Below are 57,671 nucleotides of genomic sequence, written 5' to 3'. Positions count from 1 at the left end.
TGTTTTGTTGGAAGGTCCTCATCGCTTCAAAGACCTTTCTCAATCCATTCCAGAAGTAAGTGATCGTGTCCTTGTAGAAAGATTAAAAGAACTGGAACAAACTGGTATCGTTACTAAAGAGTTGGATGAAAATTGTGAGCTTAGATCAGGATATTGTTTAACAACTAAAGGTCTTGCACTGGAAAGTGTAATGAAAGAAGTACAATCCTGGGCGGACGAATGGATCAGTGAAGAAGAATGTCATCAAGCCTAATTCAATTTAATTAAGAGTATAACTTAATCTATTAAAACTATGGTGAAAAAGAGTAGTTCAGTGAAATATCAAGAGACCGAATATCATAGGCTGAAAATGTTCGGATAGGAAACGGGATGAAGTTCACTTTCACCGCTTGGATAGTTCATAGTAAGTATAAACTATCTATTAAAGTAGATTTCCAGATAACAGGAATCTCGGTATGCGCCGTTATGCAAAAGTGTAGAGTCTGGATGAGTCCGTCTCTAAACAAGGGTGGTACCGCGTGTTGACCTCGTCCCTATATTGGGATGAGGTCTTTTTCTATACAAAAAAGTAAAAATAAAAATACATAAAAAGAATAAAGGAGTACATCAATGGACTTAAAAGAGAAATTAGCTGCATTAGCAGATAAAGCAACACAGGAGATCAAATCCGTTTCGACATTAGAAGAGCTTGAGACTTTGCGCGTGTCATATTTAGGAAAAAAAGGAGAATTGACACAAGTATTAAAGGGCATGAAAAATCTGTCAGCTGACGAACGTCCAATTATTGGACAGTTAGCTAACCAGGTACGTGACAATTTGACAAATCAGATGGCAGTGACTAGAGAAACGATTGAAAAAGAAGCATTGAATAAACGCTTGTCAGAAGAAACACTAGATGTAACGCTGCCGGGAATTAGACCGAGAAAAGGACAAAGCCATGTAATCACACAGATCATAGAAGAGATTGAAGATTTATTTTTAGGAATGGGTTATCAAATTGTTGAAGGAAATGAAGTTGAAGAGGATTATTATAATTTTGAACGAGTGAATCTACCCCAAAACCATCCCGCTCGTGATATGCAAGATACCTTTTATATTACCTCTGAAATTTTAATGCGTACCCATACTTCGCCCCTGCAGGCTAGAACGTTAGAAACACATGATTTTTCAAAGGGACCACTTAAAATGATCAGTCCAGGGAAAGTCTATCGTCGTGATACAGATGATGCAACGCATTCTCACCAGTTCCATCAGATTGAAGGTATGGTAATTGATAAACATATTACAATGGCTGATCTAAAAGGAACACTTGAAACACTTGCTAAAAAAATGTTTGGGGAGAATCGGGAAATCCGATTACGACCAAGCTATTTCCCATTTACTGAGCCTTCTGTTGAAGTAGATGTAAGTTGTTTCAAGTGTGGAGGAAAAGGCTGTAATGTCTGTAAACATACTGGCTGGATAGAAATTCTTGGAGCCGGAATGACACATCCTGAAGTTTTAAAAATGTCTGGAGTAGACCCTGAAATCTACGGTGGATTCGCCTTTGGACTAGGACCAGACCGTATTGCAATGTTGAAATATGGAGTAGATGATATCAGAAACTTCTACTTAAATGATCAGCGTTTCTTAAAACAATTCAAGGTGAAAGGGTAGGGTATAATGAAAGCATCATATAATTGGTTAAAAGAATATTTAAACTTAGAAAATACAACTCCAGAGCAGTTAGCTGATCAGATTACACTAACGGGAATTGAAGTAGATAGTCTGATCGTACCAGGAGAAGGTCTGAAAAAATTAGTTGTTGGAGAAGTCCGTTCAGTCGAAAGAATGGAAGGTTCTGACCATTTAAATATTACACAAGTGGATGTAGGGGAAGCAGAACTCTACCAGATCGTTTGTGGTGCACCAAATGTAGCCAAAAACCAGAAAGTAGTCGTCGCCTTACCAGGAGCAAGGCTTCCTGGGAATTTCAAAATTAAAAAAAGTAAGCTAAGAGGACATGTATCAAATGGAATGATTTGCTCATTAGATGAGCTAGGATTCTCAGATTCAGTAATTCCTAAGCGTACAGAAGACGGAATCTATACTTTGCCAGAAGAAGCTATAGTGGGAGAAGAAGCGTTATCATATTTAGGGCTGGATGATATCATTATTGATTTAGATATCACACCAAACAGAGCTGATGCGATGAGTATGCGAGGAGTTGCCTACGAAGTAGGAACAATTCTGTCTCAGAAACCAGATTTTAAAGAAATGTCTTTATCCGAAAATGCGGATGAGTCTATTGAGAACTATGTGGATGTTTCAGTTGAAAGTAAACAAGATACACCCTATTATAAGCTGCGTATAGTAAAAGATGTAACAGTTAAAGAAAGTCCACTGTGGCTGCAGCGAAAATTAATGAATGCGGGAATCAGACCGATCGATTCAGTAGTTGATGTAACAAATTATATTATGCTTGAATATGGACAGCCGCTTCATGCATTCGACTATGATGCTTTAGACTCAAAAGAAATCTATGTCAGAAGAGCAAATCAAGATGAAAAAATTATAACACTTGATGGGCAAGAAAGAATATTAAATCAAGAAAATCTTGTTGTCACTAACGGACAGCAGCCAGTGGCACTGGCTGGGGTTATGGGTGGACAGAATTCTCATGTAACACAAACAACTAAGACAGTAGCGATTGAATCAGCTGTATTTGCTTCTTCATTGATACGTAAGACAGCACAGTCTTTGAATTTGAGAAGTGAATCTAGTTCAAGATTTGAACGTGGATTGAATTTAGGAACTGTGGAAGCTGCTTTAGATCATGCAGCTGCGTTAATTGCCGAAATCAGTGAAGGTCAGATCGTATCAGGTATAGCTGAAATCGAATCTACTGATCCTTTAGAAAAAAGAGTGTCTATTACACTGGAAAGAATCAACCATGTATTAGGAACCAGACTTTCATTAGAAGAAGTTGCTTCTGTATTTGCACGTTTGCAATTTGAATATACACTGACTGAAGATAAATTTACTGTTTCGGTTCCGCTTCGAAGATGGGACATTTCAATTGAAGCTGACTTGCTTGAGGAAGTTGCACGAGTATATGGGTATAACAATATACCGTCGACCTTGCCGGTAATGGAGTCAACTCCAGGCGAATTAGATGATAAGCAACGGTTGACACGCTTTATTCATAGATTTTTAGAAGGCAGTGGATTAGCGCAAACAATCAGCTATGCTCTAACGACACCTGAAAAAGCAAAAAGATTCAGTCTGAAACGATCAGCAACGACTAATCTGGACTGGCCAATGAGTGAAGAACACCAGACACTGAGATTAAGCCTGATCAGTGGATTAGTGGATAATGCGGCATATAATGCAGCAAGACAAGCAAAAAATATTGCTCTTTACGAAGTAGGACATGTTTTTTATGACAATCAAACTGGAACCTTACCGTTAGAAGAGGAACATGTTGCCGGTTTATTATCAGGGGATTTAGCAGAAAAAACATGGTCGGATTCTGCTAAACCAGTTGATTTCTATTCATTAAAAGGGATTGTTGAAGAATTACTTGAAACTATCGGAATTAAAGAGACCATTCAATATGTGGCAACCAGCTCATTTGACGATTTGCATCCTGGTCGTACCGCTGCAATTTATCTGGGAGAGAAAAAGATTGGGTTGATTGGTCAGATTCATCCTCAAGTTACACACTTATTTGATTTAGAAGATACGTATGTTTTTGAATTAAATATAGATGCACTTGTTAAAGCAGAAAAAAATTCTGTACTTTATGAAGCTATTCCAAAATATCCAGGAACTTCACGCGATATTGCATTGCTGGTTCAAGAATCTGTTAGTCATAAAGAGGTTATGAATGTAATCAAATCAAATGGCGGGAAATGGTTACAACAAGTTCGTCTGTTTGATCTATATCAAGGGGAACATATCCAACCTGGTAAAAAGTCAATTGCTTATTCATTAGCCTATTTGAACCCGGAAGCAACATTGAAAGAAGAAGAAGTAAATAAAGATTTTGAGAAAGTGAAGGAAGCTTTGCAGAAAGATCTTGATGCAGAAATAAGATAAAACAGATTAATTATCTAGCTAGATTTATACAAAAAAAGGGCTCTCAAATAAGAGCCCTTTTTTTGTGGCAAAATAATAAAAAAATAGCAGGATTCACTGAGACCTACCAGCAACATTAGAAAACGGTCACCAAATGATGCAAGAATTATTTTTTCATGTTATTATAATATAGAATTTGCATATCTAGGAGGCTGATGTATGCCTGATGAAAAAAGAAGGTTTAAAGCAAAAATAGCAGGGGAAACTTATACAATAGTTGGTCCTCGTTCAGAAAAACATATGCAAGTAGTAGCACAGACAGTAGATGAACAAATGACTCAACTTCAGAAAATGACTAAAGGACTAGACTCAGAAAAAAGAGCAATGTTGATGGCTATCAATGCAGTTTCCGATCAGTTAGAAATGAAGAAGAAAATGATTAAGCTTGAAGAACGAATCAAAGAGTTGGAAGAAAAACTTTATAAATTAAATAAATAGCCATTAAGGAGCAAAAAATGTTATTAACATTAATCATTCTCGTATTATTATTATTATCTTTATATAGTGGGTTTAAAAGAGGACTGATATTACAGTTAGTTTTGACAATTGGATATGCAATCTCTTTTTATTTTGCCTTAGAATATTATCAGCAAATAAGTGATCTGGTTGAAATGATGGTTCCTTACCCTAGTCCCGGATCATCAGAGACAAGTCCTTTCGTACTTTATGGAAAAGAATTCATTTTTAATTTAGATCAGGGATTCTATAATGGTGTTGCATTTATTGGTATTCTATTCATTGGGTGGATCATTACTAGATTTGTTGGAGGACTGCTGAACTTTTTAACTGAAATTCCAGTGCTGAAACAAGTGAATACAATCGGTGGAGCAATCGTTGGCTTTATCGTAGAATATGTTGGAGTTTTTCTGATTTTATTCTTGTTATCAACGATTCCAATCCAGATGATTCAAAACCAATTTGAGTCTAGTGTACTTGCAAGAACAATAGTTTCAGAAACACCGGAATTGTCCACTGATCTATATAACTGGTGGATTGAAGAAGGCATTCAAGAAGACAGTGTTGAAGAATAAAACTTGTGGTCGTTTAAAGCAATATTAAACATCAAGGTTGAATAAAGAATGGTGTTGCTCTAGAAAGGAAAAGCGAATCTGCTTTTTTCTAGCAACACCTTTTTTAATGACGGATATAAAAACTAGAGAGGCTTGATAGAATGAAGATGAAAATTGAAAAGTCATTTAAAACATTAGATTTTCCTAAAGTAATCAATCAGCTATCTAAACATGCTGTTTCATATTTGGGAAAAGAAAAGATACGAGCTCTTTCTCCTTCTTCAAATTATAATGAAGTTAAAGAAAAGCAAGAAGAGACAGATGATGGTGTAAGGATTTTACGAATGAAAGGTGGAATTCCTTTATCTCCTTTTATTGATGTCAGACCGCATCTGAAGCGAGCCAATATCGGAGCATCGTTGAATGGAAAAGAAGTTGCACAAATTGGAAAAGTAATTAAGAGTGTACGCGAGATTGATCAGTTTTTTGAACAATTAAAAGAAGATGAAATCGAGTTAAAACAACTATATAAAACCAGTGATCAATTTATAGCATTAAGACCACTTGAGAAAGCCATTTTTTCTGTCGTAGATGAAGGTGGATATGTTCTTGATGATGCCAGTGCAGCTTTAAGGGGTATACGAACTGGAATAAAGCAGACAGAAAGTAGAGTACGTCAAAAATTAGAAAGTATCGTAAGAGGAAGCCAGGCAAGGTTTCTTACTGATGCAATTATCACGATGAGAAATGACCGGTATGTTATACCCGTCAAGCAGGAAAATAGAACTACATTCGGTGGGGTGGTTCATGATCAGAGTTCTACGGGACAAACATTGTTTATTGAACCGCAAAGTGTTGTGGATCTTAATAATCGTTTAAAACAGTATCAAAGTGAAGAACGCAGCGAAATTGAAAAGATATTAGCTGAAATCACAAATGTAATCATGCCTCATACAGCAGAAATCAATCAGAATATGACGGTCTTGACTTTACTAGATTTTATCAACGCAAAAGCGAAATATGCACAAGAAATTAAAGGAATCAAACCTTTAATCAGTGAGAATAATGCGGTTTCCTTTTTACAGGCTAGACATCCATTACTAGAAGAAAACGAAGTAGTTGCAAATGACATCATATTAGGCGAAGAATATCAGACAATGATTATTACAGGGCCAAATACAGGGGGGAAAACTGTAGCGCTCAAAACACTAGGATTGCTTCAACTAATGGCACAGTCAGGGTTGCAGATTCCAGTAGCTGAGCATAGTGTTATGGGAATTTTTTCTAGTGTATTTGCTGATATAGGAGATGAGCAGTCAATTGAACAAAGTCTATCAACTTTTTCTTCTCATATGACGAATATTGTTGAGATTTTAAGTAAAATCGATGATCAGAGTTTAGTTTTGCTAGATGAATTAGGAGCAGGTACAGATCCGCAAGAAGGAGCTGCTTTAGCAATTGCAATGCTAGATGCTATTGCTGCAAAAGGAAGTTATGTACTAATTACATCTCATTATCCTGAACTAAAGGCATATGGTTATAATCGACCTCAAACAATTAATGCCAGTATGGAATTTGATGTAGAGACCTTAAGTCCTACGTATAAACTTTTAATCGGAATCCCCGGACGCAGTAATGCCTTTGAGATTGCTAAAAGACTGGGATTAAATAATATGATTATTGAATCTGCAAGACAACTGATGAGTGGAGAAAGTCAGAGTGTGGATGAAATGATCCAAGACCTTGAAAACAAAAGAAAGCAGGCTAATCTGGAAACGATTAAAGTCCAAGAAGAATTGAAAAATGCCCAAGCTTTGCATAAAGAACTGAGAAATGCTTTTAAAGAATATGAAGCAGAAAAAGAACAATTAAAGAAAAAAGCTCAAAAAGAAGCAAATCGAATTGTAGAAAAAGCTCAAAAAGACACAGAAAAAATTATCGAAGAGCTAAGGGTTCGTCAGCTGCAGGGGCAACAAGGATCTGTGGTTAAAGAGCATGAGTTTATAGAAGCACAGACTAAATTATCCAATTTAAAATCAGAAGAAGAAAATCTGAAGAAAAATAAAATATTACAAAAACAAAAACGTAAGAAAGAACTAAAACCAGGAGACACTGTTCAAGTAGAGTCATTGGGCCAAAAAGGGACAATAGTTGAAAAATCCGGGAATAAACAGTGGGTCGTACAAATGGGTATGCTAAAAATGAAACTTAATGAGAGCGATCTAACACCTACTCAACAAGAAAAAGAACCAAACTACAGTCAGACTTCATTGAAATCAACTTCTATGGGTTCTGTATCGACTGAAATAGATTTAAGAGGTGAGAGAGTGGAAGCGGCTTTGAACCAGTTAGACCAGTATATTGATCAGGCAATACTCTCAAATTATCCCAAAGTAACAGTTATCCACGGAATGGGTACTGGAGCAGTTAGAAAAGCTGTTCAAAATTATTTAAAGAAACATCCTCAAGTCAAATCTTTTAATGATGCACCAGCAAATCAAGGAGGAAATGGCGCTACGAATGTTGTTTTTAAATAGATTATAAAAATAGTCTAATAAATAAAACCCACTAATGGATTTTTTTAAAAATCTTTGGTATACTGAAAACAATGATAGGAACTTACTTTTTAATAGTAAAGTTATTAGGAGGAATTTATAATGGTTAAAGAACTTACAGACAATACATTTGATGAACAAACAGATTCAGGATTAACATTAGTAGACTTCTGGGCAACTTGGTGTGGTCCTTGTCGTATGCAATCTCCAGTTATCGATCAATTAGATGAAGAATCTAACGGAGATGTTAATTACTATAAAATGGATGTAGATGCTAATCCAGAAACACCTGGAAAATTTGGAATTATGAGTATTCCCACTTTATTAGTAAAAAAAGATGGAGAAGTCGTAGAAAAATTGATTGGTTATCACAGCAAAGAGCAAATTGAAGAAACGCTTTCTAAACACAAATAATTCTTAAAAAAAAACAGCTAACTAAACAATAAGGCATTCTTCTGATCCAACCTAAATACTAAAATTATTATGAATTGTTATAATCGTTTTAGATTGAACATGGGTCGTGTTGGGAGAATGTCTTTTTATGCTTAAATTACTATAATTAAATAAGGATAAATGTGTCTATTTTTTAACAATAATCATAATTATTAAAGAGATAAGGGTATTCGGGTATCATTATACGATAGTTTAGGATAAAATATAGCCAACATAAGATATTGTTGAAAATACTAATATTATTGAACTATCTGAACGATTTATCTAATGAGAGATAAATTGAGAGAATGACTGCCTTTTTTATTATGAACTACTTACAGCATTCTAATAGGACTACTTAAAGGAATGAATGGAGTGTGTTATATTGGCTCAGAGAAATAGTTTTAAAAATCAAGTTGAAGATACTACACAGTATGAGTATGTTGTCGAATGCGTGGATAAGCAAGTTCATTTATTAGTAGAAGCAAGAGATGTGTTTCACAATGCAGATAATGAAATTGATTGTCCCTTGGATGTAGTCTTGAGGAAGAATAAGTATTCTTTTCAGGATTTGATGAGCTGGGATGCAAGGGAAGTTAAATTTATACAGATTGTGGATGGAGAAGAAACTATTTTAAATAGTGTTTCGTTGAATGTAAATTTGTAATCATTAATAATACAAGTGAATAGGAATTATAACAAAGTGTTTTTGAAAAGACTTGAGTTTGTGCAACTAGCGCCGCTTCTTTTCTTAGCGCTTTTTTGTTTTGTACTAAAAAACACTTTATTAAAATAAACAGCTGTCTGTTCATTTTAATAGAATGCTTTTAAAGCCTGTTATTATACTGAAGGTACTGGTTCTTTAGGATCCATTTGAATAGTTAAGAGAACTTCTTTTTTCTTACGTTTTATCTCATATATTCCTTCTGAATAGATGTTATACAGTTTTTGCAGTTGCTGAGACAAATATCCTGTTTCTAATGAGAAGGAAGGATTTTGACTGTTTTCTAATCTCTGCTCTACGATTTCTCCAGTTAGTTTATAAACTTTTCTATTTTTTTTATCTTCAATTAGAGAAAGTGATCCAAATGAATAATGTCCAAAAAGTTTGACGATATCAATCTCGGTTTCGACAGGTTGGTTTCGGGCTAGATCTTTTCCTGCCCAATATAAAATAGCATCAATATCTTCGCCTAAAAGGTTAGATATCAAACGATCTCTCAATAGGATAAGTGACTCAAACTGTTGAATTTCCATCTTTTGCTCTGACAAACTTTTCACCTCATGATTTAACCTAGTATGCATTTAATTATAACGCAGTTCACTAAACTTTTCTAACTAAATTTTATTAGTAGATTTGTTTTTTACATTAAATTTAATTTTGCCTTCTAGTTAATATTTGTTCGTATAACGTTCTACTTGCGCTTTTTATTAAAAAAAGGGAAAATGGGAAAGTAAATGCGGAAAATATTTATAAATCAGAAATATGCTTGAGTTCATATTAGCAAAGTGTACTTGGCTCAATGAAATAAAGAAGGTTGTTATAAGATGAGTAAAATGGCGATAGGTTTACTTGATTCTGGTGTTGGTGGTTTGACTGTAATGAAAGAGGCAATAAAACAACTGCCGAATGAATCTTTTTATTATATAGGGGATACAGCTCGCTGCCCATATGGTCCCAGACCAAAAGAGCAAGTTAAAGAATTTACATGGGATTTGACAAATTTTCTATTAGAAAAAAATATTAAAATGCTAATTATTGCTTGTAATACAGCTACAGCAGCAGCTTTGCCAGAGTTGAAAAAAAAGCTGGATATTCCTGTAGTAGGCGTGATTTTACCTGGGAGTCGGGCGGCAATAAAAACAACTAAAGAGAATCGAATAGGAGTCATTGGTACTGAAGGAACGATTTTATCGGGAGAGTATCGACGAGCGATTATAAAAAAACAATCTGCAACTCATGTGTTCAGTCAAGCCTGTCCTAAGTTTGTTCCACTTGTAGAAAGTAATCAGTTGAGTAGTGCAATTGCAAAGAAAGTAGTTACTGAAAGTTTACAAAGTTTGAAAAAACAAAGAGTAGATACACTTGTACTAGGGTGCACTCACTATCCATTACTTAGACCTTTGATACAGAATGTTATGGGAGAACAAGTGACCTTGATTGATTCTGGAGCAGAAACAGTTAATGAGGTTAGTGTATTGCTGGATTATTATGACATGGCTGAAGAAAAAACAGAAGAAGTAAATGAAAGAAAATTTTATACGACTGGATCTGTAAACATGTTTAAAGAGATTGCTTCCAGCTGGTTAGAAATGAACGAAATAGAAGTTGAACACGTATCAATAGATAGATTGAAAGGATTAGATTTAAATGAATCAGAAAAATAGAATTATTATCGCAACGGGAAATAAAGGAAAGGCTGCAGAATTCAAATCGATTTTTGAAAAATACGGATTTGAGATTCATACACTTCATGATTATCCAGAATTGGGTGAAATTGATGAAACAGGTGATACTTTTGCCGAAAATGCTTTACTTAAGGCTGAAGGAATAGCAAAAGAGTTAAATACGATCGTTTTAGCAGATGATTCGGGACTAAAAGTAGATGCACTTCAAGGACAACCAGGAGTATACTCCGCAAGATATGCAGGGGAAGAAAAGAATGATGCAAAAAATAATGCCAAACTTTTAGGAGAATTATCAGAATTACCTTTTGAAGAAAGGACTGCTCACTTCCATTGTACACTTGCCTTAGCAGGTCCAGATAGGGACAGTCTGACCATTGAAGGAGAACTAGATGGCTATATATTAGGAGTCCCAAGAGGACATAATGGATTTGGATATGATTCCCTATTTTATGTTCCTGAAAAAGAAAAAACACTTGCGGAATTAACGCATGAAGAGAAGAATGCCATCAGCCATAGAGCAGTAGCAGTTCGTAAATTAGAAAAAGTTTTAGAAGAATGGATTCAAAATTAAATAGAAAAGGATGATTTTATGAAAGCACTGATAATTAGCGATAATCATGGAGACACATATCACATGGAAGAAATTCTCTCTATATATGAAAAAGAGATAGATCTCTGGATTCATTGTGGCGATTCTGAATTTACGGAAGAGAATCCATTGTGGCAGAACTACCATACTGTAAAAGGTAATATGGATAATACAAATGCTTTTCCAGAAAGCACAGTCGTTAAATACTATGACAATTCGTTTCTAGTTGCTCATGGCCATTTGCATAACGTGAAGTCTTCTTTTTCATCTTTAAAAAAGGAAGCAGAAAAAGAAGGAGTACAAGTAGTCTTTTACGGACACACTCATATTCCTAGAGTGGATAAAGAAGATAATATTTATTTCATTAATCCAGGCAGCATTTCTCAACCTCGTGGACCTATCCATAAAGGCACTTATGCTATCTTAGAATTAGAAGATAATAGTGGAATCGTTCGCTACTATGATGAAGAGCATAATCCAGTACCTCAACTAAATGAGAAAATCGAATTATAAGGTAGGTTATAGGTTAAACTTATATAAATTTTTGTGAAGGGTAGAAAGTATACACATATTTTAGAATAAATCTGACTTATGTGTATGCTCGTTCCTACTCTTTTTTTGTGGATGCAGAAGCATTGAAATAATAGAATTTGCTTAATTTATTAAGAACGTATGTAATTATTTTAGAATTTATATACTGATTTAAGTTAATAAAGTTCAAATGTTTTAAGAGTTATCTAAGAGTTTTCACTTATTACGATAAAAAGTTTGGGTATAGGATAAAAAGATAGTAGAATGATAATGGAGCAATAACGTTTACAAGGAGTGAAACCATGATTGGTGAGAAAATTAAATCCTTACTAATTGACAAAGACAATCAGCTAGTCAAATCCGCAGATCAAGTGGCGGTAGTAGGAACGAAAAATCGATTGAACCATGCGCTTCTCATACTTACAACAGACAAATATTCACTGGTTCCTGTACTGGATGAGAAATCAAGAATGCAAGGTCTGATTTCAATGCCTTCAATAATGCAGGCAATTATGGATATAGAAGATGTACATTTTGAAAAGCTAGGTAAAATAAATGTAGAAGATATTATGGATAAAGATTTTCCTTTTGTCTATGAAGATTTTGAACTAGAAAATGTATTGCACATGTTAGTGAACCATGCTTTTATTACAGTAATAGATGAAGAGCGTACTTTTAAAGGGATTATAACAAGAAGTGAGATTTTAAAAGGTACAAATAGAATTGCACACGAATTTGAGCGGATATATGATGTTAGAGAAAAAACGACTACTGATTCAATAAAGTAAAAAATAGCTTCAGATCAGCAAACGATCTGAAGCTGTTTTTTATTTATCTAAACTGTTGTATCAAAATTGATTCTAGGCAGTTCAATGCCTTCTTTAGCAAGAGCTTCGACGTAATTTTCATAGAAAGCATTTCGTACACCAAATTCTTTACCAGCTTTCGTATACATAATAATTTGAGCTGCTGTCTGCCCAGAACCTATAGGAACAAAAGCAATTTCCGAGGGTTCTACTGTTATTTCTTCGTATTGAGGAAGAAGTGTCTGATTGACCCCTTCGAGTACTCTACGGACTTTATCTAAGTCAGTATTTGGGAATAGTCTAATCTGTATCATTACACGCATATCGGCTCTAGAACGATTGCTGATAACTGTAATAGAACGATTTGGTATAAAGTGGATAGTTCCATCAAAGTCCTTGAGTTTAGTTGTCTTCAAATTAACATCTTCCACCACACCTAGTATACTGTTGATTTCTACGACATCGCCGACATCTAATTGTTTTTCCAGTAATATCATAAAGCCATTAACGATATCTGAAACGAAGCCTTGAGCACCAAGAGATAAAGCCAAACCAATTACTCCAGCACCTGCTACCAATGTCCCCACTGGAATACCCATAAGCTCGAGAATAGTATAAATCAAAAAGAAGTAGAGAACAGAATTATATATATTCTGGCTTAGTTTGTATAAGGTATTATATCTATTTGGAACTGTGTGTTTTTCTTTTATATATCTCCTGAAAACTGTCTCGATAACATATCGGCCAACTTTTCTCAAAATAAAAAATACTATTAATGCAAGCAAAAACTGTAAAACTAAAATAATGGCAGAAACTAAGATTGCTTGCCAATCAATGGACTCCCAAAATTGAGTCAGTAAATTTTTCTGCTTAGTCACTTCTCCAATTACTTCATCTACGCTGCCATCTTCTGTTGCTAAATACATATATTATAACTCCTTTTCATAATGAATATTGAATTGAAGGTCAATTTTGTGTTCAAAATCATTTAATAGATTACATCAAAATAAAAATAAATGCTACTGATAATAAATGCAGCACAATTCATCTATTAATAATAGCATACTATAAATTCTATAAAATTTTATAATTTTACTTATATATAATTTACCGTAAGACATCATTTTACCAGAAAATAACAGATTAACACAAAAAAAGCAGAGTATTCATTTCACATTTTGTAATCTGTAAAGATTTTATCACTCAATATTTGAGTTTAATATTTATTCGTTCTATTATTTGGGCAAAATGATAATCGAGTATAATCTAATAAATCAGATTATTTTATATTAAGAATGTAAGAATTTTCTTAGTTAGTGTAAATTTAAATAACTGAAAGAGAAATTAGGAATATCTATATTACTATAGCCTATTTCCTTAAAATATAAAATATAAATGACAAGTGCGGTTACAATCAATAAATGTACTTTATTATTTGAAATACTAATAAATAAGCAATCTTACTATTTGCTTTTTTGTTTCAGAGAATGGTATTCTAAAAATGTAAATAAATTATGAAAGAGGGATTTAATATGACGGGTGGAGAAATTGCAGCATTAATTGCAGCTATTGCATTTGCTGTTTTAGTATTAGGACTATGTTACGTTTTATTCAAAGTAGCAAGTGTGGTATCACAATTAAATACAACGATCGACGAAGCAAACAAAAGCTTGGGCACAATTACGAAAGATGCAGATCATTTATTGATCGAGGTTGAAGGATTGTTGAATAAAACAAATACAACCTTGAACGACGTAAATGGTAAACTGGGACTAACTGACCCATTATTCAAAGCTGTTGGAGACTTAGGTGTTTCTGTATCAAGCCTGAATGATTCAACTAGAAATCTTACTACTTCTTTAGGTAGTGCTTCTAAACGTGGAGCAAAACTAGGTGTTTCAAGAAAAATCAGTAATAAAATTGCCAAGTAGTTATTTTATTTAAGAGTTATAATATATCATTAATAAATTCTGATAGTGAAAAGGAGAGCGGATAGTTATGAATAAACAAAGTAAATCAGAAGGATTTTTACTGGGAACAATTGTTGGAGCTGCGATTGCAGGGGTTAGTGCATTACTATTTGCACCAAAATCTGGTAAAGAATTACGGGAAGACATTACTCAGCACTCAGATCGTACAAAAGGTCAATTGAAAGATTATGCTGATCTTGCCAAAGAAAAAGGCGCAGAGTTAAAAGAAACTGCTCAAAAAGCTAGTTCAGACTATATGGATAATGCTAAAAAAACATATGGTCAAGTGGCTGAATCATTAAGCAGCAGTAAAGATCAACATAAAGAGTCATTAAACGAAATCAAAAAAGAAGCAGCTTCTATGGCTGAAGAAGCAAAAGATGCTGTCAGTGGTGGAACTGAAAAAGGAAAAAATCTGAACAATGATACTGGTATAGGAACAGAAGAGGCTAAATCTCGTACAATGTCATTTGATTATGATGAAAAGAAAATGACTGAAAGTGAAAGTAAAAGCCAAAAAACAGAAAATACTAGTACTGAACAAACTACCGAAGATGGCAAGAATGATAAAGGGACAACGAATACAAACGTTGGAATTTAATTAATTTCAATCATTTTTAAAAGAGATGCACTTTAATTAGTGTGTCTCTTTTTGTCAGGATAAAGAATAGAAGGGAGAAATAATAGTATGACACTTCAGTCGTTTCTAAGGTTATTAGTTGTTGGATTTGTATGTTATTTTTTGATTGTTCTAGTACTAAGGATTTCCGGGAAACGGACATTGTCAAAAATGAATGCTTTTGATTTTGTTGTTACCGTCGCACTTGGTTCAGTATTATCCAATATTCTAATTAATAATGAAACTTTATTAATGGAGGGTATCGTTTCATTTTGTTTACTAGTAGTTTTACAATTTTTATCAAGCTGGCTATCAGTTCGTTCCAGCATGGTAAATTCATTGTTAAAGTCACAGCCATCATTATTGTATTATGAGGGAAACTATTATTATAAGCATATGAAAAAGGAACGAATATCAAAAAACGAAATCACTCAAGCAATTCGCTCGGAAGGGATAGCATCTACAGATTCTGTATCTGCAGTTGTATTGGAAACAGACGGTAAGATTTGAGTTCTGAAGAAACAACCAGATAACACTAAAGAAGATACTTTGGAAAATATAAGCAAATAAATAAAAAAGACTTTCTATGAATAAGTTCTGTTATCATAGAAAGTCTTCTTTAATATCATTTTTTTTGTGACTGAACATTCGTCAATGTTTTCCTGGTAGTAGTGAATGGAATACAACCATCTGCTGTAACATATACACAGTCCTCTATTCTTATCCCAACTTTATTTTCAATATAGATACCAGGTTCAAGTGAAAAACACATACCTTCTTTAATTTCCATAGTACTTCCTTTGGATAAACTAGGAAACTCATGAACCGTTTTTCCCAATCCATGTCCTAATCGATGCGTAAAGTAATCTCCATAGCCAGCTTCTTCGATAACCGTTCGAGCAATATTATCCAGTTCTCCAGTTGTGATTCCAGGTTTAACTGCTGCTTGTGCTTTTTCTTGTGCTTTTAAAACAACTTCATAAATAGAAGCGATCTCAGAAGAAACCTCTCCAAAAGCAAAGGTACGTGTTACATCACTAGTATATCCTTCTGCAACAACACCTAAATCAAATAATACCAATTCATTTTCTTTAAGTTTACGTGAACCAGGAGTGCCATGAGGACTGCCTGCGTGATCTCCAAATAAGACCATTGTTTGAAAGCTCATTTCTGAAATCCCTAATTTTTTTAATTGATATTCAATTTCTGCAACCACTGCTTGTTCGCTAATTCCTACCTTAAGAGCATTTGCACCAATTTCCAATGCTTTATCAGCCATTTTACCAGCAATAGTCATTTTATTAAATTCTGCTTCCGATTTTATTAACTGAATAGATTGCAGCGTACTAGAAATATCTACAGTTTCAGATGCATTAGTAACGGCAAGTAATTGTTTATAACGATCGACAGTCAAGTTGCTTTCCATAATACCGATTTTTTGGAAAGAATTACCATAACTTTCTAATTTGGTCTGAATAATTTTCCATGGGTTTTCTTCATCTTTATAGCTGATAATATCTGAAACTGTGGATACATTTTTAGCATCACTTTCTTCTAGGAAAGGAGTAAATAGAAATTCCTCATTATCTATAATAAATAATGCCAAAAGTCTCTCATGAGGTTCGCTTTCGAAATCAGTAAAGTACCCAATTAAGTTCGGATTATCTATATAGATAAGATCTAATTTTTGATCTTGTATTTTTTGTTTAAGTCTTTGTAATGCAGGGTTCATCAAATTCCTCTTTTCTTACATATTAGTTGATATTTCTATTGTAACATGATTATAATAAGAGAGCATATTAATTAAAGTAAGCCTTTTCTGAAAAAAATAAAGAAATTTTCATGAAAACATGATTTACCTATTGAAATCTCTTACATGCTTTGCTAAAGTTAATAAAGTAAGAATACGCATAATTAAAATGAATAGGATGAATTTTGACACTTTGAATGCATAGCGCTTCAAAATATGAATAAAAGGAGAAGAAAATGGATAAACAAACGATTACGATTTATGATGTAGCAAGAGAAGCCGGAGTATCTATGGCTACTGTTTCTAGAGTAGTTAATGGAAATCCTAATGTAAAACCGACTACTAGAAAAAAAGTTTTGGATGTAATTGATCGTTTAGACTACAGACCAAATGCAGTAGCAAGAGGGCTAGCAAGTAAGAAAACAACCACTGTTGGCGTAATCATACCTGATGTTACGAACTTATATTTCTCATCTTTAGCAAGAGGAATAGATGATATTGCTACAATGTATAAATACAATATAATTTTAGCTAATTCAGATGAAAATGAACATAAAGAAGTTCAAGTATTGAACACTTTACTTGCTAAACAAGTAGACGGTGTAATATTTATGGGAAATAAAATTACAGAAGAACTACGAGCAGAATTTTCTCGTTCACGCACACCGGTTGTTTTAGCAGGCACAGTTGATCCTGATGGACAAGTTGGAAGTGTCAATATTGATTATAAAACTGCAACTGAAGATAGTGTGACTTCACTGATTGAAAACGGAAATAAGAAAATTGCTTTTATTTCTGAAAGTCACGATGAACCAATCAATGGAATGTATCGTTTAGAAGGATACAAATCTGCGCTGAAAAACGCTGGAATTGACTATGACGAAGAATTAGTTGTTCAATCTGAGTATACTTACAAAGTTGGGGAAGCTGTATTTGAACAGATATCTAAAGTAGGAGCCACAGCAGCAGTAGTTGCAAATGATGAATTAGCTGTTGGAATATTAAATGCTGCTTTGGATAGAGGAATTAATGTGCCGGAAGAATTTGAACTAATTACTTCAAATAATTCTAAACTGACAGATATGACTCGTCCGCAATTAAGCACGATAGTACAACCTTTATACGATATCGGGGCAGTTTCAATGAGACTTTTGACTAAAATGATGAACAAAGAAGAAATTGACGAGAAAACAATCAAGTTGCCTTTTCACATTCTTAATAAAGGAACAACAAAAGAAAATTAAACTATTAAAAAAGGAGTTTGAGGATTATCCTCAAACTCCTTTTTATTAATTATTGTTATTTTCTGAATCTTGTTCAGGATCCTAAACTGAATCATCTGGTGTTTCTTCTGTATTGTTTTCTTCTTCAGGTTGATCCGCTTCAGGATCTTCTTCCGGTTCCTCCGGCTCTTCAGGTTGAGAAGGGGGCGCAGTTTCCTCTTCTTCCTCTTTTTCTTCTGGATTTTCTTCGGGTTCATTTTCTGAATTGTTGTTCGAGTTACCACCGTTATTACTATCATCATTTGGTCTTGATTCATTCTCCTCATTTTCAGGAGTTTCTTCTCTATTAGATGGAGGGGAAGGGTCTTCTTCTTCATTGTTTTCCTCTTCATCATCTTCTTGATTATCGCTACTACTTGTCTCTGCAGCATTCCAGAATTCACTTAATTCTGCATCAGTTGCTCCGAGAGCAAAATCATAAACAGTAGTTTGAGGAAGATGAGCAGTATTGAAATATTCAGTAAAAGTATCCCCAGAGATAGAACGAGTTCCACCTTCAGGTAAATCAACAGTTCCTGGTAGCATACCTGTTTCTGCTAATACAGAACGCTGAGTAATATTACTAGGTTGTTGGAATTGTTCACCCGCTCCCAAAAGTTCAGGGCGGACTTCATACATCTGATTTACAACCTTAGCCCAGAAATTACGATTTCTAAGACTAGGGGATTGGCCGTATTCATCAATCAAACCAACAACTTGGTTATCATAACCTATCCAAGTTCCAAAGGTAATACTTGGTGTACTTCCAATGTACCAGATATCATTCACTTTATCTGAAGTTCCTGATGTTCCTGTCTTGGAGATCCAGTCTGAATTGAAATTCAATTGACTAATTGTTCCTCTAGCTGTACCTTCTGTATGAACATCACGTAAAATATCTAGCAATAAGAAATTAGTTTGAGGGCTCCATACTTGAGCTTCACTTTGTTCATGTTCATAGATAGCTTCCCCAGCTGAATTTTCAATTTTTTCAATAACATAAGGTTCTACATGAGTTCCGTTATTTGCGATACTTGAAAATGCACTGATCAAATCGACAGGAGCAGCACCGCCGCTAACGCCACCGATAGCCGTAGAAGGATTGGCAATATAATCTTCAGCCGGGATTACATCCTCACTTATTCCCATTTTAGTCATATAATTTACTGGATTAACCTGTTTTACTAATTCATTATAAATTTTGATAGTAGGAATGTTTTGGGAAACGGTTAAAGCTTCTCTGGCAGTCATCCAGCGATTAGTCGTTCGAACAGCATTAGTAGGTTCATATACTTCACCAGTGACCAATGGTATAGACACGTCAGTATCAGGTACTATAGTTGCAGGGGTAATCAAACCAATATCCAAAGCTGGACCATATGTTGCTAAAGGTTTAATGATAGATCCAGGACTTCTCTCTGATTCAAAAGCCCGATTGTATTCTGAATCTTCGTATTCTCGTCCACCTATAAATGCTAAAACTTTACCGGTGGCATTATCAATCACAGAACCGCTTACTTGGATTGGCATAGTATCAGTATGACTAACGCCATCATCGTCTACCCAAGTGTAACTGCGGTCAGCTCCTAATGTATCAACTTGCTCTTCTACAACTTGTTCCACAGCATTATGGAGGTCTCGATCAATTGTAGTATAGACTTTATAGCCACCATTAATAAGTGCGGAATCTGCTTGTTCAAAATATTGATTATATAAGTCAGTATCTGCATTTAATTCATCCATCGTAAGATCATCAGCTTCAGCAAAGTATTGAATCAATAAATCTCTTGATTCTTCAAGGGCTAGGTCATATACATAAGAGCGGCTGTCTTGTTCAGCATCTGCTTTAGGAAGAAAATCCTGACTCAAATCATAACCAACTGCATCATTATAATCGTTTTCAGTAATATAACCTTCTCGGTACATTCTGAATAAGACTTCATCTTTTCGTCCAAGTCCCACGCTGTGATCTTCTTTAAGATCACCTGTTTGAGTATAAGGACTATATACAATTGGACTTTGAGGAAGGCCAGCTATAAATGCTGCTTGTGGTAACGATAGATCGGCAGCAGATACACCGAAAATTCCTTGCGCAGCTTCTTGCACACCAGCAATGTTTTGACCTTTATTATTACGCCCAAATGGAGAGATATTCAGATAAGCCTGCAAAATATCTTCTTTTGACATATAATTTTCCAGTCGCATAGCCAGTAGAATTTCGTTTGCTTTACGTGAATGAGAGACTTCATTTCCAACTAATTGCTGCTTAATCAATTGCTGGGTCAAAGTTGAACCACCGGAAGTGGAAGAACTATTTGTCAAGTCTTGAACTAATGCTCGAGCAACTGCTTTTGGTACAATTCCATTGTGTTCAAAGAAATATTCATCTTCTGTTGCTACAATAGCATCAACGACGGAAGATGATACATTTTCTAGATCAACGGGCGTTCTAATTAAGTCACTACGGACATCACTGATCACTTCACCACCAGCATAATACATTGTTGATTTTAATACGAAGTCATCAATTTGAGCTTCCATTTCTTCGTATTCAGGGATTTCACTACTATGAACCAATGAAGCAAAATAGCCAACAGCTGCACCGGCTCCAAGAGAACCTCCAACTAAGAGGGTTACAATGAAGAAGATAATAAGTGCTTTTGATACTCTATAAAAAATATCAAAGTAATAAAAAAATCCTCTTTTTGAAGAAGTCTCGGTAGTTTCTTCTGGATTATGTTCGTTTTTATGTTCAGATCGATTCATGCTAGACTCCTTTATTCGTTATTTATCATTAATATAAAATATATAGCTTGCTACATTATAGCAAATAGGGGATGAAAGTAAAACTAGGATGAAAGCCATCTATAAAAAAGATCAGTTTATTCAGTATATTGATAAATTATATAAGAATGTACGTTCTTTTAGTATGGATAAAAAAACCTCCATTAAATAGTAATTGATTAAATCAATCGTTTATTTAATGGAGGCTTATCAGAGGGAATACATTAAACCGTTTCGGGCAATTTCTCTCCAATGGCTTTTAATCTTGCAGCAACGTCTTCGCGACTTAAATGATGTTCTTTAACATAACGATTTTCTGGAGATATACGGCATTCATGAGAGCATCCTCGTAAATATTTATGTTCATTTTTTTCAGAAGTAATATATTGGCGGTTACAGAATGGATTACCACAGTTTACATAACGTTCACAGGGTGTTCCGTCATACCAATCTCTTGCAATGATTGTTTTTTCTTTACGGTTTATATCTACACTGATTCTTTCATCAAAAACATACATTTTCCCATCCCATAGTTCTCCTTGAGTTTTTGGATCGGTACCGTAGTTATGGATTCCGCCATGTAGCTGTCCTACATCCTTAAATCCTTCTTTTAATAACCAGCCACTGAATTTTTCACAACGGACACCACCAGTACAGTAGGTAACAACTTTTTTATCCATGAATTTTTCTTTATTTTCTTTGATCCATTGAGGTAGTTCTCTGAAACTACGAATATCTGGTCGAACGGCACCCCGGAAATGGCCTAAATCATATTCATAATCATTTCTAGCATCTAGAACGATTGTATTTTCATCTTCTAGTGCTGCTCGAAATTCTTCCGGTTTTAAATGTTTTCCCGTTAGTTCGTTTGGATTAAGATCTTCTTCGCCTAATTTCAAAGAAACGATTTCTGGACGGTAACGGACATACATTTTTTTGAATGCATGTGCATCTGCTTCGTCAATTTTGAACATTATATCACTAAAGCGATCATCAGAACGTAGAGCAGTCATATATTTATCAGTGTCAGAGACCGATCCAGAAACTGTACCGTTCAAGCCTTCATCTGAAACAAGAATACGTCCTTTTAAGTTTAATTCTCTGCATAAGTTTAAATGGTCAACTCTAAATTGTTCAGGGTTCTCAATCGTTACATATTTATAATAAAGTAATACACGATAATCACTCATGTAATGTTCCTCCTTGATTGATCTTTCGTTATTGGAAATTTTCTATCCTTAAACATTAAAATTATACTAGATTACTAAAGTAAATGCAAGATAGCATTAAGTGACAAGGATATGTAGTCAAAAAAGAAATTTATATGTAATATGATTGAAACCTTTTAGCAGAAAATAAGAGCTATACTCTTTCTAGACCTCAAAAAAGAAGAGGCAATGACAAAGTACTTAAATGAACGCAGAAATTGACTGTAAATATAACTAAAACTAACTTAACTTATATAGGATACTTTCTTGGAGGGAAAAAATAGTGAAAAGTAAATTAATCTTATTTTCCGCAACTACAACAATGTTATTAAGCTCAGTCATGGCAGCTCCAATCGTATCTGCTGCTGATTACGATACAAAAATCGATGAAGCAAAGAAACAAGTAGAAGAAAACGAAGAGCAAGTAAACTCCTTAAATGAAACAATTGATTCATTAGAAAACGAAACTACTGATACTGAAGCTGAATTAACTGCAATCAATGACGAAATATCAAAAAATAAAGCGTTTATGCAAGATGCAGTCAAGCGTCTAGAACAAGCTCAGGAAGAATATAAAACTTTGCAAGAAGACATTACTAAATTGGAAGAAATCATTGAAAAGCGCAATGGACAACTTGAAGAACAAGCACGTAAAATCCAAGTCGATGGTCAAACAGCAAATTACATAGAATTTGTTCTAGATTCTGAATCGATTACAGATGTTATCGGACGTATGAATGTTGTAACGAATTTAGTGGAATCTAATAGTGAATTAGTGAAAGCACAAGTTAGTGACAAAGAAGAAGTCGCTGCAAAACAAGAAAAAACTGAACAAACAATTTTACAACAAAATGCATTAGCTGAAGAGTTAGAACTTACAGCAGCAGATCTTGAAGAACAACAACTTGAACAAGAAGTATTAGTTGCACAATTAGCAGCTGAAAAATCTACTGTAGAATCTGAACGTTCAGAATTTCTTGCTCAACGTGATGCAGCAGAAGCACAAGTAAGCCAATTAGTTGCTTCAAGAGAAGAATCTGCTAAAGCAGCTCAAGAAGCCCAAGCTCAAAGTGAACAAGAAGAAGTATTAGCTTCAGCACAAGCTGAAGAAGAAAATGATGAAGTGGTATCAACTTCATCATCTCAAAATACGGTATCTTCAACTAATGATAATTCTGATGATTCTAGTGCCAATGTTTCGAATAATAACAATACTAATACGACTACCACGAATTCTGGTGCTTCAAGCGGCAGTAACAATGGTAATTCAAATAGTGGTTCTTCTGAACCTGCTAAAAAGACAGAGACAGTAGAGAAAAAAGAAACACCTCAACCAAGTACACCAGCAGTAACTGGAACTTCTTGGAGTTCTCTTAAATCTATTGCAGAAAGTAAACTTGGAAAACCATATGTCTGGGGTGCAAAAGGACCAAACTCCTTCGATTGCTCTGGATTTACAAGTTGGGTATTCAGTCAAGTGGGAAAAACAATTCCTGGTGACTCAAGAACCCAATATGCCAATTCAACGAAAGTTTCTAATCCTCAACCAGGAGACTTAGTATTCTTCGGCAAAAATGGAGTTGTCACGCATGTAGGTATTTATGCAGGAAATGGAAAATTTATTGGAGCACAAAATAATGGTGTTGCTTATGACAACGTGAATGCCAGTTACTGGGAATTGATAGGATATGGACGGTACTAATAAAATAAAATTATAGGCCAAACAAAAAGCAGTGATTGAGATTTTCTCAATCACTGCTTTTTTACTTTTTTAAAATCTAAATTAAATTATTCTGGAATATAGGACTCTGTCAGTTCTATAAAGGTTTGAATATCTTCTTTGATGATATTGATTCCTTTTACCCAGAAATCAGTAGAAGTCAGATCGACATTCAAATGTTTTTTTGCAAGATCTTCTGTATTCATTGATCCAGTATCCTGGAGTAATGCAATATATTGATCTTCAAAATTCGATCCTGATTCTAAAGCTTGAGCATAAATCCCTAAACTGAATAAGTATCCAAACGTATAAGGGAAGTTATAGAAAGATATACCACTAATATAAAAGTGTAATTTACTTGCCCAGAAGCTTGGATGATAGGAAGCAAGACTATCTTGATATGCTTCTTTTTGAGCTTCTTCCATTAATTCATTTAATCGTTCAGCTGAAACTAGTCCTTTTTCACGTTCTCGGTAGAAATTAGATTCAAAAATAAAGCGTGCATGAATATTTAAAAACATTGCCAAAGAATTCTGTATCTTTGTATCCAGTAAAGCTATTTTATCTTCATTTGAAATTGCGGATTTAACTGTTGCATCTGATACGACTAATTCGGCAAAAGTAGAAGCAGTCTCAGCTACATTCATCGCAAAGTGCTGTTTAAGATAAGGCAAATCAAAAATAACATGATTATGGAAGGCGTGTCCCAATTCATGAGCTAGGGTTGCGACTTCACCTGGTGAATTTGAATAGGTCATAAAAATACGAGATTCTTTTGAAACCGGCAACTCTGCGCAGTATCCGCCTGGAGCTTTTCCAGGACGATCTTCTGCTTCAATCCAGCGATTTTCGAAAGCCATTTTTGCAAAATCAGCCATCTTCTCACTGAAATTTCTAAAATTTTCAATAATAAACGCTGCGCCTTCGTCGAAAGTATAAGATTTTGGTTCACTATTTCCAACCGTTACAGGGGCTTCGACATCTTGCCAACCTAATTTATCTTTTCCTAGTAAAGCTGCTTTCCTAGAGAGGTATGAAGTGAAAGGGGCTTTGTTATCAGAAATAGCTTGCCACATTGCATCCAGTGTCTCTTTTCTCATCCTACTTGCTTTTAATGGTTTTTCCAAAAAATCATAGATACCGTGGGCTTTATAATCAGTCAATCTGAATCCTGCAAGATGATTTAATGTATCGGCAAATAAATCTGCCTGATTTTCCCAAACTGCTTCCCATTTTGAAAATAAGGAAGCTCTTACGTCCGGGTTTGGATCATTATACATACGATTTTCTGCTTGTCCAGCAGATAGCAACTGTTCCTGCCCTTCTTTATCAGTTACTGAGATTTCGATTTTAGATACCAGGGTATCATAGTGTTGTTCCCAACCTTGAAATCCATCGACTGCTAATTTAGACAGTAGAGCTTCTTCTTTTTCACTCAATAATTTTTTAGCGTCTTCACGGTCTTCATTTAAATTAAAAGCGAACTCTTTAAATTCAGGTAAAGATAATAAAGACTGCCAGTCTTCATCTGACACCAAAGCAAACTTCTTATAAAACGGAACTGTAACAGTAGATAACTCACTATATAAGACAGAAATTCTTCCCAAAAGTGTTTTGGCTTTCCCATTATTAACATCGGCTGATAATGTACCATTAATGAACATACCCGCTTCGGAAATCTCAGGCTGGAGTTTGTTTAACGAATCTATTATGAGTTTCATTTTGTTATAATCAGGTTTATCTTGCTCTGGATCCCAAGCAGCAATTGTTTGTCCAAGTTCTGGAATTTGTTTTTCCCATTTTGATAATGCTTCTTCAAGTTCAGTAGAGTTTACACTCGGATAAATTGACTCTAAGTTCCATTTCATGCTATAACTCATTTTATCAATTCCTTTTTTATTTATTTTTTTAAATATATTTTGCAGTCAGCTCTAAATACTCATCAATATCAGCGTGGACCATATCGATTGCAGATTGCCAGAAATCAGGTTGCGTTAAGTCGACATTCAAGTGCTTTTGTGCTAATGCTTCCGTAGTCATACTAGCTGTGTCACGAAGCAAAGCAATATATTTTTCTTCGAAACCTGATCCTTCTTCAAGCGAACGAGCATAAATCCCTAAACTGAACAAGAACCCAAAAGTATAAGGAAAATTGTAAAAGGGTACACCCGTGTTATAAAAATGCAGTTTGCTTGCCCAGAATGTCGGGTGATAAGTAGATAATGAATCCTGATAAGCTTCTTTTTGAGCATCGACCATTAGCTCTGATAAGCGATCATCTGTCACGATTCCGTTCTTGCGTTCCTCATAAAAAGCTGTTTCGAATAGATATCGAGAATGAATATTCATAAACATTGTTGCTGCACGAGCATTTTTGCTGTCTAATAGATTGATTTTTTCCGCTTCAGATGAAGCTTCGCGAACAGTTGCATCTGAGATGACTAATTCTGCAAAGGTTGATGCCGTTTCAGCCACATTCATTGCATAGCGGCGATTCATAACAGGTAAGTCTCTCATGACATAGCTATGGAAAGCATGCCCCAATTCATGTGCTAAAGTGGAAACATTACCTGCTGAACCAGAAAATGTCATGAAAATTCGCGATTGTTCTGATTCGGGAAGATTGGCACAATATCCTCCAGGACGTTTTCCATCACGATATTCTGCTTCGATCCAGCTATCTTCAAAAGCAGTTTTAGCCAGCTTTTGCATCTGATTACTAAAAGAAGAGAAGTTTTCCATTATAAATTCAGCTGCTTCGTCATATGAATAGTGACGAGGCTCGAAATCTCCTACAGAAACAGGCGCTGTAACATCTACCCATGATAACTTTTCTATACCCATCAATTGGGCTTTACGGTTCAAATATTCTACCACTTTAGGTTTATTTTTGGTAATGGTATCCCACATTATATCCAGTGTCTCTTTTTTTAGACGATTATATTCTAAAGGACGAGCCATGAAATCTTCTGTACCATGCAATTTATAATTTTCTAAGCGAAAACCTGCAAGATGATTGAGCGTATCTGCAAATAAAGAAGATTTACTTGCCCATGCAAGTTCCCACTTTTCAAGCATTTTCTGACGAGTTTCAGGATCTTTAGCTGATCCCATAAGATTGGCAGCTTGTCCTGCAGAATAAGAATTAACTTTTCCATCTTTATTCTCAAAATCAACTTGGACAGTTGCAACTAATGAATTATATAAATCACCCCAACCTTTGAATCCATCGTTAGTTAAAGCATTTATGACAGCTTCTTCATTTTGTGACAGCAGCTTTTTCCCTTGTTCTCTTTGTTCATTTAAAGGAAAGGCACTAGCATTAAAAGGTTCGATTTCTAATAAATCTGCCCAGTCAGCGTCATCAATTCCTACGTATTTTTTTGTAAGTACTGTGGTGCTATTACTTAAACTACTGTATAAAGTACTTAATTCATTAGTTAGTTTAGCAGCATTTTTGTCTCTAACATTGGCAGATAAAAGTCCTCGAGAAAAGGTCATAGCTTCTGAAAGACTATTTCCGATTTTTTCGCTTAAATTTAGAACTTCTTTTAAATGGTTATAATTTAAACGATCTACCTCAGGATCCCAAAGCTCAACAGTTTGATGAAATTGCTCGATCTGTTCTTTTAGAGTTTCGATCTTTGTACGTAATTCGGATGATTGACTTCCCCCTGTAAAAACTGAATCCATATCCCAATTAAGTTGATAACTCATAATATAACTCCCTCTCATATAAATTGTATACTTCTTTATTCTACAAGTTTTTCCTTTTCATATCCATATACATAAGCTAGAATATGTATATTCGATAGAAAGTAGGGTATCAAAAATGCGGAAAACTCATGAATGGAAAGATACAATATTTATTTTATTAGCATTTTGTATAATGATCTTATTATATTTTAGTTCTAGCATGTCTTATCAGGATCAGAATGTTCAGCCCTTTTTAGAGAGAATCTTATCAGGAGAACCGCTTAAAGGTCTACTGGAAGTGGTCAGATTTTCATACGCCGGTAATGAAGTCAGTATACAAGCATCTGGTTATGCAGGCTTTGTAGAATTCTTTATCCGTAAAGCAGCCCATTTTGGATCTTTCTTTTTGCTGGGTGTATTCTGGTTTTTAGGGCTGAAAAATAAAAGCAGCAGTTATATATTAGCTGCTTTATTAGCTTTGTTACTAGCTGCTGGATATGCCGGGTTTGATGAACTCAGACAATCGTTTAATCCAAATCGTACAGCTTTAATGGAAGACGTATACCTGGATTCATTAGGAGCGATGACGGGAATTGCCATCTCTTGGTTAATGAGCACAAGAGGGTCGAATAAGAAAAGTAACCGCAGAAAACTGAAGTTTAGATAAATAACAGATATAGAAAATGGAAGCGTTCAACAGGTGTTTGAACAAAATAAAAATTTTGCTATAATAAGATAGGTTCCAAGTCTGTTTGAAAATGTAAATAGGAAAGTAGGAATAAAGATGGCAGGACATTCGAAGTGGAAAAACATCCAACACCGTAAAGGTGCACAAGATGCCAAACGTGGAAAGATTTTCCAGAAACTATCAAAAGAAATTTATAAAGCAGCTAAAGACGGAGGTGGAGATCCCGAAACCAACGCAGCGCTTCGTTTAGCAGTAGATAAAGCAAAAGCAAACAACATGCCTAATGATAATGTAGATCGTGCAATTAAACGCGCCACAGATGCTGGTCAAGGAGATAACTTTGTTGAAGTCATGTATGAAGGGTATGGACCTAATGGGATTGCTGTTTTAGTAGAAGGTCTGACGGATAATTTGAATCGAACCAGTACAAATGTCAAAGTTGCCTTCAATAAAAATGGTGGATCATTAGGGGAAAAAGGCTCAGTGAACTATATGTTTGATCGTAGAGGTTATATTGCGATTGACAGAGAAGGTCTGGACGTAGACGAAGATACAATGTTGATGAGTGTACTAGAAGCTGGTGGAGAAGAATTAGAGACTTCAGATGAAGTATTTGAGATTTATACCGAGCCTCAAGATTTTACAGATGTACGAGATGCATTGACAGCAGCTGGCTACACATTAGATCAGGCAGAGTTAACTATGGTTCCACAAACGACTGTAGCAGTTCCAGAAGATAAAATCCAAACATTTGAAAACATGATTGATGCATTGGAAGACGATGATGATGTTAGTGAAGTTTACCATAACGCAGAGATTTAAGATAAAATCCAAATTATACGAACTACTGAAGGATGACATTTTGTCATCCTTTTTTTTATGAAATGAACTTCTCGAAATTTGAACAGTATATATAGATGAGAAGATAATTCTCAAACAGCAATATCAGAATTAAATACCTTATAAGTAAAAAGGAGGATAAAAGAAAAATGGAAATTGAATTATTTGCGAAACATTTAATTACACTAGCAGATTCATATGATACCAGTGATATTCATATCTTACCGGAAGAAAAGCACTATTCTGCTTACTTTAGACTATATGGAAGAATGGAGAAACAATTCTTCTTGGATATGGAAGAAGGAAAGAGGCTCATATCTTATTTTAAATTTATATCGAATATGGATGTAGGAGAACGAAGAAAACCGCAAAGCGGATCTTTATCGTATGAATTGAATAATAAATTTATTGATTTAAGATTTTCAACAATCACTAACTATCATGCGAAAGAATCATTAGTCATTCGTTTGCTGCAGGAAAAAAAGCGAACAGATCTGTATAAAAGTTCCTTCTTTAAATATGAACTTGAGCAACTGCAGACGCTGATGACTTTCAAAAGTGGCTTGATCGTTTTTTCAGGACCAGTTGATTCGGGTAAGACGACTACAATTTATCAATTAGTCAAAAACAGAATTTCAGATGACAAACAGCAGGTAGTCACAGTTGAAGATCCCGTAGAAATTCATGAAGAGCAGTTTCTGCAGACGGAAGTTAATGAAAAAGCAGGAATCACTTACGAGCATTTACTTAAATCAAGTCTTAGACATCATCCTGACGTCTTGATCGTCGGCGAAATCAGAGATGAAGAAACAGCGAAAATGGTCATTAGAGGCGCTTTAACAGGACATTTGATTATTGCATCAGTGCATGCCAAAAATGTTCAAGGAGTGGTTTCAAGGTTGATGGAATTGGGAATCTCAATTGAATTATTACAACAAACAATCATTGGAATTACTTTCCAGAAATTGCTTCCGATTTATTGCCCGCTTTGTGTTAAAAATTGTAGTCCCTATTGTACACATCTTTTTCAGAAACAAAAAAGAGCAGCATTATATGAAGTAAGGTCTGGAGAAAATTTGAAAATTCTGTTTGATCCTTCTTTTAAATTAAATCTGAGTGAAAAATTATCAGCAAACAGAGAGTTTAATCATTTATTAAGAAAGGTGCAAATGTATGGGTATATTTCAGAAAAAACTTACCAGCAATACTATATACCGTAGCCAAAAGGAAACCAGAGAACAAGGATTGTTTTTGAAGCGAATGGGAACATTACTCTTGGAAGGATTTTCGCTTAAAGAAGCACTCCGTTTCTTGTTAACGATCACAGACAGTAAGCAGGTGAAATGGGTAAAAGTAATTGAACAGAACGTAAATACAGGCAATTCATTGTTCCAGGGGTTGAGGGACGTTGGATTCAGTGACTTGATATGCACGCAAATCTATCTGTCTACGATACATGGGAAATTTTCTGAAACAATTTTTAAGGCTGGTGAGCAAATGATTGAATCAGCAAAAAGAAAGAAAAAAATACAATCGATTATCCAATATCCAATAATGCTCCTTATATTTATTGTGATTATGCTCTTTTCTATGCGTTATATTTTGCTTCCTCATATTAAAAGAATAGCTTCTCCAGAAGAAGCATCCCTAGGAGCAGGAACAAGATTGATTGTAGGTATCGTCGAGACTGCTCCTTATTGGATGCTTGGAACTGTCTTATTAATGACAGTAACATTTTTTGTACTCTCTATAATTACAAAGAAAAAATCAGCTATTGAAAAACTGAAATTCTATAGTAAAAATAGGCTGATACGTTCATACCTGCAACTATATTGGACAAGGTTTTTCACTCTTGAGTGGAGTCAGCTACTTAAAACTAACTGTACATTGATTCAAATTGTTCACTTGATGCAGGAAGATAAATCTTCAGTCCTATTTCGTGAAGTTGGTAGGTTAATTGAACATAAAATGAGAAAAGGATACTCGTTTAAAGAAGCGATTTCTTCCCTCGATTTTTTGAAGCCGGAAGTCGAGGAGATTATAATGCATGGAGAATTAACTGGAAGGATGGGAATTGAGCTAATGCTTTATTCTTCAGATTGTGAAGCAGAATTAAATCAAAAAATTGAAAGTATGATGGAACGTATTCAGCCGATCGTTTTTATATTTGTTGCGCTTATGATCATTGCAATTTATGCAGCACTGTTACTGCCTACGTTTTCAATAATGGAAGGACTGTAGAAAATGATAAAACAATTGAAAAATAAAGTACAAAACACACTAAAAGAAGAAAGTGCTTTCACCTTGATAGAAATGACTTTGGTCCTTTTCATTATTTCAGTATTGCTGCTGCTGATTATTCCAAATATCGGATCATATCAAGGGACAGCTCAAGATACAGGAAACAGTGCATTAGAAACTGTTGTTCAGACACAAATGGATCTTTACGAAATGGAAAAACACGCTGCTCCGGATACTTTAGAAGATCTTCATGGGGATGGATTTTTAAGCGAATCTCAATATAGCGAAGTGAAAAAATTGTTTACTATCGATTCTAATGGGAATCTAGTCAAATTGAATGGAGAATAATGGATTGATAAAGAAATTGCAAGAACAGAATGGATTTACTTTGATAGAATCATTAATTGTTTTAAGCCTAGTTGGTATATTCTTGCTCATACCCGTTATCCCATTTAATAAAATGGAAGCGGATATAGAAAATTCTTTGTTTTTTGAAGAACTACAGTCGAGTATAACACTTCTGCAGAATGAGTCAGTATTGAATGACGAATGGACAGAAATCGAAATGCGCCCGAATGCTCGTGAAATAGTTTTTAGAGTAATTGGAAAGCGAAACCATATACTTAATCGGTCTATAGCGTTACCTGATACAATAGAAATTTTAGGAGGTTCTAAAGTGTATAGATTTTTATCAGAGTCAGGAAATCAAGGGAATTTAAATAAGACAAGGTTTCAAGTAGGAGATAAATTTTACACACTCAGTTTTAAATTAGGAAGTGGACGATTTGAACTATCGGAAGAAAAATGATTTTTTAACTATTCAAGACGGTTTTATATTGTTAGAAAGTCTGGTGAGTTTGAGTTTACTGACTTTTATTTTGATGTTTTCTATTCCACTGACAGTAAATCTGATTTCTTATTTAGAAATGCAGAGAATTGAAGTTGAGATTGATCGGGCTTTATACGATTCATCAAGAGTTTGGCAGCGAAGAAACTCCTTTTCAGAATCTCATGAATCTTATAACCAAAGTTTAGACATTATAGAAACTGAAAATGCAATTACAGTGGAGGGGAACCAAGGTGCAGAAAAAAGACTGGAAGTCATATCTGTCAGTTGGAATGAATGATAGTGGATTCACGTTACTGGAGACAATGGTTGCTATAAGTCTAATGAGCCTTGCAATATTACTGCTATCCACTTTTACTGAACAGTCATCCAGAATACAAAAGGATATTAAGTCAGACAGGCAGATTGAGTGGCATCTTTTCCTGAATCAACTTGAATATGATTTAAGAGATAGCAAACTGATTTCTATTAGTTCAGAGAGATTTGTAGTTGAACGACCAAATAAAGAAGATGAAATCGAAAAAATTTCCTATGAAAGATACTATAAACTGCTTAGAAGAAAAGTTGGAAATGAAGGACATCAACCTGTTTTGACCAGGTTGAGAGAAATCCACATGAAAAGTAAAGAAGATCAGCTATGGATAGCTGCTACTTTTCAAGATGGAGAATCATATACTGCTAGTCTGTTGTTGCCGCTAAAAGAAGAGGAGCAGTTTAGTGATGGAAAATGAAAAAGGAAGTATTCTGATATCGACTTTATTATTTGTCTCGGTATCCGCTGTTCTTATAGTAGGTATTGCTAAGGTTGTAAGTACGCAAACAACTCAATTAAAACAAATACAATATAGTTATGAAGCTAGAAGTATGATTTCTATGACAGAGACAATTTTATTTGAAGAGCTCAAACAGAATCTGGAATTAAAAAATGGAAAGGTAATGTTTAATAATGGAGAAGTAAAAATTACGAAACAATCAGACAAGATTTTTTTGCTAAAAGCATCATTAGACGATGGGTATGCTGTAAGTAAAGAGTGTAGTATAAATACAGAATAGAAAAATGCATAATGACAAAATACAACAATATTTTGAAGAGATTTACTTGATCATTGATCTGGTTGATCTCTTCAATACATAGGTGACGTTTATTCATAGCAATAAAACTTATTCAAATCTGTAAAATATTCAAATCTTTAATTTGAAATTTATACTGAAAATATGATAACCGTATAGGGAATGCATAGTTACGTTTCTTTTTTTTCAATGGTTTGTTATAATGAAGAATGTAAAGACAACTCTTACTATCCACTATATTTATCCATTTTTATAGTGAAGATAATGGATGAATAGAAACGGATAGTCCATGCTGATATGGAAAAGAGATAATTAATTAGATAGGGTGTTTAGATGTCACGAGTAAAAAATATACAAAGAAAACTGAATGAAAAACAGATTGATGCTCTGCTTGTTACCAGTAGTTATAATCTGGAATATGCTTCAGGCTTCACCGGGACAACAGGATTGAGTGTGATTACGGCGGATAAAGCACTATTTGTGACTGATTTTCGTTATACTGAACAAGCTGCTAAACAGGCGGTAGGATTTGAAATCATACAAAATACAGGTTCGATATATGATGAAGTTGCTCAAATCATTAAGGATGAAAATATTACTAAATTAGGTTTTGAAGAAAATCATGTAACATATGCTACTTATCAGTCAGTGAAAGAATTGTTTGACTGTACGCTTGTCCCAGTGAGCACGCTCATTGAGGAATTAAGAGAAATTAAAGATAGAGATGAAATAGATTTGATTCAAAAAGCCATTAATATTACCGAAGCGGCTTTTGAGCATATATTATCTTATATCAAACCTGGAATGACTGAGATTAAAGTTGCAAATGAACTTGATTTTTTCATGCGCGAAAAAGGCGCTACTGGTGTATCTTTTGATACAATCGTAGCCAGTGGTGTTCGTTCTGCTATGCCTCATGGTGTTGCAAGTGATAAAGTGATTGAAGCAGGAGATATGATCACAATCGATTTCGGCTGCTATTATAAAGGCTATGTATCTGATATGACTCGTACATTCGCACTAGGAGATCCTGGTGAGGAATTAAAAAAAATCCATCAAATCGTTTTAGAAGCAAACCAAAAAGTTACAGAGGCTGCTAAAGCTGGAGTAACTGGAGCTTATCTAGATAATATTGCAAGAAGTTACATTACTGAACAAGGCTATGGAGATGCATTTGGACATTCAACTGGTCATGGTATTGGACTTGAAGTACACGAAGGACCTGGTATTAATTTTAAGAATGACCAACCTTTAGTAGTTGGGAATGTAATTACTAACGAACCTGGTATTTATATCCCGGGATTAGGTGGAGTCAGGATAGAAGATGATCTTTTGATTACTGAAGAAGGTAACCTTAATTTAATGAAGTCATCTAAGGAATTGATTATTTTATAAACGACTATTCTTTCAATAAATCTTAAAATAAAGTAATATACTTTATCGGTGTATTAAAGCATTATTGCCAGAATCATGGTACAATAATCATATATATATTAAAGAAATTCATATAAAAAGTGGTATTAAAACCAATTTAAAATGCAAGTAATGATAAGAACCCCCTAGGAGGAAACATAAATAATGATTTCAACAAATGAATTTAAAACAGGACTAACCATCCAATATGATGATAATATCTGGAGAGTAATTGAATTTCAACACGTAAAGCCAGGTAAAGGAGCAGCTTTCGTTCGCTCTAAACTAAAAAACTTACGTACTGGTGCTGTACAAGATAAGACTTTTCGCGCTGGTGAAAAAATGGAAGCAGCACATATAGAAAATAAAACAATGCAATATTTGTATGATAATGCCGGAAGTCATGTGTTTATGGATTCCGAAACATATGAACAACTTGAAATTCCTCAAGAACAGATTACGGATGCTTTAAAATATATGAAAGAAAATATGCTTGTGGATATCATGATGTTTGGAAATGAAGTATTAGGAGTGGAATTACCTACTAAAGTAGAACTTAAAGTAGTAGAAACTGAACCGGGCATTCGCGGAGATACTACTTCAGGTGGATCTAAACCGGCGACTCTTGAAACTGGAGCAGTTGTAACTGTGCCTTTGTTTGTAAATAAAGATGATGTATTAATCATTAATACGTCAGAAGGAACATATGTCTCACGTGCTTAGTTGAATTGATATTAAATGATAAATAAAGAAGGAGGAATAAAAGTGGTAGAACAAACGCATATTACTAAACATAATATCAACCCTTATGGCGAAATTGAAGTTGCTCCCGAAGTGCTGGAAGTTATTTCTGGTATAGCAGCTAATGAAGTTGACGGCGTATACGCTATGCAAGGTAGGTTCACAACAGAATTTAAATCAATATTTGGAAAAACAAGTCATAATAAAGGTGTTCATCTTGTTTCTAACGAAGAAGGATTAAAAGTAGAAGTTTATTGTTACTTTAAGTACGGCGTTAACGTACCCAAAGTGGCGCTTGATATTCAACAACGCATTAGAGAACAAGTATATCATATGACAGAAATTGAGCTGTCAGAAATCAATATTCATATTGTAGGAATTGTCCCTGAAAAATCAAATCTCCAAGAACTATTTGAATTGGAATCGGAAGAAGATGAGGAAAAGTGAGAACGGTTAGGCGTGTGATTCGGGAAAAAGCCTTTCAGTCTCTTTTCCAGTTGTCCACAGATATTGATTGTACATTTGAGGAAGTAATTCAGTACTCTTTAGAAAGTGAACTGGATATGAAAAAAGAATTCAGTTTAGAAGAAGCAATGAAGCAGGTATTACCACAAGATAAAAACGGAAATCAGATCGTTAAGGATGCATTGGATTATCTATCTATACTCGTCTCTGGTGTTAAAGAAAATGAAAGTGTAATAGATGAAACAATCACTAAGCATTTGAAAAGCTGGACACTGTCTAGACTAGAAAGAACTAATTTACTGATTTTAAGATTAGCTGCTTATGAATTGTTGTACCAAAAAGAGATAGATAAACGTGTTGTAATGAATGAAGCAATTGAGTTAACGAAAGATTTTAACGATCAGAAAGCCAGCAAATTTGTTAATGGAGTACTTCAAAGCATTGTTGATACGCAATCTTAATACTATTTTCTAATTAAAAAAGTAGTGACTCCAAAATGTACACATCAACTTAACTTCTAAAGTTTACGGCTATGTCTTAGTGGAAGATATAAAGACAGTCAAAATTAAGAGGGAAGAAAAAGGAGTGCAGTGAGCTATAAGCATTCCTTTTTCTTTGCTCTATTTCTTTTTTGAAAAATAGAAACGTATAGAGAGGAGGATAATAGATTGAACGAACAGTACCTGACGATTTCGCAATTAACCAAATATGTAAAAAGGAAATTTGATAACGATCCCTATATGGAAAGAGTTTTTTTAACTGGTGAAATTTCTAATTTTAATCGTAATCGTAAAAATAGTCATCAATATTTTAGTTTGAAAGATGAACAGGCAAAAATATCAGCGGTGATGTTTTATGGAGATTTTAAAAAGCTGAAATTCCAGCCTGAAGAAGGTATGAGTGTATTGGTAATTGGCAGGGTTTCGGTTTACGAAAGAACAGGATCATACCAAATTTATATTGAACATATGGAACCTGACGGAATAGGTGCTTTATATCAGGCTTATGAAGAATCTAAAAAGAGACTTTCAGCAGAAGGTGTTTTTGATCAATCACGTAAACAAAGTCTTCCAAGGTTTCCAAAACGAATAGGTGTGATCACAAGTCGAAGCGGTGCGGTAATTAGAGATATTATTACTACAGTTAATAGAAGATTTCCCTCTGTTCAACTTGTTTTATTTCCTACGTTAGTACAAGGAGAAAAAGCCGCTGGATCTATCGCTGAGAATATTCAAGCCGCAGATGCAAAAAACAATTTAGATATTCTGATAGTAGCTAGAGGCGGTGGCTCTTTTGAAGACTTATGGCCATTTAACGAAGAAGTTGTAGTTAGAGCCATAGAAGCTGCGAATACACCAGTTATTTCATCAGTAGGACATGAAACGGATACGACTTTATCTGATTTAGCAGCTGATGTTAGAGCTGCTACGCCGACTGCAGCTGCCGAACTAGCAGTTCCTGTCTTATCAGACGAGCTAATAAAGATAGAACAGCAAGAACATCGTTTGTTTAGATCTTATAAAAATCAGATTTCAGCACTAAAAGAAAGATTAGAAAGAATAGAACGGTCTTATATTTTTAGACAGCCGCAACGGCTTTATGAAGGGTACAGCCAGAATGTAGACCAACTACAACAACAATTGATCCAAGTTATGAAAGAAAAAATTCTACTATTAAATCAAGATAGTAATTTATTAACTCAAAGATTAAAGGCTCTTGATCCAACTCAATCAATTGAACTATATAAACGAAATGTGGAGCAGTTGGAAAAACAACTCCTTAGAGCACAAAAGCAAATTGTTCAGCAATCTGATAAACAGTTGACCTATTACATTCAATCTTTAGAGCATCTATCTCCATTGAAAATTTTAGGGCGAGGTTATTCATATGTAAGAAAAGATAATCAAGTAATTAAAACTACAAAGTCTTTATCAGTTTCTGATAAAATTTCAGTACAGATGTCAGAAGGATCATTTACAGCAGAAATTACCGATATAGAAGAATAAAATTAATTTTTTGAAAGTGAGGATCAGTATGGAAAAAGAAGTGAACTTTGATACAGCTTTAAAGCAATTAGAAGAAATTGTTTCTAAATTAGAACAAGGAGATGTTCCTTTGGAAGAAGCGTTAGATCAATTTCAAGAAGGGATCAAGTTAAGCAGACAATGTAAAAAAACCTTGCTAGCCGCTGAAGAAACGATGACAAAGATTATCAATGAAAATGGTGAAGAAGAACCATTTGAAGAAGATCTAAATAATCAAGAAAAATAGGAGTGAATAAATGAAGTTTCAAGAATTTTATCAAAATGAATTTGATGGTTTTGAAGAATACGGTCTTAATCTAATAGCACCTAAAAGCGGAACGGTCATTGAAGAAGCTATGTCTTATTCACTTACAGCAGGAGGAAAGAGACTTCGTCCCATGCTGCTTCTTGCAGTTATTAAAGCCTATGGAAAAGATCTGGTTCAAGGTTATCCTGCAGCAGCAGCATTAGAATATATCCATACTTATTCATTGATACATGATGATCTTCCAGCAATGGATAATGATGATTTACGCAGAGGTAAACCGACTAGTCATATTAAATATTCAGATTCAACGGCGATTCTAGCTGGTGATGCATTGTTGACGAAAGCTTTTGAACTGATCACTATTGGAAATCTTTCTGCTGAAAAAAAAGTAACGTTAATCAGAGAGCTAGCAATCTGTTCTGGTTATGAAGGAATGATTGGTGGTCAGCAAGCAGATATAGATGGAGAAAATAATAGCTTGACTATTGATGTATTAGAAGCGATTCATGCACGAAAAACAGGGGAATTATTACGCTTTTCTATGTTTGCCGGTGGTGTAATTGCAGATGCGGATCAGGAATCATTAACTTTATTAGAAGACGTAGCGAGAAAGATTGGAGTTGCTTATCAGATTAGAGACGATTTATTAGATGTTGTAGGTGACGCTGAAGAACTGGGGAAAGCAACCGGAGCTGATAATAAATTAGGAAAGAGTACTTATCCTGCTTTACTGGGACTGGAACCAGCCTTTGAAAAATTAAACTCAGAATTAGAGAGAGCCAAAGAAAATGTCAGTAAAATCAGTGAAAAAGTTCCTTCTTTCGATGAAGAAATACTCTTGACATTTATTGATTCTTTGTCAATTACTAATGATAGATGAAATAAATTAAAAGTGAGTGTTTCTGATTGAAAGGAGAAGTATCTTTGAAAAAGCAACGAGCTGACAAATTATTAATCCAGCAAGGATGGGTAGAAGATAGCGAAAAAGCTAAAAGAGTAATTATGTCTGGAAAGGTCTATACTCGTGAGGAAGTACAAGTGCTCACTGCAGGAGAAAAATTGCCTCTTTTTACTGAACTTTATATTAAAGGAAAACAGTTAAAATATGTTAGTCGTGGTGGGTTGAAGTTAGAAAAAGCAATTGATCTTTATGAATTAGACTTATCAGGTAAAATAGGGTTAGATATTGGTTCTTCAACCGGTGGATTTACAGATGCCGCATTGCAGAATGGAGCTAAACAGATCTATGCGGTAGATGTGGGAACCAATCAGTTAGCATGGAAATTGAGAAATGATGAGCGTGTTATCGTAATGGAACAGACTAATTTCAGACATAGCAAACTAGAAGATTTTATTGAAGGACGGCCGCAGTTTGCAACAATAGATGTCTCTTTCATTTCCCTGAAACTCATATTACCAGTCTTGAGACCAATCATAGAAGCTGAAGGTGAAGTTATAGCGTTAATCAAACCTCAGTTTGAAGCGTTTAAAGAAGAGGTTGGAAAAAATGGAATTATAACAGATAGTGCGGTCCATAAGCGGGTGTTGGGAGATATACTTTCATTCGTATATCAGCATGAATATACATTATCTGGATTGACAATTTCCCCTATTACAGGAGGTAAAGGAAATATTGAATTTTTAGCATATTTAAAAAATATCAAATCCAAAACTGATTTAAATACAGATGTAATTGAAAAGGTTTTAAATAGCGAAGAATATAGTTTGAAAAAAAATTAGATGGGTAATCGTAATTTTTTTAATCAGTTCAGAAAATAATATTGATTGATCAACTTATCACTTTTATCTGTGAGAGTTCTAGAGTATACTATAAAATAAGTGTATGTATAAATATACTCTATATGTATGCATAAACTGAAAAATCTTATTAAAAAAATATAGCCCATACTTTCTAACAATTATTGATTTAGTGTACTAGTACTTAGAGTAGGAGTGATAATAGTGAAAAAAAAGGAACGACATCATTTACTAAAACAATTAGTTCAACAAGAGACAATTCAAAAGCAAGAAGATTTTGTTGATATTTTACTTGAACGGGGAATTGAAGTAACTCAAGCAACGATCTCTCGCGATATTAAAGAGATGCAGTTGATTAAAGTTCCTTCTCAATCGGGAGGATATCAATACAGCTTACCTCCAGAAATGAATTTTAATATATCAAAAAAATTATCTAGATTAATGAAAGATGCTTTCGTATCAATTGATACACAAAAAGAATTTGTTATTATAAAAACATTACCTGGAAATGCTTTTGCATTAGGAACCTTAATTGAAACGGCGAATTATGAAGAAATATTTGGCTGTATATCTGGAGATAATTCAGTACTCATTATTTGTCGGTCAGAAGACCAGGCAGATACATTCCAAAGAAGAATGATTTCATTTGTATAAATCAACCAAAATGTCTATTCAATTTTAGAGTGGGAGGGTTTGCTTTGCTGCAAGCATTGCATATTCAGAATTTTGCTATTATTCAAGAATTATCATTAGACTTCAGCCAGGGAATGACCGTATTGACTGGCGAAACCGGTGCAGGTAAATCAATTATAATTGATGCAGTCGGATTGCTTGCCGGCGGAAGAGGTTCTACAGAATTTGTAAGATATGGTACAAAAAAATGTTTATTAGAAGGTCACTTCTCTTTAAATGAAAATCAGGAAGTTATGAAGTTGCTGGATGAACATGCGATCGATTCAGATGATGAAGTCATCATGATCCAGAGGGAAATTTTTGCTACAGGTAGAAATGTGTGCCGAATTAATGGAACCATTGTAACCATCGCTGTTCTGAAAGAAATTGGAACCGCATTGATTGATATACATGGTCAGAATGAGCATCAGGAACTGATGGTACCGGAAAGCCATATTGAATTGCTTGATCAATACGGCGATAAAAAATTGGCAAATGCAAAGAAACGTTATAAAGAACTTTACAAAGAATATAAAGCTGTAAAAAAAGAACAAAATGAATGGCAGTATAATGAACAAGAATTGGCTCAGAGACTTGATATATTAAAGTTTCAAGTAGATGAAATAGGGGAAGCACAGCTTGAGGATCATGAGGAAGAAACCTTAAAAGAAGAAGAGCAAAAGCTTTCAAATCATCAATCAATAGTTGAAGCTCTTTCATCTAGTTACAATGCACTCCAAGGAGAAGAAATTAGTGGGTTGGATCTCGTTGGACAGGCAATGGATAGTTTGTCTTCGATAGAAGGAATGGATGATAAATTTAAACAAATCTCTGATACAGTTTCGGCTGCCTTTTTTCAGATTCAAGAAGCTTCAAGTGATATTTATAATGAAATGGATAATTTGGAATACGACGAAGAACGCTTAAATGATATTGAGACAAGGTTGAATCTTATTCAGCAACTCAAACGGAAATACGGACAGTCGATTGAAGAAATCAAAGCCTTCTATGACAAAGCGGTAGCCGAACTAGAAAAAATAGAAAACCGCGAAGGCCAGATGGATCATTTAAATAAGAAGATAAAAGATTTAGAAGCTAAATTGTTGAAAGAGGCTTACGAGTTATCTAAATACAGAAGACAAGCAGCAAAAAGATTAGAAAAAGCTATACATGAGCAATTAAAAGAATTATTTATGGATAAAGTTGTTTTTTCAGTAAATTTCAGTAAAGAAATGAAAGAATTTATAATCAGAGATGCTCATGAAAATGGTATGGATAAAGTAGAATTCTATGTAGTGACTAACCCGGGAGAACCTTTAAAACCTTTGGTAAAAGTTGCCTCTGGTGGAGAATTATCGAGAATGATGCTAGCAATGAAAACAATTTTCTCTAAAGAGCAGGGAATGACAAGTATTATTTTTGACGAAGTGGATACGGGTGTAAGTGGTAGAGTTGCTCAGGCAATAGCAGATAAAATATATTCTGTAGCACAATATTCTCAAGTATTATGTATTACTCATTTGCCCCAAGTAGCTGCGATGGCAGATCAGCATCTTTACATCAGTAAAGTAATAGTGGACGAAAGAACTAGTACACACGTTGAAAAACTAAGTGAGGGCAGTAAAGTTGAAGAAGTGGCTCGTATGCTTGCGGGAAGCGAGATTACAAAGTTAACGATTGACACTGCTAAGGAGCTTTTAATATTAGCTTCTAAGAAAAAAGCAGATAAATACTAATAAAAAATAGAAAAAGTCATGGAAAAATATCCATGACTTAACTTTACATTATAGCGCCTAATAGGGATGCTATGGCTGGAACAGCCATAGTGATGACCATTGCCCAGATAATGATTTTAGTAATGACGTTTGATTTTTTATTTTTATCGTTTTTTGCCACGAGTCTACACCAGCTTTCTTATTGATGGTTATTATTCGTTATTAGTGTAAGCAAAATGAGCTTTTTTTTCAAGAGTGTAGAAGATTGTTTTAAAAATGTTCAAAGTTTGATACTATAAAGCTAAGCAATAAAAGTATTATGCGCGATCAGTCGTTTTAATATTGATGAGGGTGTATACTTTAATCATAACGTTGGGAATTTGATCAGATAGATTGAGTAGATTCGAATAAAGGCATAACTTTTGTTCTGTGTTCTGACTGTACTTAGTCTTCAAGATCATCCTGAGAGGAGAGTTAAATAATTTGAGTAAACAACAAGTCGGCGTAGTCGGTATGGCAGTAATGGGGAAAAACCTTGCTTTAAATATTGAAAGTCGCGGATACAGTGTATCCATCTATAATCGTACTGGATCAAAAACAGATGCAGTAATCGCTGAAAATCCAGGTAAGAATTTAGTCGCAACACATGAGTTAAAAGAATTCGTTGATTCATTAGAGAAACCTCGTAGAATCTTGTTAATGGTTCAAGCAGGTAAAGGAACAGATGCCGTTATCCAACAACTTCTTCCTTTCTTAGACAAAGGAGATATCCTTGTAGATGGAGGAAATACGTTCTACAAAGATACAATTCGTCGTAGTGAAGAATTAGCAGAATCAGGAATTAACTTTATTGGAACTGGTGTATCTGGCGGAGAAGAAGGCGCACTAAAAGGTCCTGCAATCATGCCGGGTGGACAAAAAGAAGCGTATGACTTAATCGCTCCTATTTTAGAGAAAATCGCTGCTAAAGCACCTGCAGACGGTGAACCATGTGTAACATACATCGGCCCTAATGGTGCTGGACATTATGTAAAAATGGTTCATAACGGTATCGAGTATGGAGACATGCAGTTGATTGCTGAAGCCTATCATTTGCTTCGTGATGTTGCAGAATTAACCAATGAAGAAACAGCTGAAGTCTTCCGTGAATGGAATACGACTGAACTAGATAGTTTCTTAATTGAAATCACTGCAGATGCGTTAACTAAAAAAGACCCAGAAACTGGTCAGCCAATGGTCGATGTTATTCTGGATCGTGCAGGTAATAAAGGTACAGGTAAATGGACTTCTCAAAGTGCCTTAGATTTAGGGGTGCCATTACCATTGATTACAGAATCGGTATTTGCTCGTTATATTTCAGCATTAAAAGAGGAACGTGTGGCTGCAAGTAAAATCTTGCCTCATCCAGAAAAGAAAGCATACGATGGAGACAAAAAAGAGTTAGTAGAAAAAATCCGTCAAGCACTGTACTTTAGTAAAATCATGAGTTATGCTCAAGGATTTGCACAAATGGGTACAGCTTCAAGAGAATATGGATGGGATCTGAAATATGGAGAAATCGCTAAGATTTTCCGCGCAGGATGTATTATCCGCGCAGGATTCCTGCAAAAAATTACAGAAGCTTATGACAGAACACCAGAATTGAAAAACTTAGTACTAGATGAATACTTCATGGATATTACTAAGAATTATCAACAAGCCGTTCGTGATCTTGTTGGAGTAGCTGTTCAATCTGGAGTACCTGTACCAGCATTTTCTTCTGCTATTGCATACTACGACTCTTATCGTACAGAAAACTTACCTGCTAATATCATTCAAGCTCAGCGTGACTACTTCGGAGCGCACACTTATGAACGCACTGATAAAGAAGGAACGTTCCACTTTGACTGGTATGGAGATAATGGACAAGAGCAATGGGATTAATTCTTTTTATTTAAATTAGGCTGTAAGGCTAAACGAAAATGAAAAAATGTGGGATCCACTTTTTTGGATCTCGCATTTTTTGTGCGCAAAGATAAAAATATTTAATAAAGTCAGATATGAGAATAAAATTAGAAAAAATTGCAAGCTTGCATTTTTTCTATCTGTAAACTATGTTAAACTAGTTATGTATAGATGGGCAGATAAGTCCATAGACATATTCTTATCTTTTTTTAATATATCTAAAAAAAAACAAATAAACAAAGTCATTACTAAAAATTAAAAGATAGCTAGGAGCTGAAGAAATGGGTAAAATTTTAATAATTGAAGATGAAAAAAACCTTGCTCGTTTTGTTGAATTAGAGTTGAATCATGAAGGATTTGAGACTGAAGTTCGTTTTAATGGACGTGCGGGTCTTGAAGCAGCGATTGATGAGAATGAAGAGTGGGATATTGTGTTACTCGATTTAATGTTGCCGGAATTGAATGGGATTGATGTTGCTCGTCGTATTCGTCAAGTAAGTAATGTACCCATTATCATGATGACAGCAAGAGATTCTGTAATTGATCGTGTTTCAGGATTTGACCATGGTGCAGATGACTATGTTGTCAAACCTTTCGCAATTGAAGAGTTATTAGCAAGAATGCGCGCATTACTTAGACGTATTGAAATCGAAACAGAAGAAAATGCTAATAGACAAACAACTGTAACGTATAAAGATTTAACTGTTGAAAAAGAAAATAGAGTTGTACGTCGCGGAGAAGATGTAATTGAATTGACTAAACGTGAATATGAATTATTAGTTGAGTTAATGGAAAATGTCAATGTTGTATTATCCAGAGAAGTACTCCTCAACAAAGTATGGGGATATGAAACAGAAGTGGAAACTAACGTAGTTGATGTTTATATTCGTTATTTAAGAAATAAAATTGATGTTCCAAATCGAGAAAGTTACATTCAGACTGTACGTGGCACAGGGTATGTGATGCGCACGTGAATCGGTCATCAGCTGTAGAAAATACAATTAACCAGAAAAAAAGAATTTCACTAAGATGGAAATGGACAACTGGTGCAGCTATCGCAATATTTTTAACATATACGATTTTTTCTACAGTCTTGTATGTTACTTTTCAACAGATTATGCTGGAAAATGAAGAAGACTCACTGAGAGAAACGGTTCAAAGCTTATCGGATCGCTTTGGACAACAATATTATGCTTTGACAGAAGAATCAGTGGCCGAAACTCTTGAGCTTCGTCAGTTGCGGCTTCTACCGTCGTATTCTGAACAAACTGATCCTGAAACAACTGAAGAAAGTATATTATCAACTACCCCTTTGAGTACTAGTCATGGGGGTATGTTTATACGAGTATATGATCCTGATGGTGAATTATTATATGAATCATCAACAGTTGAAGCATCGTTTGAACGAACAGATAAAATGAGAATAGATACAATCGATGGACCTAACGGAGAAGCGTTCTCAGCTCGTACGCCTATTTTTTCTTATCTGAATAATGAACATATAGGATATTTGCAAGTAGTCAATACACTTGAATCGTATCACAGATTATCCAACAGTATTTTAATGGCTATTCTAGTTACAGGTTTAATCGCATTAATGTTTAGTGCCATTATTGGGTATATTATTGCTCGTAGATTTTTACAACCCATTAGAAAAATTACTGATGCTATGAAAACAATCGAAAGAGAACCTGAGTCTCTTGATAGGATTGATGTTGGGGATGGACAAGATGAATTAACAGATCTTGCAAACGCCTATAACAGCATGTTGAATCGAATGCAGAGAAATATTGAACACCAGAAGCAGTTTGTAGAAGACGTTTCACATGAATTGAGAACCCCTGTTGCTGTAGTAGAAGGGCACTTGAAATTGCTGAATCGTTGGGGAAAAGATGATCCAACAGTGCTGGAAGAATCTCTAGATGCTTCGCTGCAAGAAATTGGAAGAATGAAAAGTTTAGTTCAAGAAATGCTTGACCTTTCCAGAGCAGAACAAGTTGAGATCCATTATAAAAATGAACAGACACCAGTACGTCAGATTATCAATGCAACATATAATAATATCAAGTTAGTTCATCCGGATTTCACTTTTATTTTAGATGATGACTTGAGAAAAGAAGTATACGTTAATATTTATCGAAATCATTTAGAACAGATCCTTATTATTTTACTAGATAATGCAGTAAAATACTCCACAGATAGAAAAGAGGTACACATATCAGTATCGCTGGATGATAGAAATGTTCAGATTGCCATTCAAGATTATGGTGAGGGCATGTCGGAAGAAGACACTGAGAAAATTTTTAATCGTTTCTATCGCATTGATAAAGCTAGAAGTCGATATAAAGGTGGAAATGGATTGGGACTTTCCATTGCAAAACAATTACTTGAAGGATATAAGGGAAAGATCTGGGCTGAAAGTGTATTAAATCATGGTTCTATTTTTAGAATCATTTTACCGATTTTGAAAACCACTAATGAAAAAAGTACATTAGAAAAAGAGTCACAAGCTGAGGAATAACCTCACTTGTGACTCTTTTATTTGTCATCTCTTTTGTTTGCCTTGATTTCTTTTATTTTTACTTTCAAATGGACTTGCGTTTTTCTTATTTCGGTTTGATGAAGAAGCATTTTGACTATTATCTACTACTTTTTCTGCTTCTTTACGTGGTTTACGTTTGCGTTCTACTACTTGTACTTCACCATGTTTTTCTTTCAATTCTGCTTGAACTTTAGGCTTGTAATAAAAAGTTGTAATTACAGATTGCGCGATGGCTACGAAACCACCGACGAGCCAATAGAGTGTTAAACCAGCAGGGCTTGAGAAGGATATGAACAACAGCATGATCGGATTCATTAGCATCATAGTGTTAGACTGTTTTCTTTGATCTTCAGGCATCCCTAAAAGCATGACTCTTGACTGGATATAGTAGACAGCCCCGGTTGCGAGAGCAAGTAATATACTACGCTCGCCTAATCCTATCCCAAGAAAAGAAGCATTTTGAATACTTTCAGACATCCTGATGGCTTGGAACATCGCTGTAAAGACTGGCATCTGAATGAGTAAAGGTAAGCATCCGAGACCGCCCAGCATATTGACATTGTTTTCTCGATAAAGTGACATTAATTCAGCGTTCAGTTCTTGTTTTTCCTTGGGATCAGTTACTGATTTCAATTCAGCTTGAATCTCATCAGCCGCTGGTTTTATGACGGACATCTTAACTTGTTGTTCCATAGTAGCTCGTTGTTGACGAATACTTAGGGGTAAAATCAATATCCTTACGATAATAGTAATAGCAATAATGGCTAAACCATAACTGCCGAATATACCATGTAACAATTCAATAAACTGCTGAGTAGGTAATACCAGATAGTCATATAAGAATTGAGAGATTGATCCAGCAGGTTTGCCAGAGTCATCAATACGAATACAACCAGCCATGAATAACATTAAAGATAACATTCCGCCGGAAAGTATCCATTTTTTTGTTCTAGTTTTCAATTTAATTCAATCCTTTGATTAGTTAGTGAGGTGCTAAAACGCCAATTCTCACTATACCTTATAAAGCTGAATAATTCAATTAGACTGAGAAAAATTCGATTTTTCTTCAATGTTTTTATCAAATTTGACTACAACCTTGTCAACTTGAGCTGCTGGGCTTGGTCCTTTACTCAAGGCTTCAATAAATTGATCAATTTGTTCAGGGGTTCCTACGGCTTCTGAATAAACTGACCCATCGTTTTCATTTCTGACAATTCCTGTCACTCCAATCTCATCGGCTGTCTGTTTAGTAGTGAAACGAAAACCTACACCTTGTACAGTTCCGTAGATTTTAACAGACACTTTAACTTTATCAAGGTTTTCATCTCTTTCGTTAATGTATTCAACCTCAGCAGCTTCGGCATTTTTTTGCCTTTTTTTTAAAAAACCATCAAAAATTGATCCCATTTTTCTTCCTCCTTAAGCTTTTTTAGATATACTTAGTTTACAGGTAAACGAACTGAAACGTCAAAAGTAATGAAGTGTGCTGTATAATGAATAAGGATAGGCAGAACAAACTTTCGCACCTCTTTGTTTCATGTTATAATAATCAAGAATGAAATCAACTTAAGGAGTTAATTAGAATGGCTCGAGCACGTAAAAGAGGTAGACCTAAAAAGAAAAAAGCAACAGTATCAACAGAATTAATAGGAGTGATCCTGCTTGTAATCAATTTCCTGGCAATCGGTCAATTCGGATTTGTCGGTCGTTTTTTTGCAAATATTTTGCGTTTCTTTGTTGGAGAGACCTACATAATGGCATCTGTTGCAATGGTTATAATTGGAATTTATTTATTGATTAAAGGAAATCGTCCTAGCCTTAAAAATCCTAAATGGATTGGTAGCTTTCTTGTGTTTTGCGCTCTAATAGTCTGGCAGCATGCTCAGTTGTTTTCTCCCATAATGAGTGCTGATGTCAATATTATTAATGCAACTTGGAGGATGTACATCCCGCAGTTTAAAAGTATTGCAATTGGACAGAATATCGGTGGAGGTATGATAGGTGCAGTACTATATGCAATCAGTTATTTTTTATTTTCTTCAGTCGGAACCTATTTGATGATGGCAGTCTTAACTTTTATAGGAATTATGACATTTTTCCAGTTTTCCTATAAAAATTTATTAGAAAAGTTTCGCATCGGTGGACGAAACATAAAGAACTTTATTAAAGCTAAGATTACCTTGTTTAAAGAAAGTCAGAATAAACGAAAAGTAAATAAAGAAAAATCTAAAAGTATTAAGAAAAAAAGTGTAAATAAAGACACTGTCAATACTGAAATGCCTGCTAGTGATGATCTAGAAGAATCTGCTGCTGATGGAAAAACAGATCAAGAAGAAGTAGAGGATACACCAACAGGACAGATGGCATTGAAAATTGAAGGCTTTCAACAGAAAAATGTCGAAAGAAATGAAAATGAAGAACAGGCACAGTCTGATGAGGGAACGGTCGATTTCGAAATCGGAGAAGAAGAAAATGAGCAATATAAAATGCCTCCGATATCACTCTTGAATCAACGTGAAGCAGTCGATCAGTCATATGAATATTCACTTATTCAAGAAAATGTTAAAAAATTAGAAGAAACATTTGAAAGTTTTGGTGTTAAAGCAACCGTTACAAAAGCAAATCTAGGTCCTGCTGTTACAAAATATGAGATACAGCCCGCAACAGGTGTTAAAGTCAGCAAAATTGTTGGTTTGACAGATGATATTGCACTTGCTTTAGCTGCTAAGGACATTAGAATGGAAGCACCAATTCCTGGTAAAGCACTGATTGGGATAGAAGTACCAAATTCAGAAGTAAGCATGGTTTCTTTCAGAGATGTAATTGAAGGTCAAATCAAAAATAAAGATCAATTACTCGAAGTGCCGCTTGGTAGAGATATTGGTGGTAATGTAGCAATGGCAGATCTTGCTAAAATGCCTCACTTACTGGTAGCTGGTGCAACAGGATCCGGTAAATCTGTAGCGATAAACGGAATCATCACGAGTTTGTTGTTAAAGGCTAAGCCAAATGAAGTAAAATTGATGATGATTGATCCGAAAATGGTCGAATTGAATGTCTATAATGGTATTCCCCATTTATTGACACCAGTTGTAACTAATCCGAAAAAAGCAGCTCAGGCTTTGCATAAAGTTGTTCAAGAGATGGAAAGAAGATACGAATTATTTGCTGCTAGTGGAACTAGAAACATGGCAGGATATAATCAGTTCATTAAAAAGAAAAATGAAAAAAAAGAAGAAGCTTTGCTCCCTCTTCCTTATATTGTAGTTATTGTAGATGAATTAGCAGACTTAATGATGGTAGCATCAAATGATGTAGAAGATGCAATTACTCGTCTAGCGCAAATGGCACGTGCAGCAGGGATTCATATGATTTTAGCTACTCAAAGACCAAGTGTCGATGTTATTACTGGGATAATAAAAGCGAATGTCCCTTCCCGGATTGCTTTTGCCGTATCCAGCGGGACTGATTCTAGAACTATACTGGATGGTAATGGAGCAGAGAAACTTCTTGGTAGAGGAGACATGCTGTTCCAGCCAATGGGTGAAAATAAACCGAACCGTGTTCAAGGTGCTTTTATCTCTGATGAAGAAGTTGAAGCAGTCGTGAAGTTTGTAAAAGAACAGCAAGAAGCGAATTATGTTGAAGAAATGATTCCAAAAGATGAACCGAAAACTGAACAAGGTGAAGCAGAAGATGAACTCTATGATGAAGCCGTTGCTTTAGTTGTGGATATGCAGACAGCTAGTATCTCGTTGTTACAGAGAAGATTTAGAATTGGATATAATAGAGCGGCAAGAATAGTTGACGAAATGGAATTAAGAGGAATCGTGGGTCCTTCTGAAGGATCAAAACCGCGTGAAGTTTTAGTCCAAGCTGAACTTGAACCGAGTCAACCAAAAGACTCTTCCGAACAATAGCGTAATGTAAATATAAGGTAAAGACTCGACTGAATGATAAAGTATTCAGTCGGTTTTTTTGTACAAAAAATGTCAATTTAAGAATAAAAATAGACGCATATAGTGAATGTATTGTTATATAGCGGTTTCAAATGAACAATCTGACAACAATACACATTTAATAATCGTATTTTAACTTTATTTTTCTTTACAAAAATGGTACTATTAGTTCGAGATATAAAAGATTTTGCGAACTGAGTAGAATGCCATTATTAATAAAAAATAATATGCTTGTCTCTATTCAATAGCAAATCTACATACAACTTTAATTGGAGGAATTTAGTAATGACGACTAAATTAAGAAATCTTTTTGCAATTGGAGCATCTGCATTTTTACTTGCTGCATGCCAGGGAGAAAACGCGGGCGATTCATCAGAGGGTGCCGGAGATTCAAACGATACTGATACAGAAGAAACTGCAGATTTTAAACTGGGTATGGTTACAGATGAAGGCGGAGTAGATGACCGTTCGTTTAATCAGTCAGGTTGGGAAGGTATGCAGGCATGGGCAGAAGAACATGGAGTTGATGACAGTGCTGTAAAATATTATCAATCAGATGATGCAGCAGACTTTGTTCCTAACTTGAATCAAGCTATCCAAGATCAATATGATATCATTTATGGAGTAGGGTTCCAATTGTCAGATGCTGTTACACAAGTAGCTGACGCTAACCCGGATCAACATTTCGGTATTGTAGATGCAGTTGTTGAAAAAGATAATGTAGTATCATTGAACTTCCGCGATAACGAAGCAGCTTATTTAGTCGGTGTTGCAGCAGCACACACTACTGAAACAGATAAAGTTGGATTTATTGGCGGAATCGCTGGTCCTGTAATTGATAAATTCGAGGCAGGATTTGTAGCGGGTGTAGAATCTGTAGATCCTGAAATTGAAATTGATATTCAATATGCTGAGTCATTCTCTGATGCAGCTATAGGACAACAAATTGCTGCCGGAATGTATAGTTCAGGTGCAGATGTCATCTATCACGCATCAGGTGCAGTTGGTAATGGAGTATTTACAGAAGCAACTGATCGTATGGAATCTGGTTCAGAAAATCAATTATGGGTAATCGGAGTAGACCGGGACCAAGAAGAACTTGGTGAATATGCTGATGGTAACTTGACATTGACTTCTTCACTTAAAGGTGTAGGAACTGCTATTCAATTAGCTTCTAATCAAGCAATGGAAGAAGGATTCCCTGGTGGAGAGAATCTTGTCTACGGTTTAGCTGAAGATGGTGTTGGTATCACTGAAGGTAATATGTCAGAAGATGCTTGGGCAGCTGTTGAAGAAGCAAGACAACAAATTCTTGATGGTGAAATTGAAGTACCTGAAGCTCCAGAAGCTGAGTAAAACTAAACAGTATAAGAAGAATATTCAAACATAATAAAGGGCGCTGGTCACTCGACTAGCGCTTTTTTATACCTAATCTATTTTGAAGAAGAAAGGTAATTATGAACTTTTTTTACGGTAATAGTAACTTATCAAGAAATTTTCGTTTAATTTTTCAAGGAACCTTGAATACTTTAGATCTATAATGGATAATAAGACAGAGATTCTATGAGTTTCATTAATTAAATACTAATCTAATAAGGAGGGCTTCTTTTGCCGATGTCACAATCTGTTATCGAAATGAATGGAATAACAAAAGAGTTCGGGACTTTCAAAGCAAATGATAATATTCATTTAGAGTTAAATAAAGGCGAAATTCATGCATTATTAGGAGAAAATGGTGCAGGTAAATCTACTTTGATGAATATTTTGTCAGGGCTTTTAGAACCGACTTCCGGTGAAATTAAAGTCAATGGAAATAACGTGAAAATATCATCTCCAGATGTAGCGAATGAGCTGGGAATTGGGATGGTTCACCAACATTTTATGCTGGTAGACAAATTTACAGTTACAGAGAACATTATGTTAGGTAGAGAAAAAAGTAAATTTGGATATATCGATAAAAAGAGTGCTGAAAAAGAGATTAAAGAATTATCTGATCATTATGGGCTTAAGGTTGAACCAAGTGCTAAAGTTGAAAATATTACTGTTGGTATGCAGCAGCGTGTAGAAATTTTAAAAACATTATACCGAGGTGCCAACATTTTAATTTTTGATGAGCCAACTGGTGTATTAACTCCTCAAGAGATTGAAGAATTGATGAGTATTATGAAACAGCTGGTCAGTGAAGGTAAATCAATTATTCTCATTACTCATAAATTAGATGAAATTAAACAAGTTGCAGATCGCTGTACAGTTATTCGAAGAGGTAAAAGTATTGATACAGTAGATGTAGCAGATACATCCCAACAAGAATTAGCTGATATGATGGTAGGCCGCTCAGTAACATTCAAAGTTGAGAAAAAACCTTCTAATCCAAAAGAGACAGTACTGAAAATTGATAATCTGATTGTGAAAGAAACTCGAGGATACGATGCAGTAAAAAGTGTCAATTTGGAAGTTAGAGCTGGAGAAGTTTTAGGAATTGCCGGTGTTGATGGTAATGGTCAGTCAGAATTGATTCAAGCTATAACTGGATTGACAAAAGTCAGTGCAGGCAGTATACAACTTGCAGGTACAGATATAACAAACAAAAAGCCTAGAAAAATCACAGAAGTAGGTCTTGGACATATCCCTGAGGATCGTCAGAAATATGGTTTAATTCTACCTATGACTTTAGAAGAAAATATTTCACTTCAAACTTATTACCAAAAACCATTCAGTAATCATGGATTTTTAAATTATAAAGAAATAAAAATGCATGCTAAGCGCCTGATTGAAGAGTTTGACGTAAGGACTATTAGTGAAGAACATACGGCTGCTTCGTTATCTGGAGGAAATCAGCAAAAAGCAATCATTGCTAGAGAAGTTGATCGAGATCCTGCATTATTAATTGCTGCTCAACCAACTCGTGGGTTAGATGTTGGAGCCATCGAATATATTCATAAACGCTTAATAGAATTAAGAGATAATGGGAAAGCAGTATTATTGATGAGCTATGAATTAGATGAAGTAATGAACGTGTCAGACAGAATAGCAGTTATGTACGATGGCAAGATAATTGCTATTGTTAATGCTGATGAAACAAATGAATCAGAACTTGGATTATTAATGGCCGGGGTTCCCCTTGCTGAAGCTAAGAAAAAGTCCGATGAAAAAGGAAAGGAGAAAGATGCAGTTGATTCGACAACATAAAAAATGGCTGAATAGTTTACTTGTGCCAGGTTTATCTATAGTGTTTGGGTTTATATTCGGAGCAATTTTAATGATTGCATTCGGCTATAATCCTATTATAGCTTATGATGCAATGATATCTGGTGTTTTTGCAAGTCCCTATTTTATTGGAGAAGCTTTAAGACAAGCTACTGCACTAACTTTTACTGGTTTAGGTTTCGCATTGGCATTTAAAGCAGGATTTTTTAATATTGGTATTGCTGGCCAAGCTTTAGCTGGATGGGTCAGTGCAATATGGTTTGCACTAGCTTTCCCAGATTTACCTAGAATTATACTCGTTACACTTAGTATAGGTGTCGGTATACTCGTTGGAGCTTTATGGGCTTCAATTGCAGGCGTTTTACGGGCATACTTTGGAACTAGTGAAGTTATTGTGACAATCATGCTGAACTATACAGCATTACAGATTACAAACTTTTTAATTAGAGATGTTCTTTCTGAATCAGGAAATACAACTGAATCTGTTGGAGAAAATGCAAGTTTGAGTATAGGATGGCTTTCTACTTTAACTCAAAGTTCTCGGTTAAACTTAGGATTTTTCTTAGCGATTGTGGTCGTTATCCTTTATTGGATTTTTATGACTCGCACTACAGCCGGATTTGAAATTAGAGCTGTGGGATTAAATCCATATGCTTCGACTTATGCAGGAATGAGTGCAGAAAAAAATATCATTCTTTCAATGTTTTTAAGCGGAGGTTTAGCAGGATTAGGCGGAGCAATCCACGGTCTTGGTACATTTGGAAATATCTTTACTCAAGGTGGACTACCAGATATTGGATTCAATGGGATTGCGGTAGCTTTACTAGGATTAAGTAATCCAATCGGTATTTTCTTTTCTTCTATTTTATTCGGAGTATTAGACATCGGAGCTGGATTTATGCCTAACCGTGCAGGTGTTCCAGATGAGATGGCAGATATTGTTACTTCAGCAATTATCTTTTTTGTAGGAGCAAATTATATTATTCGCTATTTTGTAGATAAAAGAACCGCTAAAAAAGAAGCGGCAAGTTCAACAAAAGGAGGAGACGTATGAACGCATTAGATATTATTCAGTTGATTGTATCCAGCTCATTGATCTATGCAGCTCCTTTGATCTTGACTGCATTAGGCGGGACATTTTCTGAACGTAGTGGTGTAGTTAATATTGGGCTAGAAGGTATTATGGTTATGGGTGCATTTATGTCCGCAGTTTTTAATATCCAGTTTGCTTCGGCATTTGGTGGTTGGACTCCGTGGATGGGGCTGATTGCCGGAGGCTTTATCGGTATTTTATTTTCAATTATCCATGCTGTTGCAACAATCAATTTAAGAGCAGATCATATTATTTCAGGAACAGTTATCAATCTTGCAGCACCAGCTATTGGTGTGTTTTTAACGAGGGCGATATTCGGAGCTGCACAAACAGGGCCATTGCCTGAGTCATTTGGAAGAACCAGTATTTTCTTATTAGATCGTATACCGATTATTGGACCAATTTTCTTCGAAAATACTTCTGGACCAGCTTATTTTGGAATTGTATTAGCCGTTATTGCATGGTTTGTCTTATTTAAAACACGTTTCGGACTACGTTTACGTTCTGTTGGTGAACATCCACATGCTGCTGAAACACTTGGGATCAAAGTATATGCAATGAAATATTCTGGAGTATTAATTTCTGGATTACTTGGAGGTATGGGCGGAGCTATTCAAGCTCAAGCGATCTCTAATGAATTTGGTATTTTAACGATTGCCGGACAAGGATTTATCGCAATGGCAGCAATGATATTTGGTAAGTGGAATCCGTTAGGGGTTATGGGTGCGGCAATATTCTTTGGGTTTGCACAAAGTTTAGCACGTATCGGTACGTATATCCCGATCATCCAAGATATTCCTTCAATATGGTTATTAGTCATGCCATATCTATTAACAATTTTAGTGTTAGTTGGAGTAATTGGTAGAGCAGAATCTCCAGCAAAACTTGGAGTTACTTACATTAAATCGAGATAAAAGTAATTATAAAGTACAATATAGAGAGCTGTCTTCTACTTGGAAACAGCTCTCTATTTTTATTTTCTTTTTTCAATAGCAATTAGAAAGGGAGGGGTATTCTTTTGATTGATAAATCCATATTGAAGAACGGAAAAATTTTCTTGAGGTAAGGTTTTAATATAAGAGAGCACAGCGTCTTTTTCTTCTGGACCACCTTCATGTCCATAATAAATCATCATTAATATCTGACCTCCTACATTCAATAAATCAAGGCCTTGCTCTAAAGCAGATAAAGTTGTAGCAGGTAAAGTAATAATTGATTTATCTCCTCTGGGTAAATAACCTAAATTAAAGACCAGTGCTTGGACTTGAATATTGTGGGGCAGGTATTTTTTAAAATTTTCGTGACCATCAGCAATCAGTTCAATTTGTTCAGTTAAACCTGTCAATTGGGCCTTTTTTTTTGTTTCTTCAATTGCCGCTGTTTGGATATCGAATCCATAAACCTTTCCAGTCTTTCCAACTAATTGAGCTAATTTTATTGTATCTTTTCCATTTCCTACTGTGGCATCTATTACTGTATCACCAGTTGAGATTAATTGAGATAGTAGATGGTGACAATACCGTAAAGGAGTCATAAGCATAATTAAAATCCTTTCTGTTAAAATGATGTGTTCATATATTGTTCCCCAACTTGATTTTTAATATGTAACAATATTAGCTTAAATTAAAGCTGTTAGGGAAGGTAATTCTTTTTTTAAAAAAACATATTCAAAAACTATAAGGAGTGTTCGCTTTATCTACTGTTACAAGTTAATGACATTTAATAAAAACCTTACAATTAGGTTCCTTTTAGCTCTTACTAATTGTATAATAAATGGACAAAGTAACTTTAGAGAACTTGTTTTTGAGAGGGGTATAATTATATGAGAAAACCAAATGATATGTTATCTTTTTACAAAAAAAGTACCAGAAAACGCTCAATGAAGCTCGCGATGTCTTCAAGTGTATTAGCTAGTGTCGTTGCGGTTTCAGCATTCAGCGAAGCAGTACAAGCCGAAGAAATGGACTTGAATAGAGACGAAGTACAAGAATTATATAATCAGTATAACGAATTACAAGCTGCTGTCAAAGAACAGCCTACAACAAGTGATGAAGTTGCAAGTGATGAAGCCCCTAAAGAAGTCGAACTGACAAACTCCGAAAAAGAAGAATTAGAATTTGTAAAAGCCCAACTCATTAACATGATTGAAAAAGTTGGAGGCGAAAGTCTTTTAGTACAACTTGACGTTGAGAACTTATCTGTTAATGATCTAAATACTGTATTTGAAACTTTACTTACTTATCAACTAGAAGAAACTGAAAAAAATGAAACTACTACCTCTCAGGATAGCGAAGAAATTCTGAAAGATTCTACTTCAACAGAAGAATTAGGAGAAAATGGTGAAAGTGTAGAAGATGAAGCTATTTCAACAGATACTGATGAAATAGCTTTAGATGACGCTGATGTGGATAATGCAGAAGAAAGCGAAGCGGATCTTCAAAACGAAGAGCTTGTTGAAAGTGGTGACCTTCTTCAAAAAAGCAATATAAATGAAACTTCCGAATCTATAATTCCTGAAGAATCTGAGAATGTTTCAGAAGATATTCAAAATACTGATTCAACAGTAAAAGAAGTTGAATCTAATGAAGAAGACTTTGCAGAGCCTGCAAATGTAGAATCTACACAAGCGTCCAAACAGTTAGAAACAGAAGTGAAAGAAGAAGTAACAGTTGAGTCTGAACCTGAAGTAAAAGTAGAAACTGAGTCTGAACCTGAAGTACAGA

General features: G+C 34.9%; 55 protein-coding genes (2 of these 55 cut by a window edge). 45 read left to right on the top strand and 10 right to left on the bottom strand.

Annotated elements, in window-relative coordinates; translation table 11 throughout:
* The 8 genes from BKP56_RS12430 to BKP56_RS12395 form a co-directional block, all read left to right on the top strand.
* On the top strand, positions 1 to 253 hold the 3' portion of the coding sequence (locus BKP56_RS12430; RefSeq protein WP_072696184.1) for a winged helix-turn-helix transcriptional regulator. Its footprint begins 89 nt before the window's first position; only the last 253 of its 342 coding nucleotides appear in the window; the start codon falls outside the window, past its left edge; its stop codon occupies positions 251 to 253.
* 356 nt (positions 254 to 609) lie between these two features.
* Entirely contained in the window at positions 610 to 1,656 is a 1,047-nt protein-coding gene (gene pheS, locus BKP56_RS12425; protein ID WP_072695488.1) for a phenylalanine--tRNA ligase subunit alpha, read from the top strand.
* Positions 1,657 to 1,662: 6 nt separating this feature from the next.
* The gene (pheT, locus tag BKP56_RS12420) at positions 1,663 to 4,080 is read left to right on the top strand and encodes a phenylalanine--tRNA ligase subunit beta (protein WP_072695486.1); all 2,418 of its coding nucleotides are present in this window, start codon (positions 1,663 to 1,665) and stop codon (positions 4,078 to 4,080) included.
* A gap of 198 nt (positions 4,081 to 4,278) precedes the next feature.
* Complete coding sequence (locus tag BKP56_RS12415; RefSeq protein WP_072695484.1) at positions 4,279 to 4,557, top strand: cell division protein ZapA; 279 nt, start codon at positions 4,279 to 4,281, stop codon at positions 4,555 to 4,557.
* 17 nt (positions 4,558 to 4,574) lie between these two features.
* Positions 4,575 to 5,150 (top strand): CvpA family protein, encoded by a 576-nt coding sequence (locus tag BKP56_RS12410; RefSeq protein ID WP_072695482.1) that lies wholly within the window; start codon positions 4,575 to 4,577, stop codon positions 5,148 to 5,150.
* Between the two features lie 140 nt (positions 5,151 to 5,290).
* Entirely contained in the window at positions 5,291 to 7,666 is a 2,376-nt protein-coding gene (locus BKP56_RS12405) for an endonuclease MutS2 (RefSeq protein WP_072695480.1), read from the top strand.
* A 120-nt stretch (positions 7,667 to 7,786) separates the two neighbouring features.
* Complete coding sequence (gene trxA, locus BKP56_RS12400) at positions 7,787 to 8,098, top strand: thioredoxin (RefSeq protein ID WP_072695478.1); 312 nt, start codon at positions 7,787 to 7,789, stop codon at positions 8,096 to 8,098.
* 403 nt (positions 8,099 to 8,501) lie between these two features.
* Positions 8,502 to 8,783, top strand: coding sequence for a hypothetical protein (locus BKP56_RS12395; RefSeq protein WP_072695477.1), 282 nt, complete (start codon positions 8,502 to 8,504; stop codon positions 8,781 to 8,783).
* A gap of 173 nt (positions 8,784 to 8,956) precedes the next feature.
* Here the strand turns inward: BKP56_RS12395 and BKP56_RS12390 are convergent, their stop codons facing one another.
* A complete protein-coding gene (locus BKP56_RS12390; protein WP_198033949.1) occupies positions 8,957 to 9,388 on the bottom strand; it encodes a DUF2507 domain-containing protein in 432 nt (143 codons plus the stop codon).
* A gap of 276 nt (positions 9,389 to 9,664) precedes the next feature.
* Here BKP56_RS12390 and racE point away from each other — a divergent pair, with 276 nt between their 5' ends.
* The 4 genes from racE to cbpB all read left to right on the top strand — a co-directional run bounded on the left by racE (position 9,665) and on the right by cbpB (position 12,433).
* Complete coding sequence (gene racE / locus BKP56_RS12385) at positions 9,665 to 10,504, top strand: glutamate racemase (protein WP_072695473.1); 840 nt, start codon at positions 9,665 to 9,667, stop codon at positions 10,502 to 10,504.
* Complete coding sequence (locus BKP56_RS12380) at positions 10,488 to 11,096, top strand: XTP/dITP diphosphatase (RefSeq protein WP_072695471.1); 609 nt, start codon at positions 10,488 to 10,490, stop codon at positions 11,094 to 11,096. Before racE ends, BKP56_RS12380 begins: the two co-directional genes overlap by 17 nt.
* An 18-nt stretch (positions 11,097 to 11,114) precedes the next feature.
* On the top strand, positions 11,115 to 11,627 hold the full coding sequence (locus BKP56_RS12375; protein WP_072695469.1) for a YfcE family phosphodiesterase: 513 nt from the start codon (positions 11,115 to 11,117) through the stop codon (positions 11,625 to 11,627).
* Positions 11,628 to 11,947: 320 nt separating this feature from the next.
* Positions 11,948 to 12,433: a cyclic-di-AMP-binding protein CbpB gene (gene cbpB, locus BKP56_RS12370; RefSeq protein ID WP_072695467.1), complete on the top strand. Its 486-nt coding sequence runs from the start codon at positions 11,948 to 11,950 to the stop codon at positions 12,431 to 12,433.
* Positions 12,434 to 12,480: 47 nt separating this feature from the next.
* Here the strand turns inward: cbpB and BKP56_RS12365 are convergent, their stop codons facing one another.
* Positions 12,481 to 13,377: a mechanosensitive ion channel family protein gene (locus BKP56_RS12365; RefSeq protein ID WP_072695465.1), complete on the bottom strand. Its 897-nt coding sequence runs from the start codon at positions 13,375 to 13,377 to the stop codon at positions 12,481 to 12,483.
* A 588-nt stretch (positions 13,378 to 13,965) separates the two neighbouring features.
* On the opposite strand from BKP56_RS12365, the gene BKP56_RS12360 reads away from it, so the two are divergent.
* The 3 genes from BKP56_RS12360 to BKP56_RS12350 all read left to right on the top strand — a co-directional run bounded on the left by BKP56_RS12360 (position 13,966) and on the right by BKP56_RS12350 (position 15,550).
* Positions 13,966 to 14,382, top strand: a complete 417-nt coding sequence (locus BKP56_RS12360; protein WP_232226888.1) for a DUF948 domain-containing protein — start codon at positions 13,966 to 13,968, stop codon at positions 14,380 to 14,382.
* A gap of 67 nt (positions 14,383 to 14,449) precedes the next feature.
* Complete coding sequence (locus BKP56_RS12355; RefSeq protein WP_072695461.1) at positions 14,450 to 15,022, top strand: YtxH domain-containing protein; 573 nt, start codon at positions 14,450 to 14,452, stop codon at positions 15,020 to 15,022.
* An 87-nt stretch (positions 15,023 to 15,109) separates the two neighbouring features.
* Positions 15,110 to 15,550: a DUF421 domain-containing protein gene (locus tag BKP56_RS12350; RefSeq protein ID WP_072695459.1), complete on the top strand. Its 441-nt coding sequence runs from the start codon at positions 15,110 to 15,112 to the stop codon at positions 15,548 to 15,550.
* A gap of 115 nt (positions 15,551 to 15,665) precedes the next feature.
* On the opposite strand, the gene BKP56_RS12345 is transcribed toward BKP56_RS12350, so the two are convergent.
* Positions 15,666 to 16,772 carry an aminopeptidase P family protein gene (locus BKP56_RS12345; protein ID WP_072695457.1) on the bottom strand — a complete coding sequence of 369 codons (1,107 nt, stop codon included), beginning with the start codon at positions 16,770 to 16,772 and terminating at the stop codon, positions 15,666 to 15,668.
* A gap of 254 nt (positions 16,773 to 17,026) precedes the next feature.
* Between BKP56_RS12345 and ccpA the strand changes: the two genes are divergently transcribed.
* Entirely contained in the window at positions 17,027 to 18,034 is a 1,008-nt protein-coding gene (gene ccpA, locus BKP56_RS12340; protein WP_072695455.1) for a catabolite control protein A, read from the top strand.
* A gap of 81 nt (positions 18,035 to 18,115) precedes the next feature.
* On the opposite strand, the gene BKP56_RS12335 is transcribed toward ccpA, so the two are convergent.
* Positions 18,116 to 20,818 (bottom strand): transglycosylase domain-containing protein, encoded by a 2,703-nt coding sequence (locus tag BKP56_RS12335; protein ID WP_072695453.1) that lies wholly within the window; start codon positions 20,816 to 20,818, stop codon positions 18,116 to 18,118.
* Between the two features lie 242 nt (positions 20,819 to 21,060).
* A complete protein-coding gene (trhO, locus tag BKP56_RS12330; RefSeq protein WP_072695451.1) occupies positions 21,061 to 22,026 on the bottom strand; it encodes an oxygen-dependent tRNA uridine(34) hydroxylase TrhO in 966 nt (321 codons plus the stop codon).
* A 301-nt stretch (positions 22,027 to 22,327) separates the two neighbouring features.
* Here trhO and BKP56_RS12325 point away from each other — a divergent pair, with 301 nt between their 5' ends.
* On the top strand, positions 22,328 to 23,746 hold the full coding sequence (locus BKP56_RS12325) for a C40 family peptidase (RefSeq protein WP_083540576.1): 1,419 nt from the start codon (positions 22,328 to 22,330) through the stop codon (positions 23,744 to 23,746).
* Positions 23,747 to 23,832: 86 nt separating this feature from the next.
* Here BKP56_RS12325 and BKP56_RS12320 read toward each other — a convergent pair whose 3' ends face one another.
* The gene (locus tag BKP56_RS12320; RefSeq protein WP_072695449.1) at positions 23,833 to 25,644 is read right to left on the bottom strand and encodes a M3 family oligoendopeptidase; all 1,812 of its coding nucleotides are present in this window, start codon (positions 25,642 to 25,644) and stop codon (positions 23,833 to 23,835) included.
* Positions 25,645 to 25,672: 28 nt separating this feature from the next.
* Positions 25,673 to 27,481 carry a M3 family oligoendopeptidase gene (locus tag BKP56_RS12315; RefSeq protein ID WP_072695447.1) on the bottom strand — a complete coding sequence of 603 codons (1,809 nt, stop codon included), beginning with the start codon at positions 27,479 to 27,481 and terminating at the stop codon, positions 25,673 to 25,675.
* 115 nt (positions 27,482 to 27,596) lie between these two features.
* Here BKP56_RS12315 and BKP56_RS12310 point away from each other — a divergent pair, with 115 nt between their 5' ends.
* From BKP56_RS12310 to BKP56_RS12205, 22 genes are all read left to right on the top strand, one after another.
* A complete protein-coding gene (locus tag BKP56_RS12310; RefSeq protein WP_072695445.1) occupies positions 27,597 to 28,127 on the top strand; it encodes a VanZ family protein in 531 nt (176 codons plus the stop codon).
* 117 nt (positions 28,128 to 28,244) lie between these two features.
* On the top strand, positions 28,245 to 28,970 hold the full coding sequence (locus BKP56_RS12305; protein WP_072695443.1) for a YebC/PmpR family DNA-binding transcriptional regulator: 726 nt from the start codon (positions 28,245 to 28,247) through the stop codon (positions 28,968 to 28,970).
* A gap of 167 nt (positions 28,971 to 29,137) precedes the next feature.
* On the top strand, positions 29,138 to 30,208 hold the full coding sequence (gene comGA, locus BKP56_RS12300; protein ID WP_072695441.1) for a competence type IV pilus ATPase ComGA: 1,071 nt from the start codon (positions 29,138 to 29,140) through the stop codon (positions 30,206 to 30,208).
* Positions 30,162 to 31,229, top strand: a complete 1,068-nt coding sequence (comGB, locus tag BKP56_RS12295) for a competence type IV pilus assembly protein ComGB (protein ID WP_072695439.1) — start codon at positions 30,162 to 30,164, stop codon at positions 31,227 to 31,229. Before comGA ends, comGB begins: the two co-directional genes overlap by 47 nt.
* A gap of 3 nt (positions 31,230 to 31,232) precedes the next feature.
* A complete protein-coding gene (gene comGC / locus BKP56_RS12290) occupies positions 31,233 to 31,577 on the top strand; it encodes a competence type IV pilus major pilin ComGC (protein WP_083540575.1) in 345 nt (114 codons plus the stop codon).
* Between the two features lie 4 nt (positions 31,578 to 31,581).
* Positions 31,582 to 32,037, top strand: a complete 456-nt coding sequence (gene comGD / locus BKP56_RS12285) for a competence type IV pilus minor pilin ComGD (RefSeq protein WP_177206295.1) — start codon at positions 31,582 to 31,584, stop codon at positions 32,035 to 32,037.
* On the top strand, positions 32,015 to 32,356 hold the full coding sequence (locus tag BKP56_RS12280; RefSeq protein WP_072695435.1) for a hypothetical protein: 342 nt from the start codon (positions 32,015 to 32,017) through the stop codon (positions 32,354 to 32,356). The genes comGD and BKP56_RS12280 overlap by 23 nt, the downstream gene beginning before the upstream one ends.
* Positions 32,310 to 32,807 (top strand): competence type IV pilus minor pilin ComGF, encoded by a 498-nt coding sequence (comGF, locus tag BKP56_RS12275; RefSeq protein ID WP_072695433.1) that lies wholly within the window; start codon positions 32,310 to 32,312, stop codon positions 32,805 to 32,807. The genes BKP56_RS12280 and comGF overlap by 47 nt, the downstream gene beginning before the upstream one ends.
* On the top strand, positions 32,797 to 33,129 hold the full coding sequence (locus BKP56_RS12270) for a hypothetical protein (RefSeq protein ID WP_072695431.1): 333 nt from the start codon (positions 32,797 to 32,799) through the stop codon (positions 33,127 to 33,129). Before comGF ends, BKP56_RS12270 begins: the two co-directional genes overlap by 11 nt.
* 351 nt (positions 33,130 to 33,480) lie before the next feature.
* The gene (locus BKP56_RS12265; protein WP_072695429.1) at positions 33,481 to 34,542 is read left to right on the top strand and encodes a M24 family metallopeptidase; all 1,062 of its coding nucleotides are present in this window, start codon (positions 33,481 to 33,483) and stop codon (positions 34,540 to 34,542) included.
* 183 nt (positions 34,543 to 34,725) lie between these two features.
* Positions 34,726 to 35,283: an elongation factor P gene (gene efp, locus BKP56_RS12260; protein WP_072695427.1), complete on the top strand. Its 558-nt coding sequence runs from the start codon at positions 34,726 to 34,728 to the stop codon at positions 35,281 to 35,283.
* 42 nt (positions 35,284 to 35,325) lie between these two features.
* Complete coding sequence (locus tag BKP56_RS12255; protein ID WP_072695425.1) at positions 35,326 to 35,748, top strand: Asp23/Gls24 family envelope stress response protein; 423 nt, start codon at positions 35,326 to 35,328, stop codon at positions 35,746 to 35,748.
* Positions 35,745 to 36,227 carry a transcription antitermination factor NusB gene (gene nusB, locus BKP56_RS12250; RefSeq protein WP_072695423.1) on the top strand — a complete coding sequence of 161 codons (483 nt, stop codon included), beginning with the start codon at positions 35,745 to 35,747 and terminating at the stop codon, positions 36,225 to 36,227. The genes BKP56_RS12255 and nusB overlap by 4 nt, the downstream gene beginning before the upstream one ends.
* A gap of 207 nt (positions 36,228 to 36,434) precedes the next feature.
* Positions 36,435 to 37,772, top strand: coding sequence for an exodeoxyribonuclease VII large subunit (gene xseA / locus BKP56_RS12245; protein ID WP_072695421.1), 1,338 nt, complete (start codon positions 36,435 to 36,437; stop codon positions 37,770 to 37,772).
* A 28-nt stretch (positions 37,773 to 37,800) separates the two neighbouring features.
* Positions 37,801 to 38,037 carry an exodeoxyribonuclease VII small subunit gene (locus tag BKP56_RS12240; RefSeq protein ID WP_072695419.1) on the top strand — a complete coding sequence of 79 codons (237 nt, stop codon included), beginning with the start codon at positions 37,801 to 37,803 and terminating at the stop codon, positions 38,035 to 38,037.
* Between the two features lie 10 nt (positions 38,038 to 38,047).
* Positions 38,048 to 38,938 (top strand): polyprenyl synthetase family protein, encoded by an 891-nt coding sequence (locus tag BKP56_RS12235; protein ID WP_072695417.1) that lies wholly within the window; start codon positions 38,048 to 38,050, stop codon positions 38,936 to 38,938.
* Between the two features lie 44 nt (positions 38,939 to 38,982).
* Complete coding sequence (locus tag BKP56_RS12230; RefSeq protein WP_083540572.1) at positions 38,983 to 39,798, top strand: TlyA family RNA methyltransferase; 816 nt, start codon at positions 38,983 to 38,985, stop codon at positions 39,796 to 39,798.
* Between the two features lie 222 nt (positions 39,799 to 40,020).
* Positions 40,021 to 40,470 (top strand): arginine repressor, encoded by a 450-nt coding sequence (gene argR, locus BKP56_RS12225; RefSeq protein WP_072695412.1) that lies wholly within the window; start codon positions 40,021 to 40,023, stop codon positions 40,468 to 40,470.
* Between the two features lie 44 nt (positions 40,471 to 40,514).
* Positions 40,515 to 42,224 (top strand): DNA repair protein RecN, encoded by a 1,710-nt coding sequence (gene recN / locus BKP56_RS12220; RefSeq protein WP_072695410.1) that lies wholly within the window; start codon positions 40,515 to 40,517, stop codon positions 42,222 to 42,224.
* A 462-nt stretch (positions 42,225 to 42,686) separates the two neighbouring features.
* Positions 42,687 to 44,126 (top strand): NADP-dependent phosphogluconate dehydrogenase, encoded by a 1,440-nt coding sequence (gndA, locus tag BKP56_RS12215; RefSeq protein ID WP_072695408.1) that lies wholly within the window; start codon positions 42,687 to 42,689, stop codon positions 44,124 to 44,126.
* Positions 44,127 to 44,428: 302 nt separating this feature from the next.
* Positions 44,429 to 45,121: a response regulator transcription factor gene (locus tag BKP56_RS12210; protein ID WP_072695406.1), complete on the top strand. Its 693-nt coding sequence runs from the start codon at positions 44,429 to 44,431 to the stop codon at positions 45,119 to 45,121.
* Positions 45,118 to 46,668 carry a HAMP domain-containing sensor histidine kinase gene (locus BKP56_RS12205; RefSeq protein ID WP_072695404.1) on the top strand — a complete coding sequence of 517 codons (1,551 nt, stop codon included), beginning with the start codon at positions 45,118 to 45,120 and terminating at the stop codon, positions 46,666 to 46,668. Before BKP56_RS12210 ends, BKP56_RS12205 begins: the two co-directional genes overlap by 4 nt.
* Positions 46,669 to 46,692: 24 nt before the next feature.
* On the opposite strand, the gene yidC is transcribed toward BKP56_RS12205, so the two are convergent.
* Together yidC and BKP56_RS12195 are read right to left on the bottom strand one after the other, a co-directional pair.
* On the bottom strand, positions 46,693 to 47,649 hold the full coding sequence (gene yidC / locus BKP56_RS12200; RefSeq protein WP_232226887.1) for a membrane protein insertase YidC: 957 nt from the start codon (positions 47,647 to 47,649) through the stop codon (positions 46,693 to 46,695).
* 75 nt (positions 47,650 to 47,724) lie between these two features.
* Complete coding sequence (locus BKP56_RS12195; RefSeq protein ID WP_083540571.1) at positions 47,725 to 48,096, bottom strand: acylphosphatase; 372 nt, start codon at positions 48,094 to 48,096, stop codon at positions 47,725 to 47,727.
* Between the two features lie 176 nt (positions 48,097 to 48,272).
* Between BKP56_RS12195 and BKP56_RS12190 the strand changes: the two genes are divergently transcribed.
* From BKP56_RS12190 to BKP56_RS12170, 5 genes are all read left to right on the top strand, one after another.
* On the top strand, positions 48,273 to 50,609 hold the full coding sequence (locus BKP56_RS12190) for an FtsK/SpoIIIE family DNA translocase (protein WP_072695402.1): 2,337 nt from the start codon (positions 48,273 to 48,275) through the stop codon (positions 50,607 to 50,609).
* Between the two features lie 324 nt (positions 50,610 to 50,933).
* Positions 50,934 to 52,004 carry a BMP family lipoprotein gene (locus BKP56_RS12185; protein WP_072695400.1) on the top strand — a complete coding sequence of 357 codons (1,071 nt, stop codon included), beginning with the start codon at positions 50,934 to 50,936 and terminating at the stop codon, positions 52,002 to 52,004.
* 258 nt (positions 52,005 to 52,262) lie between these two features.
* Entirely contained in the window at positions 52,263 to 53,837 is a 1,575-nt protein-coding gene (locus BKP56_RS12180) for an ABC transporter ATP-binding protein (RefSeq protein ID WP_072696174.1), read from the top strand.
* A complete protein-coding gene (locus tag BKP56_RS12175; protein WP_425434168.1) occupies positions 53,821 to 54,909 on the top strand; it encodes an ABC transporter permease in 1,089 nt (362 codons plus the stop codon). Before BKP56_RS12180 ends, BKP56_RS12175 begins: the two co-directional genes overlap by 17 nt.
* Positions 54,906 to 55,862 carry an ABC transporter permease gene (locus BKP56_RS12170; RefSeq protein WP_072695396.1) on the top strand — a complete coding sequence of 319 codons (957 nt, stop codon included), beginning with the start codon at positions 54,906 to 54,908 and terminating at the stop codon, positions 55,860 to 55,862. The genes BKP56_RS12175 and BKP56_RS12170 overlap by 4 nt, the downstream gene beginning before the upstream one ends.
* A gap of 59 nt (positions 55,863 to 55,921) precedes the next feature.
* Here the strand turns inward: BKP56_RS12170 and BKP56_RS12165 are convergent, their stop codons facing one another.
* Positions 55,922 to 56,482 (bottom strand): class I SAM-dependent methyltransferase, encoded by a 561-nt coding sequence (locus BKP56_RS12165; RefSeq protein WP_335629001.1) that lies wholly within the window; start codon positions 56,480 to 56,482, stop codon positions 55,922 to 55,924.
* Positions 56,483 to 56,770: 288 nt separating this feature from the next.
* Here BKP56_RS12165 and BKP56_RS14170 point away from each other — a divergent pair, with 288 nt between their 5' ends.
* Positions 56,771 to 57,671: the start of a muramidase family protein gene (locus BKP56_RS14170; RefSeq protein ID WP_083540570.1), read on the top strand. It continues 2,519 nt past the right edge of the window; 901 of the gene's 3,420 nt are visible here — the first part of the coding sequence; its start codon is at positions 56,771 to 56,773; the stop codon falls past the right edge of the window.

Origin of the sequence: Marinilactibacillus sp. 15R (genome assembly GCF_001895285.1) — a bacterium.
Classification (GTDB): domain Bacteria; phylum Bacillota; class Bacilli; order Lactobacillales; family Carnobacteriaceae_A; genus Marinilactibacillus; species Marinilactibacillus piezotolerans.
This window is presented reverse-complemented; position numbering and strand designations above follow the sequence as displayed.

What these genes read in the sequence shown, in the direction of transcription:
- pheS (WP_072695488.1), top strand. Translation starts at nt 610, where the DNA reads ATGGACTTAAAAGAGAAATTAGCTGCATTAGCAGATAAAGCAACACAG.
- pheT (WP_072695486.1), top strand. Translation starts at nt 1,663, where the DNA reads ATGAAAGCATCATATAATTGGTTAAAAGAATATTTAAACTTAGAAAAT.
- BKP56_RS12415 (WP_072695484.1), top strand. Translation starts at nt 4,279, where the DNA reads ATGCCTGATGAAAAAAGAAGGTTTAAAGCAAAAATAGCAGGGGAAACT.
- BKP56_RS12410 (WP_072695482.1), top strand. Translation starts at nt 4,575, where the DNA reads ATGTTATTAACATTAATCATTCTCGTATTATTATTATTATCTTTATAT.
- BKP56_RS12405 (WP_072695480.1), top strand. Translation starts at nt 5,291, where the DNA reads ATGAAGATGAAAATTGAAAAGTCATTTAAAACATTAGATTTTCCTAAA.
- trxA (WP_072695478.1), top strand. Translation starts at nt 7,787, where the DNA reads ATGGTTAAAGAACTTACAGACAATACATTTGATGAACAAACAGATTCA.
- racE (WP_072695473.1), top strand. Translation starts at nt 9,665, where the DNA reads ATGAGTAAAATGGCGATAGGTTTACTTGATTCTGGTGTTGGTGGTTTG.
- BKP56_RS12380 (WP_072695471.1), top strand. Translation starts at nt 10,488, where the DNA reads ATGAATCAGAAAAATAGAATTATTATCGCAACGGGAAATAAAGGAAAG.
- BKP56_RS12375 (WP_072695469.1), top strand. Translation starts at nt 11,115, where the DNA reads ATGAAAGCACTGATAATTAGCGATAATCATGGAGACACATATCACATG.
- cbpB (WP_072695467.1), top strand. Translation starts at nt 11,948, where the DNA reads ATGATTGGTGAGAAAATTAAATCCTTACTAATTGACAAAGACAATCAG.
- BKP56_RS12365 (WP_072695465.1), bottom strand. Translation starts at nt 13,377, where the DNA reads ATGTATTTAGCAACAGAAGATGGCAGCGTAGATGAAGTAATTGGAGAA.
- BKP56_RS12360 (WP_232226888.1), top strand. Translation starts at nt 13,966, where the DNA reads ATGAAAGAGGGATTTAATATGACGGGTGGAGAAATTGCAGCATTAATT.
- BKP56_RS12355 (WP_072695461.1), top strand. Translation starts at nt 14,450, where the DNA reads ATGAATAAACAAAGTAAATCAGAAGGATTTTTACTGGGAACAATTGTT.
- BKP56_RS12350 (WP_072695459.1), top strand. Translation starts at nt 15,110, where the DNA reads ATGACACTTCAGTCGTTTCTAAGGTTATTAGTTGTTGGATTTGTATGT.
- BKP56_RS12345 (WP_072695457.1), bottom strand. Translation starts at nt 16,772, where the DNA reads ATGAACCCTGCATTACAAAGACTTAAACAAAAAATACAAGATCAAAAA.
- ccpA (WP_072695455.1), top strand. Translation starts at nt 17,027, where the DNA reads ATGGATAAACAAACGATTACGATTTATGATGTAGCAAGAGAAGCCGGA.
- BKP56_RS12335 (WP_072695453.1), bottom strand. Translation starts at nt 20,818, where the DNA reads ATGAATCGATCTGAACATAAAAACGAACATAATCCAGAAGAAACTACC.
- trhO (WP_072695451.1), bottom strand. Translation starts at nt 22,026, where the DNA reads ATGAGTGATTATCGTGTATTACTTTATTATAAATATGTAACGATTGAG.
- BKP56_RS12320 (WP_072695449.1), bottom strand. Translation starts at nt 25,644, where the DNA reads ATGAGTTATAGCATGAAATGGAACTTAGAGTCAATTTATCCGAGTGTA.
- BKP56_RS12315 (WP_072695447.1), bottom strand. Translation starts at nt 27,481, where the DNA reads ATGAGTTATCAACTTAATTGGGATATGGATTCAGTTTTTACAGGGGGA.
- BKP56_RS12310 (WP_072695445.1), top strand. Translation starts at nt 27,597, where the DNA reads ATGCGGAAAACTCATGAATGGAAAGATACAATATTTATTTTATTAGCA.
- BKP56_RS12305 (WP_072695443.1), top strand. Translation starts at nt 28,245, where the DNA reads ATGGCAGGACATTCGAAGTGGAAAAACATCCAACACCGTAAAGGTGCA.
- comGA (WP_072695441.1), top strand. Translation starts at nt 29,138, where the DNA reads ATGGAAATTGAATTATTTGCGAAACATTTAATTACACTAGCAGATTCA.
- comGB (WP_072695439.1), top strand. Translation starts at nt 30,162, where the DNA reads ATGGGTATATTTCAGAAAAAACTTACCAGCAATACTATATACCGTAGC.
- comGC (WP_083540575.1), top strand. Translation starts at nt 31,233, where the DNA reads ATGATAAAACAATTGAAAAATAAAGTACAAAACACACTAAAAGAAGAA.
- BKP56_RS12270 (WP_072695431.1), top strand. Translation starts at nt 32,797, where the DNA reads ATGGAAAATGAAAAAGGAAGTATTCTGATATCGACTTTATTATTTGTC.
- BKP56_RS12265 (WP_072695429.1), top strand. Translation starts at nt 33,481, where the DNA reads ATGTCACGAGTAAAAAATATACAAAGAAAACTGAATGAAAAACAGATT.
- efp (WP_072695427.1), top strand. Translation starts at nt 34,726, where the DNA reads ATGATTTCAACAAATGAATTTAAAACAGGACTAACCATCCAATATGAT.
- BKP56_RS12240 (WP_072695419.1), top strand. Translation starts at nt 37,801, where the DNA reads ATGGAAAAAGAAGTGAACTTTGATACAGCTTTAAAGCAATTAGAAGAA.
- BKP56_RS12235 (WP_072695417.1), top strand. Translation starts at nt 38,048, where the DNA reads ATGAAGTTTCAAGAATTTTATCAAAATGAATTTGATGGTTTTGAAGAA.
- BKP56_RS12210 (WP_072695406.1), top strand. Translation starts at nt 44,429, where the DNA reads ATGGGTAAAATTTTAATAATTGAAGATGAAAAAAACCTTGCTCGTTTT.
- BKP56_RS12195 (WP_083540571.1), bottom strand. Translation starts at nt 48,096, where the DNA reads ATGGGATCAATTTTTGATGGTTTTTTAAAAAAAAGGCAAAAAAATGCC.
- BKP56_RS12190 (WP_072695402.1), top strand. Translation starts at nt 48,273, where the DNA reads ATGGCTCGAGCACGTAAAAGAGGTAGACCTAAAAAGAAAAAAGCAACA.
- BKP56_RS12185 (WP_072695400.1), top strand. Translation starts at nt 50,934, where the DNA reads ATGACGACTAAATTAAGAAATCTTTTTGCAATTGGAGCATCTGCATTT.
- BKP56_RS12180 (WP_072696174.1), top strand. Translation starts at nt 52,263, where the DNA reads ATGTCACAATCTGTTATCGAAATGAATGGAATAACAAAAGAGTTCGGG.
- BKP56_RS12170 (WP_072695396.1), top strand. Translation starts at nt 54,906, where the DNA reads ATGAACGCATTAGATATTATTCAGTTGATTGTATCCAGCTCATTGATC.
- BKP56_RS12165 (WP_335629001.1), bottom strand. Translation starts at nt 56,482, where the DNA reads ATGACTCCTTTACGGTATTGTCACCATCTACTATCTCAATTAATCTCA.